The organism is Paraburkholderia sp. RL17-383-BIF-A, from assembly GCF_046028015.1.
Taxonomy (GTDB): domain Bacteria; phylum Pseudomonadota; class Gammaproteobacteria; order Burkholderiales; family Burkholderiaceae; genus Paraburkholderia.
The window spans coordinates 288,358-346,028 of sequence record NZ_JARESR010000002.1 but is presented as its reverse complement, the minus strand read 5'-3'; the positions used below and the strand labels follow the sequence as shown (position 1 = coordinate 346,028).

Annotated in this window: 50 protein-coding genes and 6 tRNA genes (1 of these 56 running past the window's edge); 18 read left to right on the top strand and 38 right to left on the bottom strand. The window is 63.2% G+C overall.

Annotation, left to right across the window (positions count from 1 at the left end; all coding sequences use genetic code 11):
• Both P0D71_RS03775 and P0D71_RS03770 read right to left on the bottom strand, forming a co-directional pair.
• On the bottom strand, positions 1–294 hold the 5' portion of the coding sequence (locus P0D71_RS03775; RefSeq protein WP_091793288.1) for a universal stress protein. It extends 141 nt beyond the left edge of the window; the window shows 294 of its 435 coding nt (coding positions 1–294); the start codon lies at positions 292–294; its stop codon lies beyond the left edge, outside the window.
• A gap of 190 nt (positions 295–484) precedes the next feature.
• Positions 485–1,387, bottom strand: coding sequence for a LysR family transcriptional regulator (locus P0D71_RS03770; protein WP_091793287.1), 903 nt, complete (start codon positions 1,385–1,387; stop codon positions 485–487).
• Between the two features lie 180 nt (positions 1,388–1,567).
• On the opposite strand from P0D71_RS03770, the gene P0D71_RS03765 reads away from it, so the two are divergent.
• On the top strand, positions 1,568–2,392 hold the full coding sequence (locus tag P0D71_RS03765) for a (S)-2-haloacid dehalogenase (protein WP_408302809.1): 825 nt from the start codon (positions 1,568–1,570) through the stop codon (positions 2,390–2,392).
• Positions 2,393–2,474: 82 nt separating this feature from the next.
• Complete coding sequence (aceB, locus tag P0D71_RS03760) at positions 2,475–4,085, top strand: malate synthase A (RefSeq protein WP_408302811.1); 1,611 nt, start codon at positions 2,475–2,477, stop codon at positions 4,083–4,085.
• Between the two features lie 216 nt (positions 4,086–4,301).
• Here aceB and P0D71_RS03755 read toward each other — a convergent pair whose 3' ends face one another.
• Entirely contained in the window at positions 4,302–4,703 is a 402-nt protein-coding gene (locus tag P0D71_RS03755) for a gamma-glutamylcyclotransferase family protein (protein ID WP_091793281.1), read from the bottom strand.
• Positions 4,704–4,775: 72 nt separating this feature from the next.
• On the bottom strand, positions 4,776–5,270 hold the full coding sequence (gene rraA, locus P0D71_RS03750; protein WP_091793280.1) for a ribonuclease E activity regulator RraA: 495 nt from the start codon (positions 5,268–5,270) through the stop codon (positions 4,776–4,778).
• 173 nt (positions 5,271–5,443) lie between these two features.
• Here rraA and P0D71_RS03745 point away from each other — a divergent pair, with 173 nt between their 5' ends.
• Positions 5,444–6,358 carry an AraC family transcriptional regulator gene (locus tag P0D71_RS03745; protein WP_408302814.1) on the top strand — a complete coding sequence of 305 codons (915 nt, stop codon included), beginning with the start codon at positions 5,444–5,446 and terminating at the stop codon, positions 6,356–6,358.
• A gap of 67 nt (positions 6,359–6,425) precedes the next feature.
• Here the strand turns inward: P0D71_RS03745 and P0D71_RS03740 are convergent, their stop codons facing one another.
• The 7 genes from P0D71_RS03740 to gltX all read right to left on the bottom strand — a co-directional run bounded on the left by P0D71_RS03740 (position 6,426) and on the right by gltX (position 9,347).
• Complete coding sequence (locus P0D71_RS03740) at positions 6,426–6,890, bottom strand: GNAT family N-acetyltransferase (protein WP_091793277.1); 465 nt, start codon at positions 6,888–6,890, stop codon at positions 6,426–6,428.
• 142 nt (positions 6,891–7,032) lie between these two features.
• Positions 7,033–7,109: transfer RNA gene (locus tag P0D71_RS03735), tRNA-Asp, on the bottom strand.
• Between the two features lie 82 nt (positions 7,110–7,191).
• Positions 7,192–7,267 (bottom strand) — tRNA-Glu (locus tag P0D71_RS03730).
• A 61-nt stretch (positions 7,268–7,328) separates the two neighbouring features.
• Positions 7,329–7,405: transfer RNA gene (locus P0D71_RS03725), tRNA-Asp, on the bottom strand.
• Between the two features lie 103 nt (positions 7,406–7,508).
• Positions 7,509–7,584: transfer RNA gene (locus tag P0D71_RS03720), tRNA-Glu, on the bottom strand.
• Positions 7,585–7,739: 155 nt separating this feature from the next.
• Positions 7,740–7,815: transfer RNA gene (locus P0D71_RS03715), tRNA-Ala, on the bottom strand.
• A 122-nt stretch (positions 7,816–7,937) separates the two neighbouring features.
• A complete protein-coding gene (gene gltX / locus P0D71_RS03710; protein ID WP_408479294.1) occupies positions 7,938–9,347 on the bottom strand; it encodes a glutamate--tRNA ligase in 1,410 nt (469 codons plus the stop codon).
• Positions 9,348–9,611: 264 nt separating this feature from the next.
• On the opposite strand from gltX, the gene P0D71_RS03705 reads away from it, so the two are divergent.
• The gene (locus tag P0D71_RS03705; protein WP_408479293.1) at positions 9,612–10,706 is read left to right on the top strand and encodes a patatin-like phospholipase family protein; all 1,095 of its coding nucleotides are present in this window, start codon (positions 9,612–9,614) and stop codon (positions 10,704–10,706) included.
• A gap of 151 nt (positions 10,707–10,857) precedes the next feature.
• Here P0D71_RS03705 and P0D71_RS03700 read toward each other — a convergent pair whose 3' ends face one another.
• From P0D71_RS03700 to P0D71_RS03680, 5 genes are all read right to left on the bottom strand, one after another.
• Positions 10,858–11,523, bottom strand: coding sequence for a C40 family peptidase (locus P0D71_RS03700; protein WP_091793274.1), 666 nt, complete (start codon positions 11,521–11,523; stop codon positions 10,858–10,860).
• 136 nt (positions 11,524–11,659) lie between these two features.
• A complete protein-coding gene (locus P0D71_RS03695; protein ID WP_408302819.1) occupies positions 11,660–13,291 on the bottom strand; it encodes an ABC transporter ATP-binding protein in 1,632 nt (543 codons plus the stop codon).
• The gene (locus P0D71_RS03690) at positions 13,288–14,394 is read right to left on the bottom strand and encodes an ABC transporter permease (RefSeq protein WP_091793272.1); all 1,107 of its coding nucleotides are present in this window, start codon (positions 14,392–14,394) and stop codon (positions 13,288–13,290) included. The genes P0D71_RS03695 and P0D71_RS03690 overlap by 4 nt, the downstream gene beginning before the upstream one ends.
• On the bottom strand, positions 14,394–15,431 hold the full coding sequence (locus P0D71_RS03685) for a microcin C ABC transporter permease YejB (protein WP_408479292.1): 1,038 nt from the start codon (positions 15,429–15,431) through the stop codon (positions 14,394–14,396). Before P0D71_RS03685 ends, P0D71_RS03690 begins: the two co-directional genes overlap by 1 nt.
• 40 nt (positions 15,432–15,471) lie before the next feature.
• Positions 15,472–17,310, bottom strand: a complete 1,839-nt coding sequence (locus P0D71_RS03680; RefSeq protein WP_408479317.1) for an extracellular solute-binding protein — start codon at positions 17,308–17,310, stop codon at positions 15,472–15,474.
• Positions 17,311–17,557: 247 nt separating this feature from the next.
• Here P0D71_RS03680 and fabI point away from each other — a divergent pair, with 247 nt between their 5' ends.
• Positions 17,558–18,349, top strand: a complete 792-nt coding sequence (fabI, locus tag P0D71_RS03675) for an enoyl-ACP reductase FabI (protein WP_091793265.1) — start codon at positions 17,558–17,560, stop codon at positions 18,347–18,349.
• Positions 18,350–18,502: 153 nt separating this feature from the next.
• Here the strand turns inward: fabI and P0D71_RS03670 are convergent, their stop codons facing one another.
• From P0D71_RS03670 to P0D71_RS03660, 3 genes are all read right to left on the bottom strand, one after another.
• Complete coding sequence (locus P0D71_RS03670; protein ID WP_408302821.1) at positions 18,503–18,850, bottom strand: hypothetical protein; 348 nt, start codon at positions 18,848–18,850, stop codon at positions 18,503–18,505.
• Between the two features lie 678 nt (positions 18,851–19,528).
• Positions 19,529–19,622 (bottom strand) — tRNA-Ser (locus tag P0D71_RS03665).
• 181 nt (positions 19,623–19,803) lie between these two features.
• Positions 19,804–21,054 (bottom strand): aspartate kinase, encoded by a 1,251-nt coding sequence (locus tag P0D71_RS03660; RefSeq protein ID WP_091793261.1) that lies wholly within the window; start codon positions 21,052–21,054, stop codon positions 19,804–19,806.
• Between the two features lie 77 nt (positions 21,055–21,131).
• On the opposite strand from P0D71_RS03660, the gene P0D71_RS03655 reads away from it, so the two are divergent.
• The gene (locus P0D71_RS03655; protein ID WP_143048297.1) at positions 21,132–21,404 is read left to right on the top strand and encodes a hypothetical protein; all 273 of its coding nucleotides are present in this window, start codon (positions 21,132–21,134) and stop codon (positions 21,402–21,404) included.
• A 25-nt stretch (positions 21,405–21,429) separates the two neighbouring features.
• Here P0D71_RS03655 and tilS read toward each other — a convergent pair whose 3' ends face one another.
• The 4 genes from tilS to cysS form a co-directional block, all read right to left on the bottom strand.
• The gene (gene tilS, locus P0D71_RS03650) at positions 21,430–22,860 is read right to left on the bottom strand and encodes a tRNA lysidine(34) synthetase TilS (RefSeq protein ID WP_408479291.1); all 1,431 of its coding nucleotides are present in this window, start codon (positions 22,858–22,860) and stop codon (positions 21,430–21,432) included.
• Between the two features lie 48 nt (positions 22,861–22,908).
• The gene (locus tag P0D71_RS03645; RefSeq protein WP_007181378.1) at positions 22,909–23,880 is read right to left on the bottom strand and encodes an acetyl-CoA carboxylase carboxyltransferase subunit alpha; all 972 of its coding nucleotides are present in this window, start codon (positions 23,878–23,880) and stop codon (positions 22,909–22,911) included.
• Positions 23,881–24,004: 124 nt separating this feature from the next.
• On the bottom strand, positions 24,005–25,054 hold the full coding sequence (locus P0D71_RS03640) for a DNA-3-methyladenine glycosylase family protein (RefSeq protein WP_408187884.1): 1,050 nt from the start codon (positions 25,052–25,054) through the stop codon (positions 24,005–24,007).
• Positions 25,055–25,101: 47 nt separating this feature from the next.
• On the bottom strand, positions 25,102–26,499 hold the full coding sequence (gene cysS / locus P0D71_RS03635; RefSeq protein WP_091793255.1) for a cysteine--tRNA ligase: 1,398 nt from the start codon (positions 26,497–26,499) through the stop codon (positions 25,102–25,104).
• A 231-nt stretch (positions 26,500–26,730) separates the two neighbouring features.
• On the opposite strand from cysS, the gene P0D71_RS03630 reads away from it, so the two are divergent.
• The 4 genes from P0D71_RS03630 (at position 26,731) to P0D71_RS03615 (ending at position 29,679) form a co-directional block, all read left to right on the top strand.
• Positions 26,731–27,549, top strand: coding sequence for a tetratricopeptide repeat protein (locus P0D71_RS03630; RefSeq protein WP_408301829.1), 819 nt, complete (start codon positions 26,731–26,733; stop codon positions 27,547–27,549).
• 68 nt (positions 27,550–27,617) lie between these two features.
• A complete protein-coding gene (locus tag P0D71_RS03625; RefSeq protein WP_091793251.1) occupies positions 27,618–28,199 on the top strand; it encodes a peptidylprolyl isomerase in 582 nt (193 codons plus the stop codon).
• 140 nt (positions 28,200–28,339) lie between these two features.
• Complete coding sequence (locus tag P0D71_RS03620) at positions 28,340–28,834, top strand: peptidylprolyl isomerase (protein WP_007181373.1); 495 nt, start codon at positions 28,340–28,342, stop codon at positions 28,832–28,834.
• 47 nt (positions 28,835–28,881) lie between these two features.
• The gene (locus tag P0D71_RS03615; protein WP_091793249.1) at positions 28,882–29,679 is read left to right on the top strand and encodes a UDP-2,3-diacylglucosamine diphosphatase; all 798 of its coding nucleotides are present in this window, start codon (positions 28,882–28,884) and stop codon (positions 29,677–29,679) included.
• Between the two features lie 175 nt (positions 29,680–29,854).
• On the opposite strand, the gene cysE is transcribed toward P0D71_RS03615, so the two are convergent.
• Complete coding sequence (cysE, locus tag P0D71_RS03610; RefSeq protein WP_408479290.1) at positions 29,855–30,715, bottom strand: serine O-acetyltransferase; 861 nt, start codon at positions 30,713–30,715, stop codon at positions 29,855–29,857.
• A gap of 260 nt (positions 30,716–30,975) precedes the next feature.
• Positions 30,976–31,812, bottom strand: coding sequence for an RNA methyltransferase (locus P0D71_RS03605; protein ID WP_408479289.1), 837 nt, complete (start codon positions 31,810–31,812; stop codon positions 30,976–30,978).
• 421 nt (positions 31,813–32,233) lie between these two features.
• Here P0D71_RS03605 and P0D71_RS03600 point away from each other — a divergent pair, with 421 nt between their 5' ends.
• The 4 genes from P0D71_RS03600 (at position 32,234) to P0D71_RS03585 (ending at position 38,772) form a co-directional block, all read left to right on the top strand.
• Positions 32,234–33,037, top strand: a complete 804-nt coding sequence (locus tag P0D71_RS03600) for an inositol monophosphatase family protein (RefSeq protein WP_091793243.1) — start codon at positions 32,234–32,236, stop codon at positions 33,035–33,037.
• Positions 33,038–33,248: 211 nt separating this feature from the next.
• Complete coding sequence (lplT, locus tag P0D71_RS03595; protein ID WP_408479288.1) at positions 33,249–34,547, top strand: lysophospholipid transporter LplT; 1,299 nt, start codon at positions 33,249–33,251, stop codon at positions 34,545–34,547.
• A gap of 159 nt (positions 34,548–34,706) precedes the next feature.
• Positions 34,707–37,391, top strand: coding sequence for a DNA mismatch repair protein MutS (mutS, locus tag P0D71_RS03590; RefSeq protein ID WP_408479287.1), 2,685 nt, complete (start codon positions 34,707–34,709; stop codon positions 37,389–37,391).
• Entirely contained in the window at positions 37,378–38,772 is a 1,395-nt protein-coding gene (locus P0D71_RS03585; protein WP_408479316.1) for a hypothetical protein, read from the top strand. The genes mutS and P0D71_RS03585 overlap by 14 nt, the downstream gene beginning before the upstream one ends.
• On the opposite strand, the gene P0D71_RS03580 is transcribed toward P0D71_RS03585, so the two are convergent.
• On the bottom strand, positions 38,752–39,291 hold the full coding sequence (locus P0D71_RS03580) for an FKBP-type peptidyl-prolyl cis-trans isomerase (RefSeq protein ID WP_011488927.1): 540 nt from the start codon (positions 39,289–39,291) through the stop codon (positions 38,752–38,754). The genes P0D71_RS03585 and P0D71_RS03580 overlap by 21 nt on opposite strands.
• A 32-nt stretch (positions 39,292–39,323) precedes the next feature.
• Here P0D71_RS03580 and P0D71_RS03575 point away from each other — a divergent pair, with 32 nt between their 5' ends.
• On the top strand, positions 39,324–40,583 hold the full coding sequence (locus tag P0D71_RS03575) for a cupin domain-containing protein (RefSeq protein WP_091792956.1): 1,260 nt from the start codon (positions 39,324–39,326) through the stop codon (positions 40,581–40,583).
• Between the two features lie 232 nt (positions 40,584–40,815).
• Positions 40,816–41,091, top strand: coding sequence for a hypothetical protein (locus P0D71_RS03570; protein WP_091792954.1), 276 nt, complete (start codon positions 40,816–40,818; stop codon positions 41,089–41,091).
• A gap of 156 nt (positions 41,092–41,247) precedes the next feature.
• Here the strand turns inward: P0D71_RS03570 and yoaA are convergent, their stop codons facing one another.
• The 3 genes from yoaA to P0D71_RS03555 all read right to left on the bottom strand — a co-directional run bounded on the left by yoaA (position 41,248) and on the right by P0D71_RS03555 (position 44,702).
• Positions 41,248–43,500, bottom strand: coding sequence for a DNA repair helicase YoaA (gene yoaA, locus P0D71_RS03565; protein ID WP_408301811.1), 2,253 nt, complete (start codon positions 43,498–43,500; stop codon positions 41,248–41,250).
• A 64-nt stretch (positions 43,501–43,564) separates the two neighbouring features.
• Positions 43,565–43,783 carry a DUF465 domain-containing protein gene (locus P0D71_RS03560; protein WP_007181361.1) on the bottom strand — a complete coding sequence of 73 codons (219 nt, stop codon included), beginning with the start codon at positions 43,781–43,783 and terminating at the stop codon, positions 43,565–43,567.
• A 127-nt stretch (positions 43,784–43,910) separates the two neighbouring features.
• Positions 43,911–44,702 carry a hypothetical protein gene (locus P0D71_RS03555; protein WP_408479286.1) on the bottom strand — a complete coding sequence of 264 codons (792 nt, stop codon included), beginning with the start codon at positions 44,700–44,702 and terminating at the stop codon, positions 43,911–43,913.
• Between P0D71_RS03555 and P0D71_RS03550 the strand changes: the two genes are divergently transcribed.
• A complete protein-coding gene (locus P0D71_RS03550; RefSeq protein ID WP_408479285.1) occupies positions 44,701–45,135 on the top strand; it encodes a hypothetical protein in 435 nt (144 codons plus the stop codon). The genes P0D71_RS03555 and P0D71_RS03550 overlap by 2 nt on opposite strands.
• A 164-nt stretch (positions 45,136–45,299) precedes the next feature.
• Positions 45,300–47,642, top strand: coding sequence for a Tex family protein (locus P0D71_RS03545; protein WP_408185454.1), 2,343 nt, complete (start codon positions 45,300–45,302; stop codon positions 47,640–47,642).
• A gap of 192 nt (positions 47,643–47,834) precedes the next feature.
• Here P0D71_RS03545 and P0D71_RS03540 read toward each other — a convergent pair whose 3' ends face one another.
• The 9 genes from P0D71_RS03540 to hfq all read right to left on the bottom strand — a co-directional run bounded on the left by P0D71_RS03540 (position 47,835) and on the right by hfq (position 57,649).
• The gene (locus P0D71_RS03540) at positions 47,835–49,721 is read right to left on the bottom strand and encodes a potassium transporter Kup (RefSeq protein WP_091792946.1); all 1,887 of its coding nucleotides are present in this window, start codon (positions 49,719–49,721) and stop codon (positions 47,835–47,837) included.
• 281 nt (positions 49,722–50,002) lie between these two features.
• A complete protein-coding gene (locus tag P0D71_RS03535) occupies positions 50,003–50,593 on the bottom strand; it encodes a phosphoribosyltransferase (RefSeq protein WP_091792944.1) in 591 nt (196 codons plus the stop codon).
• 3 nt (positions 50,594–50,596) lie between these two features.
• Positions 50,597–51,943, bottom strand: coding sequence for an adenylosuccinate synthase (locus tag P0D71_RS03530; protein ID WP_091792942.1), 1,347 nt, complete (start codon positions 51,941–51,943; stop codon positions 50,597–50,599).
• A 204-nt stretch (positions 51,944–52,147) separates the two neighbouring features.
• Entirely contained in the window at positions 52,148–53,299 is a 1,152-nt protein-coding gene (locus tag P0D71_RS03525; protein WP_408185453.1) for an ATP phosphoribosyltransferase regulatory subunit, read from the bottom strand.
• Between the two features lie 267 nt (positions 53,300–53,566).
• Positions 53,567–53,758, bottom strand: a complete 192-nt coding sequence (locus P0D71_RS03520) for a DUF2065 domain-containing protein (RefSeq protein ID WP_012433522.1) — start codon at positions 53,756–53,758, stop codon at positions 53,567–53,569.
• Positions 53,759–53,802: 44 nt separating this feature from the next.
• Complete coding sequence (hflC, locus tag P0D71_RS03515; protein WP_408479284.1) at positions 53,803–54,705, bottom strand: protease modulator HflC; 903 nt, start codon at positions 54,703–54,705, stop codon at positions 53,803–53,805.
• 12 nt (positions 54,706–54,717) lie between these two features.
• Positions 54,718–56,118: an FtsH protease activity modulator HflK gene (hflK, locus tag P0D71_RS03510; RefSeq protein ID WP_408479283.1), complete on the bottom strand. Its 1,401-nt coding sequence runs from the start codon at positions 56,116–56,118 to the stop codon at positions 54,718–54,720.
• Positions 56,119–56,167: 49 nt separating this feature from the next.
• Positions 56,168–57,382, bottom strand: a complete 1,215-nt coding sequence (gene hflX, locus P0D71_RS03505) for a GTPase HflX (protein WP_408479282.1) — start codon at positions 57,380–57,382, stop codon at positions 56,168–56,170.
• A gap of 30 nt (positions 57,383–57,412) precedes the next feature.
• Positions 57,413–57,649: an RNA chaperone Hfq gene (gene hfq / locus P0D71_RS03500; RefSeq protein ID WP_006051315.1), complete on the bottom strand. Its 237-nt coding sequence runs from the start codon at positions 57,647–57,649 to the stop codon at positions 57,413–57,415.
• Between the last annotated feature and the right edge of the window lie 22 nt (positions 57,650–57,671).

Sequence of the window (57,671 nt, the reverse complement as noted above, 5' to 3'; positions counted from 1 at the left end):
GATGCCGAGATACGGCGCCGGGTGCACGCTGGTCCGGCTGTCGACCGTCACGCCGACACGGCGCGCCGCCATTTCCACTTCTCGCAGATGCACCCGCGCTTCGCGCTCGCTGCGCTGCAGGAATTCGGAGGGCGGCTCGACCACCACGTCGGAGAACGGCGAGTAAGGATATTGCGGCAGACACGCGTAGGCGGTCACGCGCGCGTTGACGGCTTGGGCGAGATCGATGGCGCCGTCAATCGCCTTGCGTGACAGGTCTGAACCGTCGGTCGGAACCAGGATGTGCCTGAACATGATGCCCTCCGTCGCCGGCTTCGCGCAGCGCGGCGTGAGCGTCCAACGAGGCGCGGCGCGAAGGCCGCTTCAATCGATTGTAGGTCGCGGAATTGAGCGTATGAATCTGCCAAGGGTCTGTCCGCATATCGGAAACCCCGTATTGCCGGCGACGCAATCGCCGGGCGCGCCATCGCGAGCCTGGCCGGCGTCAGCCCCAGTAACCGGGATGCCCGTACGTATGCTTGAGAAAATCCAGGAACAGTCTCACCCGCAACGGCAAATGGCGGCGCTGCGGAAACACCGCATGAATGCCGATGGGCGGTGCGGCGAATTCGTCGAGCACGCTGACAAGCCGTCCGGCCGCGATATCCGTGCCGACCTCCCACCACGAGCGCCACGCGAGACCGTAACCTTCGAGGCACCACTCGTGCAGCACCGCGCCGTCCGAGCATTCCATCGTGCCGGACACCTTGATCGACACCACCTTGTCGCCCTGCTGGAACATCCAGCCGCGCTGCTGGTTGGCGCTCGCGCCGAGCGCGAGACAGTTGTGATGCGCGAGGTCGGCGAGGCTGTGCGGCGCGCCGCGCCGGCTCAGATACGACGGCGACGCCACGCAGACGCGGCGGTTCTCGCCGAGCTTGAGCGACACCAGCGACGAATCCGGCAATTCGCCGAGACGCACCGCGCAATCGAAACCCTCGTTGACCAGATCGACGAGGCGGTCGGACAGGTCGAGCGTGATCGACACGTCCGGATGGGCGACCGTGAACGACGGCACGAGCGGCGCGACGTGCCGGCGCCCGAAGCCCGCCGGCGCGGAGAGCCGCAGATGGCCGCTCGCCTTGACGCCGCCCGCCGACACGCTGGCTTCCGCGTTCTGCATGTCGTGAATGATGCGCTGGCAGTCTTCGAGAAAGGCCGAGCCTTCGAAGGTCAGCGTGAGCTTGCGCGTGGTGCGCACCAGCAATTTGACGCCGAGGCGCTCTTCGAGCGCGTCGATACGGCGGCCGATGATAGCCGGCGCGACGCCTTCCGCCGTAGCCGCGGCAGACAGGCTGCCTTTGGCCGCGACGGTCACGAAAGTCTCGATCTGCTTGAAACGGTCCATAAGCGATTGAAGCCGCGCCGTCCCAGTACGGAAATTTCGTTGAGAAGCGACGCGCAATGGTGGTCGGTGCGCGTCAGATTAGGTGTATGAAAGTAAAAGATCAAGTGATGTTTAGCCTCTTTTTTAGCGCAGAGCATCACTAATACAATCCATCCTGACCTCTGATAGGAGCGCACGGCAATGTCGGCCACAACGACACACTCCCCTAAAGCAGTGATTTTCGACGCCTACGGCACGCTCTTCGACGTGCATTCGGTGATCGCTGCCGCGGAGCAGATGTTTCCGGGCCACGGCGATGCGCTCTCGCAGCTGTGGCGCCAGAAACAGATCGAATACACGCAGCTGCGCACGCTTGCCGCCCCGGCTGCCGCACCCGGCGCGCACTACCGGCCGTTCTGGGACATCACGCTCGACGCGCTGCGTTTCGCCGCAAAAAAGCTTCAGCTCACGCTCGGCCGCACGGCCGAAAAACGTTTGATGGACGAGTATGCGTGCCTGTCCGCTTTCCCCGACGCCGTGCCCGCGTTGCGCCTCTTGCGCCTGTCGCGCGGCGAGTCTTTGACCTCGCCGGCATCCGCCAGCGGCGAATCCGCTTCTTGCGCGCGCCTCGCGATTCTCTCGAACGGCAATCCGCAAATGCTCGACATCGCCGTGAAGAGCGCCGGCATGACGGGCCTGTTCGACCACGTGTTGTCCGTCGACGCCGTGCGCGCCTACAAACCCTCGCCTGCCGCTTACGCGCTGGGCACGCAAACCTTCGACGCCGAACCGCGCGAGATCGTCTTCGTGTCGTCGAACGGTTGGGACGTGGCCGGCGCGGCGTGGTTCGGCTTCACGACTTTCTGGCTCAACCGGCAAAACGCACCAGCCGAAGAACTGGGCGTCACGCCGCATGGCGCGGGCGGAGGCATGACCGATCTGCTCGCTTTCCTGAAAACCCTCGCGTCGCCCGGCCGCACCAGCGGCTCCGGCGGCAGCCGCACACGCCACAGCCCTGGCGCGTAACGGCTACTACTGGACTACGCGACGCACACCAACCGCTTTTCAACATTTGCATCTTTGCAATCTGACCGACCAAGGAGAAAACATGGCGAACCCGCAGTCATCGCAATCGTCGCTGCAGCTGCCCCAAGGCATTGAAATCAAGGCTGAGATCAAGCCGGGCTATGAAGCAATTCTCACGCGCGAAGCGCTCGAACTCGTCGCCGCGCTGCATCGCACTTTTGAGCCGCGCCGTCAGCAGTTGTTGCAGGCGCGCGCGGAACGCACCCAGCGCCTCGACGCCGGCGAGCGCCCCGACTTTCTCGCGGAAACGAAAAACGTGCGTGAAGGCGACTGGAAAATCGCGCCGCTGCCGCAGGACCTGCAATGCCGCCGCGTGGAAATCACCGGCCCGGTCGAGCGCAAGATGATCATCAACGCGCTGAATTCAGGCGCGGATTCGTACATGACCGACTTCGAAGATTCGAATGCGCCGAGCTGGGACAACCAGATCACCGGCCATATCAATCTGAAGGACGCGGTGCGCCGCACGATTTCGCTGGAACAGAACGGCAAGTCGTACACGCTGAACGACAAGGTCGCCACGTTGATCGTGCGTCCGCGCGGCTGGCACCTCGACGAGAAGCACGTGAAGGTGGACGGCAAGCGCGTGTCGGGTGGCATCTTCGACTTCGCGCTCTTCATGGTGCACAACGCGAAGGAGCTGGTCGCGCGCGGCTCCGGCCCGTACTTCTATTTGCCCAAGATGGAGAGCCATCTCGAAGCGCGTCTGTGGAACGACATTTTCGTCGCCGCGCAGGAAGCGGTCGGCGTGCCGCGCGGCACGATTCGCGCGACGGTGCTGATCGAAACGATCGTCGCCGCCTTCGAAATGGACGAGATCCTGTACGAACTGCGCGAACATAGCTCGGGCCTGAACGCCGGCCGCTGGGACTACATCTTCTCGGCGATCAAGAAGTTCAAGGCCGACCGTGACTTCTGCCTCGCCGACCGCTCGCAGATCACCATGACCGCGCCGTTCATGCGCGCCTACGCGCTGCTGTTGCTGAAGACCTGCCATCGCCGCAATGCGCCGGCGATCGGCGGCATGAGCGCGCTGATTCCGATCAAGAACGATCCGGCCGCGAACGACAAGGCGATGGCCGGCGTGCGCTCGGACAAGGCGCGCGACGCCGGCGACGGCTACGACGGCGGCTGGGTCGCGCATCCGGGCCTCGTGCCGATCGCGATGGAAGAGTTCGTCAAGGTACTCGGCGACAAGCCGAACCAGATCGGCAAGCAACGCGACGACGTGCTCGTCACGGCAACCGACCTGACGGACTTCCGTCCGGAAGCGCCGATCACCGAAGCCGGTCTGCGCAACAACATCAACGTCGGCATCCACTACCTGGGCGCATGGCTCGCGGGCAATGGCTGCGTGCCGATTCACAACCTGATGGAAGATGCCGCCACGGCGGAAATCTCGCGTTCGCAGGTGTGGCAATGGATTCGCTCGCCGAAGGGCAAGCTCGAAGACGGCCGCAAGGTCACGGCCGAGCTGGTGCGCGAGTTGTCGGCGCAGGAACTCGACAAGGTGAAGCAGGCCGTGGGCGGCGATACGAAGCCGTATGAGCGCGCCGCGCAGATCTTCGAGGAAATGTCGACCTCGGAACAGTTCACCGATTTCCTGACATTGCCGCTGTACGAAGAGATCTGAGGCCGGCAGCAGGCCTCACGCAGCAGATGCATCGATAACGGACGACGCAGTAGCAAGGCCGCCTTCGCGTGTGACGGACAGCGCGCGAAAGCGGCTTGAGTCGCAAGGCTGACCGACCGGGCGGCCCGACAGGCGTATGCTTGCCGGGCCGCTTTTTTTATGTGCGCGTGAGGGGTTCAGTCGGCACTGCGGGCAGCACTGCAGGCAGCACTTCAGTCAGCGCGTGCTGCGGTACTCGACCCAGTCACCCGATCGGATTTCGGGCAAGCCTTTCACCGCACCCGGCGCAACGGGATAGAAGCGGCAGTTCACGACATTGCCGTCGACTTTCACCATCACTTCGCGAGCGAGGAAACGATCCTCGACACCCGGATAGACCGCTTCGATTTCGTCGAGCACGGCGACCAGCTGATCGTCGATCTCATACACGTCGCCGATCACGTCGACACCGGCTTCGTCGACCACGAGGCCCGGGTACAAGCCGAAATCGAAAAGATGGCCGCGGACCGTGGCCGTGCCGAGCAGATTGGGGGCGTCGATCTCGTTGCGCGCCGCCGCCTGGCTGATGTCGTTCACTTCACCGGCGCGCAATGTGCCGTATACAAAGACGGTCTGCATCGTCGTTTGTTCTCCTTGAATAGGGGTTCGGGTGGCCTGTGATTCCGTTCGAGCCTGAGTCCGGCACGAGGTTCAGTTCAGCGCCGCGCTCGCCACGAGCACGCCGTCGATATCCGCGTAGATCCACTCACCGGGACGCACCAGCGCGCCCGGCAACTGTACCGCCACGTCACGCTCGCCGGTGCCGCGCTTCTGGCCACGCCGCGGGCAGGTTGCCAACGCCGCGATGCCGACGTTGACTTCATTCAGTTCCAGCGTATCGCGCACACAGCCGTTCAGGACGATGCCCGCCCAGCCATTCTGTTGCGCAATCTGCGCAAGGTTGCCGCCCACCAGCGCACACCGCAGGCTGCCGCCGCCGTCGACCACCAGCACACGGCCCGCGCCCTGCTCTTCGAGCGTGGCCCGCACGAGTGCATTGTCTTCGAAGACCTTCAACGTCACCGCCTCACCGCTGAAACACTCGGCGCGGCTGAACAGGTGAAAGACCGGCTCGAGCACGCGCAACGTGCCGAGCGCCAACTGATCCTCGTGCGCGTCGCACAAGTCCGCGGTAGCAAAGCTCATGAAGTTCTCCTCGTGTCCGGGTAATCGGGACATTATGCAACGCCGGGTGCCACGCAACACCTACAATGAGAAGCCCGCGGCGGTTTGCCGTAGCGGGCTTCTCATTGCGGCGTCACCGGACTACTTTGCGGGTCCGCGCTTCTCGTGTTCCGTTATCGGGATCGATCTTCATCATGACTTCGTCCGTCGACTCAGACCTGTCGAGCTTCGTGCGCTTCGCCGACATTCCGCCCGAGTTCCAGCCGACCGAAACGCATCCCATCCGCGTACGCTCCCGGCAAATGCCGTCGGGCTGGCGCATCGCGCGTCACACCCACGCGTGGGCACAGGTGGCCTATGCGTCGCGCGGCGTGCTGCGGGTCGCGACCACCGGCACGACGTGGATGGTGCCGCCATCGCGCGCAATCTGGGTGCCGCCGCACGTGACGCACGAAGTGGTCGCCGTCGAAGACGCCTTCCTGCGCACCCTCTACATCACCGAAAGCACGGTGCCGGCCGGGCTCGATACACCGCGCGTGGTCGAAGTCTCGGACCTGCTGCGCGAAGTGATCGCCGCGCTCGACACGCCCGGCATCTCGGCCACCCGCGAGCAGTTGCTCGGCGCGCTCGCACTCGACGAATTGACACGCTCGGAGCCGTTGCCGCTGTCCGTGCCGATGCCCAACGAAAAGCGGCTGCGCGCTTTGTGCGAAGCGGTCATTGCGGATCCGACGCATGGTGAATCGCTCGAGCAATGGGCGTCCAGCGTGGGCGCGAGTACACGCACCATTGCGCGGCTGTTTCGTCAGGAGTTGGGAGTGAGTTTTTCGCAGTGGCGCCAGCAGGCGATTCTGGCGCGTGCGATCCCGCTGTTGAGTCAGGGGCGCCCGCTCTCGCATGTCGCGTTGGAACTGGGCTATCAGAGTCAGAGCGCATTCTCCGCGATGTTCCGCCGCGCGTTCGGTGAAAGTCCGCGCGCATTCATCGAGCGTGGCTCGGAACATCGGGTGGAGCATGGGGAGCATCGCGACTTGGAGACGGACAGCGAGACGGCGGCGCAGGACCGCGCGGATGCCTCGCACGATGCCGAACGCAGATCGAGTGAATAAAACGCGCGCATCGAATCCAAGCTTTGCCAACTGCGGCACCTGAAACCGTACGCCTCACAAGCGGCCACTAAACCCGTCGCGCCAGATGACGGATCGCGCCCAGTTGCGCAAGCCGCGGCCCGGTCAGCTTATAGCCTTTGCGTTGATAGAGCCGCGCGGCGGGGTTGTCGACGAACACGCGCAGTTGTAACTCGCGCAACCCACGCTCGCGCGCCCATTGATGCGAGACATCGAGCAGATAGGTGCCGGCGCCGAGCCGACGATGGCCTTCGGCAATCTGCACGTCGCGGATATGCAGCGAATCGCCCTCTTGCGTGATGCGCAACACGCCGATCGGCGTGCCGTCCACTTCGAGAATGAAATTCTCCGATTCGCGCCAGCTACCGAGAAACAGATCGCCACGCCACACCAGATGGTGGCGACGATAGTAACCGCCCATGTTGTTGCGAGTCAGCGCCTCGGCGAACTCGAAATCGTCCATGCTGGCTTTGCGCAGATGAAACGGCAACGGAGCTTCGGTGGGATCGAACATGGCGGAGCGACGAAGATGAGTCGGGTCAACGGTAAAACAGGCCGTGCGCGCTGGCAATGGCTGTTTGTCCCGAGCATACCCAGGCGCAATGGAGAGCGGAATAAAAAAAGCCCACTTCTTTCGAAGTGGGCTTTCTCAAATCTGGCGGAGCGGACGGGACTCGAACCCGCGACCCCCGGCGTGACAGGCCGGTATTCTAACCAACTGAACTACCGCTCCAGATTTTTTGCACCGCAGCCTATGAGACTGGCTCATTGACCGCTGCATCGCTCAAACTTCCAACCGAACGACGCCGATATGCTGGCGTCCCCTAGGGGATTCGAACCCCTGTACTCACCGTGAAAGGGTGATGTCCTAGGCCTCTAGACGAAGGGGACAACGTACTGCTTACACCTTTAATGAAAAAGCCCGTTCAAGTTTGGATGAACGGGCTTTGTCTGGCGGAGTGGACGGGACTCGAACCCGCGACCCCCGGCGTGACAGGCCGGTATTCTAACCGACTGAACTACCACTCCAGTCTTTACACCCTAGCTTGCGAGCGTCGGTTATTTCTCTGCAAGCTGCGCTACCTTACTGCCAACCGAGCTGAACTCGGAACACTAAAGCGACGCTGATGTTTGGCGTCCCCTAGGGGATTCGAACCCCTGTACTCACCGTGAAAGGGTGATGTCCTAGGCCTCTAGACGAAGGGGACATAATCTTTTCAGATCTGTCTTTATCTTGCTGCTAACTCACGCTAACTTCTGTTTCGTCAGCAGCAAAGACCGATATTCTAACTACGTTACAGCCGTTTGTGAAGTCTTTTTTGCTACAAGTTCCAGACTTCGGAACAACTTCACTCTGCTCTGATGGTGGAGGTAAGCGGGATCGAACCGCTGACCTCTTGCATGCCATGCAAGCGCTCTCCCAGCTGAGCTATACCCCCCTTGCAGAACAGAAACGAGATTCTAGAGGCCAATTTGCGCTTTGTAAATACCCTTTGAGCAATTGCATGCGACTTTTTTCACAAGTCGCATGCAAACCCGCTCAAGGCACGCGCGAACGCAGTTAGCCCAGCGCTTTTTCGATACGGCCAACGACAACCTCACGCCCAAACAGCATCAGGACGCTGTCGATCGACGGCGTATGCGTGGTGCCCGCCACCAGCAGACGCACCGGCATGGCCAACTGCGGCATCTTCAATTTGTGCGCGCCGAGCGTTGCCTTCAATGCCGCAGCGATCGCTTCTTTGGTCCACTCCACGCTCTTCAGCGCGGTGGCCAGATCGGCGAGCGCCGGACGCACGGCGTCGGTGACGTGTTGCGCGACGGACTCGGCATCAGGCGCCGGTGCGCGATAGAACATCGCGGCATTCTCTGCGATCTCCTTCACCGTGGATGCACGATCCTTCAGCAAGCCCACGACGGCTGTCAGATCGGCGCCCTGGGCGAGCGCAGCTTCGTCGATACCCAACTCGACGAAGAACGGCTTGGCCAGCTCCGCGAGACGCGCGTTGTCGGCTTCCTTGATGTAGTGCGCGTTCAGCCAGTTCAGCTTGTCGTGGTCATACTGGGCCGGCGACTTGCCCAGATGCTCCAGATCGAACCACTCGACGAACTGTTCACGCGTGAAAATCTCCGCGTCGCCATGCGACCAGCCGAGGCGCGCCAGATAGTTGACCACCGCCTCCGGCAGGAAACCGGCGTCGCGATAACCCATCACGCTCATCGCGCCGTGGCGCTTGCTCATCTTCTCGCCCTGCTCGTTCAGCACGGTCGGCAAGTGCGCGTAGACCGGCGGCTCGCCACCGAGCGCGCGCAGAATGTTGATCTGGCGCGGGGTGTTGTTGACGTGATCGTCGCCGCGAATCACGTGCGTGATGCGCATGTCCAGATCGTCCACCACCACGCAGAAGTTGTAGGTCGGCGTGCCGTCCGGACGCGCGATCACGAGGTCGTCGAGTTCTTCGTTCGAGATCTCGATGCGGCCCTTCACCGCGTCGTCCCACGCCACCACGCCGGTGAGCGGGTTACGGAAGCGCAGTACCGGCTGCACGCCCGCCGGCGGCTCCGGCAGCACCTTGCCCGGTTCCGGACGCCACGTGCCGTCATAGCGCGGCTTTTCGCCGGCTTCGCGCTGACGCTCACGCAACGCGTCGAGCTCTTCCGTCGACATGTAGCACGGGTACACCAGCCCGGCGTCCTGCATCTGCTTGAGCACTTCGCGGTAACGGTCCATGCGCTGCATCTGGTAGAACGGGCCTTCGTCGAAATCGAGGCCGAGCCACGCCATGCCTTCGAGAATGGCGTCGACGGATTCGGAAGTGGAACGCTCCACGTCGGTGTCCTCGATTCGCAGCACGAAGGTCCCTTTCATCTTGCGCGCGAACGCCCACGGGTAGAGCGCGGAGCGAATGTTGCCGAGGTGGATGAAGCCGGTGGGACTCGGTGCGAAACGGGTACGAACGGAGGTGGTCATTAGCGGTTACTCGGAAGACAGGCGCCGGCGCCCGGGCGGACATCACCCGTGAAGCGCGGCAGCGGACCGCGCCCATGCGGCAGGCAGGCGCCGCGCATGGACACGAAGGAATTAAATGCGAGAGGCGAATTATACCTTCCGCCAGCGGGTTGCCTGCCCTCGTCCGAACGGCCAATACGCCCGGCATGCCGCGCCTTGCGGGACCCGAGGGCTTCCTCTGCAACGTTTCATTACCACGCCGCCGCATGCGTTGAGCTTTGATTTATGATGTGCGCGCGCTGCGGCCGGAGTTGGATCCACAGCGCATGGAATCGCCGCCGGCGATTCTGTCGTCTGACTATCAGCCTGATCGCGGCCAGGGTGACGTTTTTCGCGTTGCCCGAGCCGTTGCTGGAGAACTCGTTGAAGCCCTCATCGCCCCGCCTCGCCCGCCGCCATTTTTCACTGGCCGCCGCATCCGCCGTGCTGGCCGCCTGCACCACGACCGGCAGTAAAACCGATCTCGCGTCTGTCGCCGCCACCCCTGCCACGCCGACCACGAATACGCCGCCGCTCGACAAGCCGCAGCGGCCGCTGCGCGTCGCGCTCGCCCTCGGCGGCGGCGCCGCGCGCGGCTTCGCGCACATCGGCGTGATCAAGGGCCTCGAGGCGCGCAATATCCAGATCGATCTGGTGGCCGGCACGAGTGCCGGCTCGGTGGTCGGCGCGCTGTACGCGTCGGGCATGAACGGCTTTGCGCTGAACAAGCTCGCCTTGACCATGGACGAAGCGTCGATCAGCGATTGGGCCATGCCCTTTCGCACGCGCGGCTTCCTGCAAGGCGTCGCGCTGCAGAACTATCTGAACACGACGCTCAACAACCGTCCGATCGAGAAAATGGCCAAGCCGCTCGGCGTGGTCGCCACCGACCTGAAGAGCGGCCAGCCGATCCTGTTCCAGCGCGGCAACACCGGCGTCGCGGTACGCGCGTCATGCAGCGTGCCGTCGATTTTCGAGCCGGTAAAGATCGGCGGGCGGGAGTATGTGGACGGCGGCCTGGTGAGCCCGGTGCCGGCTTCCTTCGCGCGCAAGATGGGCGCGGATTTCGTGATTGCCGTGGATATCTCGCAGCGCCCGGAAAGCGGCCTGACGGCCAGCTCGTTCGATGTGCTGATGCAGACCTTCACGATCATGGGTCAGACGATCAAGGCCTACGAACTCGACAAATACGCGGACATCGTGATCCGGCCAAATCTGGCCGCCATGAGCGGCAGTGATTTCTCCCAGCGCAACGCCGCGATTCTGGCCGGCGAAGAAGCGGTGGCGAAGATGATGCCGGAACTACAACGCAAGCTGGCAGCGAGCCGCGCCGCGGTGTAAGCGGAGCTGAACCGCGGACTTGCAAGGGCTTCCGAAGCGGAAGCCGCCCCGTCAGCCGCTCCGCTCAAATGCAAAAAAGCCTGCTTCGAACGAAGCAGGCTTTTTTACGCAGGAACGGCTGCGGCGCAGGCCGCGTGATCCGCACAATCCGTTACTGATTGCCGCCGATTGCCGCGTTCACGCGCTTGCGCAGATCCTGACCGTCCTGATAGGACGTCTCGATCCGGCGCGCGCCGGTGAAGCGCTTTTCCCAATAACCGCTATCCATGTCGTCGACGCGGATCGTGCTGCCCGTAGAAGGCGAATGCACGAACTTGTTGTCGCCGATGTAGATGCCAACGTGCGAGAACGTACGGCGCATGGTGTTGAAGAACACCAGATCGCCCGGCTTCAGATCGCTCACGCGAACCTTCTCGCCGACACGGCTCATTTCCTCGGCCCGGCGCGGCAGCGCCATACCGAGCGTGTCCTGGAACACGTAGCGGACGAAACCGCTGCAATCGAGCCCGGAATCCGGCGTGTTGCCGCCCCAGCGGTAACGCACGCCGATCATGTTCAGTGCACCGACGACCACGTCGCCCGCTTTTCCGGCCATGCCGGAGAGGAACGATTTGGCGCCGCTGTCGCTATCGGGAGCGGTGGCTTGCGAATTGGGAGTGGACAAAGAATTCGACCCGTTGAGGGTCGAATATGAGGCATTCTGATTGAAACTGCTTACTTCGTCGGCGAACGCGCCGGGAGCTGCTGCCATCAAGACGCCAATGAACATCCCGGCGACGACGCGCGTGCAAGCCTGGGTTAGGTTTCTATCCTGCATTGGTCGGTATTTTTTGCCTAAAAATCAGAGGGCTACGGAAAAAGTTTGGTCGATACTAGCCAGTAAGTATTCACGTGTCAAAACAAATAGAAAAATTCAATCGGGACACGCACCCAATTGGTGAAAGGGTGAAAAATCAATGGTCAAGGGCTGCTTTCAGTAGCTTTCGAGTGTAGGGGTGCGCGGGCGTCGCAAAAATCTTCTCAACCTCGCCCGTTTCCACGATCGAACCGTTTTGCATGACCGCGACACGGTGCGCCATTGCCCCGATCACAGCCAGATCGTGGCTGATGAAAACGAAGCCCAGGTTGTACTTGTGTTGCAACCCGGCAAGCAGTTTCAGCACTTGCTGCTGGATGGAAACATCGAGCGCGCTGGTCGGTTCGTCGAGTATCAGAATGCGCGGCTCGAGCACGAGCGCGCGCGCAATGGCGATCCGCTGACGCTGGCCGCCGGAAAACTCGTGCGGATAGCGTTGCAGCACCGTGCGGTCGAGGCCGACTTCGCGCAACACCGCGATCACCTTGTCGCGCCGCGCTTGCGGCGTCATGTCCGGCCGGTGCAGCGCGAGCCCTTCACCGACGATCCGCTCGATGGTCTGGCGCGGCGAAAGCGAACTGAACGGGTCCTGAAAGACGACCTGCATGTTCGAGCGCAAGGCGGTCTGTTCGGCGCCGCGGTAGCTGCCGAGCGGCCTGCCCTGAAACTCGATCTCGCCATGCGTGGTGCGTTGCAGACCGAGCAACGCCATCGCCAGCGTCGATTTGCCCGAACCCGATTCGCCGACGATTCCCAACGTCTCACCCTGGCGCACGGACACATTCGCGTCCGCGACCGCGCGAAACCGCCCCGAGCGGAACCAGCCGCTAAAGCCTGGCAGCTTCGTTTTGAAATCGACCGAGATTTCGCGCGCTTCGAGCAGCACCGGCGAAATCGGCAGCACGGGCACGACCGTGCGTTCAGGGCGGCTCGCCAGCAAACGCTGCGTGTACGCATGCTGCGGCGCCCCGAACACCTGCTCGACCGGCCCGCTTTCCACCAGGACGCCCTTCTCCATCACCGCGATGCGTTGCGCGAAGTGGCGCACCAGATTCAGATCGTGCGTAATCAGAAGGACCGCCATGCCGCGTTTTTCCGCTTCATCGCGTTGCAACTCCAGCAGCAGTTCGACGATCTGCGCGCGAATCGTCACGTCGAGCGCCGTGGTCGGCTCGTCGGCCAGCAGTAGACGCGGACGGCACGCCAGCGCCATGGCGATCATCGCGCGCTGGCGCTGGCCGCCGGAAAGCTGATGCGGATAGCTGTTCACGCGCTTGCCGGGCTCGGCGATGCCGGTGCGCCCCAGCAGCGCGACCGCGCGTTTGCGCGCCTCGTGTGCGCTCACGCCGTCGTGCACGACGATGGTTTCCGCGATCTGGTCGCCGACCGTATAGAGCGGATTGAGCGCGGTCATGGGCTCCTGGAAGATCATCGCGATGTCCGAGCCGCGCATGCCGCGCATTTCGCGCTCGCTTTTGGCAAGCAGGTCTTCGCCGTCGAAGCGGATCGACCCGCTCACCTGCGCGTCGCTCAGGAGGCGCAGGATCGACAGCGCGGTCACGCTCTTGCCTGAACCTGATTCGCCGACCAGCGCGACCCGTTCGCCGCGCTGGATCGCGAGCGTGACGTCGCTCACCGCGACCGTATTGCCGAAGCTCACGTGCAGATGCTCCAGTTCGAGCAGCGGTGCGGTGGCCTGTGGTGCTTCGTTCTGCAAGGAGGCGCTCATTGATTGCCTCCGGCGCGCATGGCATCGGAGATGCGGGTATCGAGCGCGTTGCGCAGCGCATCGCCCATGAAGGTCAGCAGCAGCAGCATCGCCACCAGCACGCCGAAGGTGGACAGCGAGATCCACCAGGCGTCGAGATTCGCCTTGCCTTGCGCGAGCAGCTCACCGAGGCTCGGTGTCGGCGACGGGACGCCCAGGCCGAGAAAGTCGAGGCTCGTCAGCGCGAGAATCGCGCCACTCATGCGAAACGGCAGGAACGTGATCACGGGCGTCAGGCTATTGGGCAGCACATGCCGCCACATGATCTGCCAGTTCGACAGCCCCATGGCGCGCGCCGCGCGCACATAGTCCTGATGGCGATTGCGCAGAAACTCCGCGCGCACGTAATCGGACAGGCCGATCCAGCCGAATAGCGAAAGCAGCACGATCAGCAGAATAAAGCCCGGCTCGAAGATCGACGAGAAGATGATCAGCAAATAAAGCTCGGGCATCGCGCTCCAGATTTCGATCAGGCGCTGCCCGATGATATCCGTACGTCCTCCGAAATAACCCTGCACGGCGCCTGCCGCGATACCGAGAATCGTACCGATCAGCGTGAGCACCAGCCCGAACTCCACCGAGACGCGAAAGCCGTACAGAAGACGCGCGAACAGGTCGCGCCCGCGGTCGTCGGTGCCGAGCCAGTTGTCGCGCGATGGTGGCGCCGGATTGGGCGCCTTCGAAAAGTAATTCAACGTGTCGTAGTAGTAGCGATTCGGCGGATACAGCGCGAAGTTGCCTGGCGTGTCGAAACGCTGCTTGACATACGGATCGAGATAATCGGCCGGCGTCGGGAAATCACCGCCGAACGTGGTCTCTGCGTACGTCTTGAACATCGGGAAATACAGGTTGCCGTCATAGCGCACCACGAGCGGCTTGTCGTTCGACCACAGCGGACCCGCCAGGCTCGCCGCAAACGCCACGACAAACACGATCAGGCTCCAGTAGCCCAGACGCTGCTGGCGAAAGCGCTGCCACACACGGCGCGCGGGCGAAGGCGAGACGAACGCGCGCGCGGTTTCGGCGCGCGCCGACGCATCGGCGGAAAGACGGGCTCGATTCATCAGCGCTCCAGTTGTTCGAATTGGATGCGGGGATCGACCCACACATAGCAAAGATCGGAAATCAGCTTGGTCGCAAGACCGATCAGCGTGAAGAGATACAGCGTGCCGAGCACGACCGGATAGTCGCGCCGCACCACCGATTCGTACGACAGCAGCCCGAGCCCGTCGAGCGAAAACAGTGTTTCGATCAGCAGACTGCCGGTAAAGAACGCGCCGATAAACGCGGCCGGAAAACCGACGATCAGCGGCAACAGCGCATTGCGGAACACGTGCTTCCACAGCACACGCTTTTCGGACAGACCTTTGGCGCGCGCGGTCAGCACGTATTGCTTGCGGATCTCGTCGAGAAAGGCGTTTTTCGTCAGCATGGTGACCACCGCGAAACTGCCCACGACCGAGGCCGTGATCGGCAACGCGATATGCCACAGATAGTCGAGCACCTTGCCGGCGACGCTCAGCTGCGCCCAGTTGTCCGACGTGAGGTTGCGCAGCGGAAAGAGTTGCAGGAACGTGCCGCCGCCGAACAGCACGAGCAGCAACACGCCCAGCACGAAGCCAGGAATCGCGTAGCCGATCAGCACCACGAGGCTCGTGGCGACGTCGAAGCGCGAGCCATTGCGGATCGCCTTCGCAATGCCGAGCGGCACCGAGATCAGATAGGTCAGAAAGAACGTCCATAAGCCGATACTGATCGATACCGGCAGCTTGGAGATGATCAGCGACCACACGCTTTGGTGGCGGAAATAGCTCTGGCCGAGATCGAACGTCGAGAAACGCTTGAGCATCAGCACATAGCGCTCCAGCGGCGGTTTGTCGAAGCCGTAGAGCGCTTTCAGTTGCGCGATCTGCTGCGCGTCGACGCCGCTATGCGCGCGCAGGCCGAACGGCGCGCCGTTCTCCGCGCCTTTGCGCAACTCGTGCTGCATCTGCTCGACCGGGCCACCGGGGACGAACTGGATCACGGCGAAGGTCAGCGTCAGCACGCCGAGCAAGGTCGGGATCATGAGCAGCAGACGTTTGAGGATGTAGCTCCACATGGCGGCGTTTCCGGTGCGAAGGCGATGAATGAATGATGCGTTAGCGCGGCTGGGCCTGGGCCTGGGCTTGCGGCTGCGCGAACCACCACATCGACGTGATCCAGCCTTCCGCTGAATAGTACAGGGGCAGTGTTTTCGGCCACGCAAGCCCGCGCTTGAACGCCACCCGATGCGTCGCGCTGTACCAGTGCGGCACGACATAGTAGCCATGCATCAGCACGCGGTCGAGCGCGTGCGTGGCGTCGATCAGTTGCTCGCGCGTCTGCGCGTGCACGAGCGCGCTCAGGATGGCATCCACGGCGGGCGACTTCAGCCCGATCATGTTGTCAGAACCTGGCGTAGCCGCCGCCTTGCTGCCGAAGCGCTCGATCTGCTCCGAACCCGGCACCTGCACGTCCGGCATGCGAATGGTGGTGGTGTCGAAATCGAAGCTATCCAGCCGCTTCTGATAGACCGCGAAATCGGACACACGGAACGTGGCCTCGATGCCGAGCTTCTGCAGATTGCGGATGAAGGTCGCGACGATCGGCTCCATCTGCGCGGACGAGCCGGAGTCGTCGAGAATCTCGAAGCGGAACGGCTCGCCTTTGGCGTTGCGCAATGCGCCGTCGCGGTAGGTCCAGCCGGCCTGTTGCAACAATGTGCGCGCCTGCAGCAGATTGGCGCGCAGCGAGCCGGGCGGATCGGTGTCCGGCTGCTTCGGCGGCAGGCCGAACACCGCCGGATCGAGCTTCGCGCGCCATGGTTCGAGCAACGCCAGCTCACCGGGCGTTGGCAGCCCCTTCGCCTGCAATTCCGTATTGGCGAAGAAACTGTCGATACGCGTGTACTGATTGAAGAACAACTGGCGATTGAGCCACTGAAAGTCGAGTGCGAGATCGAGCGCCTTGCGCACGCGAACGTCCTGAAACAACGGGCGCCGCGTGTTCAGCATGAAGCCCTGCATGCCGGTGCCGTTATGTTGCGGAAACACCTGCTTGATCAGCTCGCCGTTATCGAACTTCTTGCCGACGTCACGTCGCACCCAATTGCGTGCCACATACTCGACCAGCGCGTCGTATTCGCCGGCCTTGAAGGCCTCGAGTCGCGCGGTGCTGTCCGAATACAGCTTATAGACGATGCGATCGAAGTTATTCATGCCGACACGCACCGGCAGCCCCGCGCCCCAGTAATTGGGGTTGCGACGATACGTAATCGTGCGGCCGTTGTCGTACTGTTCGATCAGATAAGGACCGCTGCCAATCGGCTTCTCGAACGCGAGCTGGTCGAACGGAATCCGGCTGCCGTCCGGCTTCATCCCCCACTTACGCGAGAACACCGGCATGCCGCCCGCGAGTAGCGGCAGCTCGCGATTGCGCTGGTGAAACTCGAAGCGGATCGTGTGCGGGTCGACCACCACCGCGCGGGTGATCTCGCCGAAGATCGATGCGAACTGCGGCGCGGCCTGCGGGCTTTTCAGCGTATCGAGCGAAAACTTGACGTCGTCGGCGGTGACCGGATCGCCGTTCGAAAAACGCGCGCGCGGATTGATGTGGAACGTGACGGACAAGCCGTCCGGCGCGATGTCGATGTCGTCGGCAAGCAGCCCGTAGGCGGACGCCACCTCGTCGCTGCTGCCTGTGGTGAGGCTTTCGAACATGAGGTCCACACCGGGTGCGGTATTGCCGCGCAGTGTGAACGGATTGAATTTATCGAAGCTGGTAAGGCGGCTCGGATTGGCCAGCACCAGCGTGCCGCCCTTCGGTGCCTCCGGGTTCACGTAGTCGAAGTGCTTGAAATCCGCCGGATATTTCGGGTCGCCGTATTGCGCGATCGCATAGACCGCGTGCGCGCGCGGCGCCACAAGCAAACCGGCCAAGGCCAGCACGGTGCACATCATGGCGGCGCAGGTGGAGCGCCAGGACCGCGGCACGATCGCGAGGCCGGCGCGCGAGGGTCTGTGAATCACGCGGCACCGAGGTGCGCGAGGCGTTGGAACCCGTCGCGAGCCAGTTGTCATAAGGGCCTTGTTGGTCAGTGGGACAAGTGCAGTGTGAGAGAATTCTACCCAATAAACCCGCGCGATCCGCACGTACCTTGCACACAGCGTCGAGGTGCGCGGCGCGCCCATCCGATCAGGAGATACCATGGGCTTCCTCGCTGGCAAACGCATCCTGCTGACCGGCCTGTTGTCGAACCGCTCGATCGCCTACGGCATCGCGCAGGCCTGCAAGCGAGAAGGCGCCGAACTGGCGTTCACCTATGTCGGCGAGCGCTTCAAGGAGCGCATCACGGAGTTCGCCGGCGAGTTCGGCAGCGACCTGGTGTTCCCCTGCGACGTCGCCGACGACGCGCAGATCGACGCCCTCTTCGCCTCGCTCAGGCAACATTGGGACGGCCTCGACGGTCTCGTTCATTCGATCGGCTTTGCGCCGCGCGAAGCGATCGCCGGCGATTTCCTCGACGGCATGACGCGCGAAAATTTCCGCATCGCGCACGACATCTCCGCGTACAGCTTCCCCGCGCTCGCGAAGGCCGCGCAGCCCCTGTTCACGCCGGACGCGTCGTTGCTCACGCTCAGCTATCTCGGCGCCGAGCGCGCGATTCCGAATTACAACACCATGGGTCTCGCCAAGGCTTCGCTCGAAGCGAGCGTGCGCTATCTGGCGGTCTCGCTCGGCGCGAAAGGCGTGCGCGTCAACGGCATTTCGGCGGGTCCGATCAAGACGCTGGCTGCGAGCGGAATCAAGGGGTTCGGCAAAATTCTCGAGTTCGTCGAACAGAATGCGCCGCTCAAGCGCAACGTGACGATCGAACAGGTGGGCAATACAGCGGCTTTCCTGCTGTCGGATCTGGCGGCCGGTGTGACGGCGGAAATCGTGCACGTCGATAGCGGGTTTAGCGCGGTGGTGGGCGGTATGGCTGCTGTTGCGGAGTGAGCGCGTCTTTCGCGTGAGCCATGCGTGGCGTGGCTTGGCGCCGTTGTTCACGCCGCTACGTTTCACGGGCCTGTTGCAGAGGCCCAAAAGAAAACCGCCCTCACGGGCGGTTTTTCTTTGACTTTGCGCTTCGATCAATCGCGGTCTGAAGGCTTAGTGCCAGCCGCGGTGATTGTCGTAGTGGTCGCGGCCATAGTCGTAACGGCCCGGGGGATGATGACGGTACCAGTCATCGCGCGCCCAGTAGCGGCGGCCGTCCCAATAGCGGTCGCCATGCCAGCCGATCACGATCGCGGGGCCACCGTAGTACACAGGGGCCGGTTGATAGACGACCGGCGGCGGAGGCGGCGGAGGCGGTGCATAAACCGGTGCCGGCGCAACGTAAACCGGTGCGGGAATGCCGATGTTGACACCAATGTTGACGCCGCCGGCCATTGCTGCACCCGACACGCCCAACGCGAAAACCCCGATCAGAAGCGGAACAAGACGAGCGGACTTCATCGATCACCCTTTGGAAGAATGTGTTGTTGGCGGAAATATAGCGCAAGGTGCCGTTCCGCGTATTTCAACTTTGTAATAACTGATGCATAAGATCGCGTTCACGAGGGACCGGTTACGTCTCGTTACATTGGACGAGGTTTTGGTGAAGAAGTGGGGGTGTTGTAATCGGCGCGTGCGGCCGTAGCAGCGCACGGTCCGCAGTGTGCAGCGCGATGCAGGGAGACCTCGTTCCCTGCCCGTCCAGCCACCGGAGATCCGGCCGACGCGAGTATGGACGGCCCCATACGCACGGCACCAGACATCAACCATGCAGACTACGATATGCAGGATACCCAATCATTCTTTGGTTTCGATCCTGCTCTGTCAGCGCAAGGAAATGCTCACGCTCGGCCTGCGCTCTAACGAGAGCAAGCGCCGCCGCGCTGGCTCGCAAAGTCAAACGCAATTGCATCACAAGCGCATGACGCAACGTTGATGTTCGAAAGCACATTGCCGCGAAATTTCCGACCCACTCTTCTCATCCGCGTTGTGCGGTGGTGAGTGGAAAGGCTGACAGATATCAGCAATAACGAAACCACCGGAAACCCATCCGACTTTGCCCGCCGGCGCAGCGAATAACGCGCCAAAAAACAAAAACCCCGCAGAGCCTAGACTCTGCGGGGTTCTCTCTACCACTTCTGGCGGAGACGGAGGGATTCGAACCCTCGATCCAGGTTTTGGCCCAGATGCTCCCTTAGCAGGGGAGTGCCTTCGACCTCTCGGCCACGTCTCCCAAACTTTCGGTCGCGCAGGGAGTCAGCGCGACGAAGCCAAGATAATAGCGGGCCGAACCACGAAGGTCAATGTCTGGCGAACATTTTTTGTGCCAGTTTTGTCATTGACGACGCAATTTATTCACATCGACCACGCAAAACAAACGGAGCGCTCTTGTACGCCCCGTTGTTCAAAGCAAATTACGCTTGATCCAGTTCGAACGCTTTATGCAGCGCGCGCACGGCGAGCTCCATATACTTCTCGTCGATCAACACCGAGATCTTGATTTCGGAGGTCGAGATCATCTGGATATTGATGCCCTCTTCCGACAGCGTGCGGAACATCGTGCTTGCGATACCGACGTGCGAGCGCATACCCACGCCGACCACCGACACCTTCGACACCTTCGGATCGCCCAGCACCTGCTCGGCCTGCACGTGGCCCTTCACCTGGCCCGTGAGGATGTCCATGGCGCGTTGATAGTCGCCGCGGCCAACCGTGAACGTGAACGCCGTTTTGCCTTCCACGCTCTGGTTCTGGATGATCATGTCGACGTCGATATTCGCGTCCGCCACCGGGCCGAGAATCTGGTACGCGATGCCCGGCTTGTCGGGCACACCCATCACGGCGATGCGAGCTTCGTCGCGCTGAAACGCGATGCCCGAGATGACTGCTTTTTCCATGGTCTCGTCTTCTTCAAAAGTAATCAGGGTGCCCGACTTCATTTCAGCGTCGAGCGGTATCAGCGGATCGGTCAGGCTCGACAGCACACGCGTCTTCACCTGATATTTGCCGGCGAATTCCACCGAGCGGATCTGCAGCACCTTCGAACCCAGGCTTGCCATTTCCAGCATTTCTTCGAACGTCACGCGATCGAGCCGGCGCGCTTCTTCCACCACGCGCGGGTCGGTCGTGTAGACACCGTCGACGTCCGTGTAGATCAGGCACTCATCGGCTTTCAACGCAGCCGCGACCGCGACCGCCGACGTATCCGAACCGCCACGGCCAAGCGTGGTGATATTGCCGTCAGGGTCGACGCCCTGGAAGCCGGTGATCACCACCACCTTGCCCGCGTCGAGATCGCGCAGCACGCGCTCGCCGTCGATTTCGCTGATACGCGCCTTCGTGAATGCGCTATCCGTTTTGACCGGCACTTGCCAGCCGGCGTAGCTGACCGCGTCGACGCCGGCTTCCTGCAGCGCGATGGCGAGCAGTCCCGAGCTGACCTGCTCGCCCGTAGCGGCGATCATGTCGAGTTCGCGCGGGCTCGGTTGAGCCGCGATGTCTTTCGCGAGACCGAGCAAGCGGTTGGTTTCGCCGGACATCGCCGACGGCACGACGACCATCTTGTGGCCAGCCTTGTGCCATTTCGCGACGCGCTTGGCGACGTTCTTGATGCGCTCGACCGAGCCCATCGAGGTGCCGCCGTATTTGTGTACGATGAGTGCCATTGTCGTTCTGAACTGGAGGAGAAACCGCGCTGGCGCGCTGGAGACGACCGCACAAAAGCACAGGAGCGCAACGTCTTGTGAACGACGGCAAAATGTGTGGCGGCGTAAATGCAGCACGCGTGCAGCACGCGCGGATTTGCCCGGGAATGATCGCTGATGGCTTATCGGAAACGACGGATCACGATCGCAGACCGGTAAAAGCGACGGCAAAAGCGGGTCGGGCAAACAAGCTAAATTACCTGATCGAGCGTAAAAAGACAAGCCGCAAAGGCCATCGAAATGCGCTGAATAAGGGCCGCAAAGGCTTGTTTCAGGCCAATTTGCGCCCTGTTTGCGGAATCGCAGGTTAGCTAGCCCAAGTGTCCGACCGGCCGGTCAGGCGATCAGCAAATCGTCGCGCCATACGATCCTGACGTGGGATTCGCCCTCGCCGGCCTGCTCGGGCAACACCGAGCGATTCACCCCAAGCAAGGGCACGAACAGCAGATCTTCGCCGCTGTAGAGCAACGGCACGTCGCGTTTCCACGCGGGAATACCGCGTTCCTGGAACAGGTTTTTCAACGTGCGGCTCGGCGCGTCGTGAGCCGCGCCCGTGCGCATCCGTTCGCCGCCGCTACGCGAGCGAGCGCTCAACACGGCGCGCCGCAGAACGCTGACGGGAATCGCGTCGGGGTCGCCCGCGGCTGCGTCGGCGAACACGAATGTGCCGCGCCATTGCGGCAAACGCCAGACCGGCTCGCCCTGCCATGCGAGTTCGCTGGGCGCGCGCGCGGCGAGCGCGGTTTCATCGGCGGGATCGCGGCTGTCGCCCTTTTCCCAGTACACGAGGCCGCGATAGCTGCGCAATGCATGACCCGCGTGATCGACGCGTAGAGCATGGCCCTCGCCCGCCGCGCCAATTTCGCGCAGTTGACGCAGCGCATCGCCAAGACGCGCGCTCGATGCGGCGACAAGGCCGAGCGTGCGCATCCAGTAGCGTATGAGGTTGAGCGCCCGGTCGTCGTCGAGCGCGAGCAACGCATCATGCGAGAGCGCTCGTCCTTCGTCGCGTGACGCAGCCTGCATATCCATGCTCGCGAGCGTGTCGAGTAGCCGTTGTGCGGACGCGGCGTGCGCCGCCGTGCGAGCCAGCGCGTCGCGAAAGCCGGGAAAATGGACAGCGAGCGTCGGCATCACGTCGTGGCGCAAAGCGTTGCGCGCATAACGCGTGTCCGCGTTCGATTCGTCGTCGATCCAGCGTAATACATGCTCGCTCGCATATTGTTCGAGTTGTGCACGCAGCAGATGAAGCAAAGGCCGCACGCGCGTGGCCGACGCGTTCGCGGGCAAATACTCCGGCGCCATCGCGGCGAGCCCGGCGAGGCCGGCGCCGCGCAGCAATTGCAGCAGCACGGTTTCCGCCTGATCGTCCGCATGTTGCGCGAGCCAGAGCGTGGCGATGCCGCGCGTCGCGCACATGTGGTCCAGCGCGCGATAACGCGCATCGCGCGCGGCGGCCTCGACGCTCACACCCGCGTCACGCGAAACCTCGACGCGCTCCGCTGCGAACTCGACGCCACGCGCCTGCGCGAACGCCTCGCAATGCGCGAGCCAGGCATCCGCGTGAGGACTCAGGCCGTGATGCACATGCAGCGCCACGCAACGCGCCGCGCCCGCGACACGCACCGCGGCATCGAGCAGCACACTCGAATCCACCCCGCCACTGAACGCGATCGCGATACGCGCGTCAGTGGCGAGTGCGGACAGCGAAACGCCGACCGCCTCGATAACGAGGCGGTCGGCGGGCGTTTCGGCGGTGGAAGTCACGTCGCTAGCGCGTGGAGCGCTGAAGGACGAAAGAGAAAGCGCGCGGGCTTAGGCACCCGGCGTCGTTTCCTTGAACTTGCCGTACGACATCAGCCGTTCAAAACGGCGTTGACGCAGGTCGTTGATGCTCATGCCCTGGAACTGGCGCAGCGAATCGGCAAGCGCACGGCGCAGCATGGCGGCCATGCCCTTCGGATCGCGATGCGCGCCGCCGAGCGGCTCATTGACGATCTTGTCGATCAGGCCGAGCGCCTTCAGACGATGCGCGGTCAGGCCAAGCGCTTCCGCGGCTTCCGGCGCTTTCGCGGCGCTCTTCCACAGAATCGATGCGCAGCCTTCCGGCGAAATCACCGAATAGGTCGAGAATTGCAGCATCAGCACGCTGTCGCCCACAGCAATCGCCAGCGCGCCGCCCGAACCGCCTTCACCGATAATCGTCGCGATCAGCGGCGTTTTCAGTTCCGCCATGACGTACAGATTGCGGCCGATCGCTTCCGATTGACCACGCTCTTCCGCGCCGATGCCTGGATAGGCGCCCGGCGTGTCGATGAACGTGAAAATCGGCAAGCCGAATTTTTCGGCGAGACGCATCAGACGCTCGGCCTTACGATAGCCTTCCGGACGCGGCATGCCGAAGTTGCGCAGCGCGCGCTCCTTCGTGTCGCGACCCTTCTGATGGCCGATCACCATGCAGGCCTGGCCATTGAAACGCGCGAGGCCGCCGACAATCGAAAGGTCGTCCGCATAGTTGCGGTCGCCGTGCAGTTCGTGGAAATCCGTGAACAGCTCGTTCACGTAGTCGAACGTATACGGGCGTTGCGGATGACGGGCGATTTGCGAAACCTGCCACGGCGTGAGGTTCGCGTACAGATCTTTGGTGAGCTGTTGACTCTTCTTGGACAGCCGCTCGATCTCTTCCGAAATGTCGACGGCCGAATCGTCCTGCACGAAGCGCAATTCTTCGATCTTCGCTTCGAGTTCAGCGATCGGCTGTTCGAAATCCAGAAAGGTGGTCTTCATTGGTTGTAATCCTTGGACTTACCGGCAGCGCGTATTCTAACCGCGCTCGCCGATGTCAAAACCATCTCGCAACTATCAAACTTTAACAATCGATAGTTTTTGATCTGATCCCGTTTCTTGTTCTTCAGTAGTCGACCGGCAATGGGTCAAGACTACGCCACATATACCAGGTGGCGACGGTACGCCACGGCTCCCAGTTGGCGGCGACCTCGCGCGCTTCGCTTCGCGTGACAGGTTCGCCGCTGAAATAATTGACGCTGATCGCGCGGATCAGGCCCAGGTCGTCGAGCGGCAAGACATCCGGACGCGACAGATTGAAGATCAGGAACATCTCCGCGGTCCAGCGGCCGATGCCGCGAATCTGCGTGAGCTCGGCGATCACCGCCTCATCTTCCATCGACGTCCATTTACCGACGTGCAGCGCACCCGAAACGAAATGCTGCGCGAGATCGAGCACGTATTCGGCCTTGCGCTTGGACAGGCCGCACGCGGTCAGTTTTTCCAGACCGAGCTTGATGAACTGCTGCGGCACGAGCTTCGGACAGGCGGCCTCGACTTTCGCCCAGACCGCTTGCGCGGACGCCACCGAAATCTGCTGCCCGACCACCGAGCGCGCGAGCGTGACGAACGGATCCCCGCGGCTCAGCAGATGCACCGGACCGAACTTCGGAATCAGTTTCTTCAGAATGCGATCGCGCTTGACGAGGTCGGCACACGCCTTGTCCCAATACGCGGGCCGCGTGACTTCAGGCGTGAGCCCGCCGATCTGCACCGGCGCCGCGGCTTCGTTCGCGCTCGACGCTTCGCCGCCCGCGGCGGTGGACGCGCGCGTCTTGCGCACGACTTCGCCTTCGTGGCCTTCGGCCGTCACGCGCGCGAGCTCCTGCACGTCGCCGGCCAGTTCAGCCGGCAAGGCGCCATTACCCTTCGTACGCGTCGCCTTCGCGCGCTTCACAACAGGCGCATGCGCCGACGCACCGTTGAGCGCGCGTTTGACCGCGGTCTTTTTCGCTGCGCCCGCTGCGGTCTTGGCCACCACCCCGGCGGCTTTCGACGATGCTTTCTTTACCACGCTGCTGCCCGTGCGAGCCGACGTGCGTGTCGACTTTCCCGCGGCTGCCGCGTTTGTTTGAGACGCGGCTCGTTTAGCCGGCGTCTTCGTGGCCGTTGCCATCCTGCCTCCTGCCTGGCGAGTCGATCAAAGGGACGGTCGAGGTGCGCTCACACGCGCCGCCACTCAGTCAACCCACCGGGTTTGTCTTCAAGTGCAACGCCGGCCTCGAGCAATTCGGACCGGATCCGGTCTGCTGCCGCAAAGTCCTTCGCCTGCTTGGCGGCCGTGCGCGCGGCAATCTTCGCTTCGATCGCGTCGGCCTCGAGCGCGCCAGCGGCGGCTGCCCCCGCTGCCTGCTGCAGGAAGGCGCGCGGCTCGCGGCCGAGCAATCCGATCACAGCGCCAAGCGAGCGCAATTGACGGGCCAGCGCAGGATCGCGCGTGCGGTTCACTTCAGTTGCCAACTCGAACAACACCGATACGGCAACCGGCGTGTTGAAGTCGTCATTCATTGCTGCCTGGAAACGCTGCGCATACGCTTCGTTCCAGTCGAGTTCCGCGCCATCAGGCGTGACGTCTTTCAGCGCGGTGTACAAACGCGTGAGGGCGTTGCGCGCGTCGTCGATATGCACGTCGCTGTAATTCAGCGGCGAGCGGTAATGCGCGCGCGCGATGAAAAACCGCACGACCTCGGCATCGTACTGCGCCAATACTTCGCGAATCGTAAAGAAGTTGTTCAACGACTTCGACATCTTCTCATTGTCGATCTGCACGTAGCCGTTGTGCATCCAGAAATTGACGAAGGTTTGACCGGTAGCGGCTTCACTTTGCGCAATCTCGTTTTCGTGGTGCGGAAACTGCAGGTCCTGCCCGCCGCCGTGAATGTCGAAATGGTCGCCGAGCAACGTGCAGCCCATGGCCGAGCATTCGATATGCCAGCCCGGACGGCCACGCCCGTACTTCGAATCCCAGCCGGTATCGGCGGGCTCTTCCGGCTTGGCCTGCTTCCACAGCACGAAGTCGAGCGGATCCTGCTTGGCGTCGTTCGCCGCGACACGTTCGCCCGCGCGCAGATCTTCGAGCGACTTGCCCGAAAGCTTGCCGTAGTTCGCAAACTTGCGTACCGCGTAATTCACGTCGCCGTCGCTCGCCTGGTAGGCGTAGCCGTTCGCTTCGAGGCGCTCGATCATGCCGAGCATCTGCGGAATGAAATCGGTCGCGCGCGGCTCGACGTCGGGGCGCTGGATGCCGAGCGCGTCCGCGTCTTCATGCAGTGCCTTGATGAAGCGGTCGGTCAGCGATTTGATCGTTTCGCCGTTCTCCACTGCGCGCCGGATGATCTTGTCGTCGATATCCGTGATGTTGCGCACGTAGGTCACGTCGTAGCCGAGCGTGCGCAACCAGCGCTGCACGATGTCGAACACGACCATCACCCGCGCATGACCGACGTGACAATAGTCGTACACGGTCATCCCGCAGACGTACATCCGCACGACACCGTCTTGCAGCGGCACGAAGGTTTGCTTGTCACGCGCGAGCGTGTTGTAGATGCGCAGTGATTCCATAGAGAACGGTGCGTGGGCCGAAAGAAATCCGCAATGTGTTTCAAGCGCGCCGCGCCCAGCGAACAGACGGCGGGAGCGTCGCGTACAGCAAAACCGGTGCAACGGGTGCGGCGGTCAGGCTGCGATCAAGGCGGAGACGACCACGAGTGGCGAAAAGACAGTTTGCGGTTCGACGGAACGCGCAGACCTTTTGTTAGAATGGGTCGGAGTATAACATCCAGACCTGAGCCTATGAAACCTTCAAGCGGCCGCGCGCGCAGCGCTGCGACCCTCGCCGCGACGGCCTTCGGCGGTGTCGTGCGTGGCATGACGCACGGCGTGATCCGCGGCGTCGCTCTCAACGCCACGCGCGCCCTCACGTTGCGCGCGGCCGTCGCGGTCGCGCTCGCAGCCGTACCGGCTGCGGCCGCGTTTGCGCAGAAAACCGCCACGCTGCCGCAAGGCCCGGCCGTGCGCGACAACACGCCGGAAATCGACGCGTCGATCGCGCAGAAAAACTGGGCGGCCTCATTGACGCAGCTCGACGCGCGCATCGCCTCGAATCCGCGCGACGCTCAAGCGAAATTCAAGCGCGGCACGGTGCTCGCCCACCTGGGCCGCGACGACGAAGCGATCACCGCGTTCACCGAACTCACGCAGACCTACCCCGAATTGCCCGAGCCGTATAACAACCTCGCCGCGCTCTATGCGAAGCAAGGCCGTTATGCCGAAGCGCGCGCCGCGCTCGAAACGGCAACCAAGGTCAATCCGGGCTACGGCCTCGCGTACGAAAATCTCGGCGACCTGTATCTGCGCATGGCCAACGAAGCCTATCGCCGCGCGCAGAGCCTGGGCAAGGTGAGCCCCACGACTACGCAGCGCCTCGCGGACATCCAGAAAGTCATCTCGCCGACCGCGGCCAAACCGCAATCTTCGGCGAGGCAAGCCGCCAGCGCGGAAGACGACTACACTGCCCGCGCCACGTCGAACATGACGCAGACGCCGAGCTTCCAGTATGGTGGCGCGAACGGCTCGCTCGCCATGCCACCTTATATGGCGCCGTCGAAATAGCGCCGCGACGCGCAGTTACGCGCAGTCAGGTTTACGCGCAACACGTTTTTCCAACCCTGAGGATCTTCATGAAATGGTTGATGTTGGCGCTCGGCAGCGCCGCCCTGATCGCAAACGCCCCCGCCTTTGCCCAGTCCGGTTCGCAAGCCGCGCATCCGTCCGTCCTCTTCAAGACATCGGAAGGCGACATCCGCGTCGAGTTGTATCCTGAGAAAGCGCCCAAGACGGTCGCCAACTTCCTCGACTACGTGAAGGCCGGCCAGTACAGCGGCACGATTTTCCATCGCGTGATTCGCGGCTTCATGATTCAGGGCGGCGGTTACACGCAAAGCTTCGCGGAGAAACCGACGCGCGCGCCGATTCCGCTCGAAAGCCGTAACGGTCTGAAGAACACGACCGGCACGCTCGCCATGGCGCGCACCAGCGATCCGAACTCGGCCACCGCGCAGTTCTTCATCAACACGGTGGACAATGCCGGCCTCGACTATCCGAATCCGGACGGCAACGGCTATGCGGTATTCGGCAAGGTCACGAGCGGCATGGACGTCGTGAAGAAAATCGAAAGCACCCCCACCACCTCGCGCGGCCCGATGGGTGACGTGCCGCAAAAGCCGATCGTGATCGAGTCGGCAACGGTGGTCGGCAAGTAATTGCAGCAAACGAGGCGCGCGACACATAGCGCGCCCGAAAAAAAGCGTCAGCGCTCAATCCACGCCCCGGCGCGGCCCGGCGTCAATTCACGACGACTCGCCGCGCCTTTTACCCACCCCGTTCATCAAAGGATTCCATCATGGTTGAACTGCATACGAACCACGGCGTCATCAAACTCGAACTGGACGCTGAAAAGGCGCCGAAGTCGGTTGAAAACTTCCTCAACTACGTGAAAGCCGGCCACTACGACAACACGGTGTTTCACCGCGTAATCGACGGCTTCATGATCCAGGGCGGCGGCTTCGAACCCGGCATGAAGCAGAAGCCGACGGCCGAGCCGATCACCAACGAAGCGAACAACGGCCTGAAGAATGTGAACGGCTCGATCGCCATGGCGCGTACGAACGACCCGCATTCGGCCACGGCGCAATTCTTCATCAACGTAAACGACAACGACTTCCTGAACCACTCGTCGCCGACGCCGCAGGGCTGGGGCTACGCCGTGTTCGGCAAGGTGGTCGAAGGCATGGACATCGTCGAGAAGATCAAGAAGGTCAAGACAGGTTCGAAGGGCTTCCATCAGGACGTGCCGGCGGACGACGTGGTGATCGAAAAGGCCGTGATCGTCGACTAAGCGCGAGCTAAAGGTCGACCCGTTCGAACTGATATCAGGCACCTTCAATGCTGCAAGAAACGCCGCTGCGAAGCGTCGCCGCGGGCGTGCCTGGCGAGGGCAAACGCCCGCACGCCGCACGCCCGTTTTTTTTCCTCTCCGATATTCACTTGAGCGAGGCGATCCCGCATACGGTCGCCGCGTTCGAGCATTTCATCCGCGTCACGGCCGAGCAGGCCGATTCGGTTTTCATTCTCGGCGATCTGTTCGAGTACTGGATCGGCGACGACATGCTCGTGGAGCCGTTCGTCGCACGCATGGCCGCGCTGCTGCATACCTTGTCCGAGCGCGGCATTGCGCTTTACATCATGCATGGCAACCGCGATTTTCTGCTGGGCAAGCGCTTCATGAAAGCGGCAGGCGCGATCTGGCTACCCGATCCGTTCGTGATCACGGCATTCGGCACGCGTATCGCGCTCGCCCACGGCGATGGCTTGTGCACGGCGGACCGCGGCTATCAGACGTTTCGAAGTTTTGCGCGCAGCCGTTTCGCGCAGATGCTGTTTCTCGCGTGGCCGTTGCGCTGGCGCCAGAAGCTCGCCGAGAACATGCGCTCGAAAAGCGACGAAGGCCGCTCGCGACCGGTTTCGCCGAAGTATGACGTGACGGCGGCGGCCGTGGCCGCGTTGTTCAAGTCGTCGAAGACAGCGACCATCATTCATGGGCACACGCACAGGCCGGCGCGGCATCGCGAGCCGGACGGCACGCGCTGGGTTCTGCCGGATTGGGATCTCGACCACGGCGAGCGCCGTGGCGGATATCTGCGTATCGATGCAGAGGGAATACGGGCGCTGCCGTTGGGTTGAATGCGGCGTTAGCGTTGGATGACGGCGCTGCCGCCGGGCCTCGTCAAGGTCTTCGCGCCGTGTGCGGCGTTGGTGGGCTAGCCTTTCCTCGTGCCGCGCAAAAGTGTCAGCGCCGACGCTGACTGCGCGCGATCTGCTTCGGCTTCGGCTTCGGCTTCGGCTTCCGCAAAATACCTCAACGCTCCGCCACCGCCCCATCCACCTTGCCTGCGATCGCCGCCGACAAACGCCGCAGATCGAGCAACGCCGCATCCGCGCCTTGCAGAGCTTCGAGACTCGTACCCAGCCGCTCCAGCGCGTCGACGATTTCGTCGATGCGTTTTGCCTGCGTGGCGGCGTGATCGATCAGGCCATGAATTGCCAGCGAGACGGGATCGTCCGCATTCGGCGTGATGCCGTACGCGCAAAAGCCGCTGGTTACCGCAGATGCCGCAGATGCCGCAGAGCGTTTTGCATCGCGCGCGGCGCCGCCGGCACCGGAATTCGCAGCCACGGAGGCCTCTTCCGATGCCACAGCCGCCGCCGGCACGATGATCCGCGCCGGATTGCCCACCGCCGTGCCACGCGCCGGCACGGGCTTGGTCACCACGGCATTCGAGCCGATCTTCGCGTCCGCGCCGATCGTGAAACCGCCGAGCACCTTCGCCCCCGCGCCCACGATCACGCCGCGCTCGAGCGTGGGATGCCGTTTCGCCCCGCGCGTGAGCGACGTGCCACCGAGCGTCACGCCCTGGTAGATCGTGCAGTCGTCGCCGATCTGCGCGGTCTCGCCGATCACCACACCCATGCCGTGATCGATGAACACGCGCCGCCCGAGCGTCGCGCCCGGATGGATTTCGATGCCGGTCATGAAGCGCGCCATCTGCGAGACAAACCGCGCAAGCCAGCGGCGCCTCGCGCGCCAGCATGCATGCGCGAGCCGGTGCAGCACGAGCGCGTGCAGACCCGGATAACACGTGAGCACTTCCCAGGCGCTGCGGGCAGCGGGGTCGCGCTCGCGGATCGTGGCGATGTCTTCGCGAAGTCTCGTGAACATGGCAGGGACTGTGTTGTGGGAGAAAGGGCGCACGCATGACCTGGCACGCATGACGGCGTGGCTTGCCGCTTAGCACGACGGCAGCTTTGCTTAGAACGTTTCGGGGATTGTAGGGCGATTGCGCGAAATGCGCCGGAAGCCCACGCTGCCCGCGGGGTCGTCGCGGGGAGCGTGGGCGGCGCGGGGAGCGTGGGCGGCGCGGGCGGCGCGGGCGGCGCGGGCGGCGTGGGCTGCGTGGGCTGCGTGGGCGGCGGAAACGCTCAGGACGCGTCGCCGCCCTTCGGACCGGTCTTCAGCAGAATGTGTTTGGCGATGCCGCGCACGATATTCACTTCCTCACGCTCGAGACCGGAGCGCGCGAACAGGCGGCGCAAACGCGACATCAGCTTCTTCGGGTTGGCCGGATCGAGAAAGTCGAGCGCGACCAGCGCGCTTTCCAGATGCGAGAACATGCTTTCGATTTCATCGCTCGCGGCGCGTGCGCCGGCCGGCTCGCCCTGCCCCGCTGCCGCTGGAGGCGCGGCGTGCGCCGTGGTCGTTGCACTGTCGGTCGAGAGATACATGGTGCGCAACTCATACGCCAGCACCTGCACGGCCTGCGCGAGATTGAGCGAACTGTAGGCCGGATTGGCCGGAATATGCGCAAGTGCGCTGCACCGCTCGACATCCTCGTTCGACAAACCCGTTCGCTCGTTGCCGAACACCAGCGCGATTTCACCGTGCGCCGCCTGCTCGCGCGCCACGCCAGCCGCGGCACGCGGGGTCCACTGCGGCGGTCCGTATTCGCGCAGCCGCGCGGTCAGCGCGATCGACCAATGCACGCCGCTCAGCGCATCGGCGAGCGTCGGCACGACGTGCGCGGAGGCCAGTACGTCGTCGGCGCCGCTCGCCATGGCGATCGCCTCCGGATCGGTTTGCACCTGCGGCACGCGTGGCGACACCAGCACGAGCCGCGAGAAACCCATGGTTTTCAGCGCCCGCGCCGCGGCGCCGACGTTGCCCGGATGGCTCGGCTCGACAAGAATGAAGCGGGTCGAGGTGAAGCCGCCGCGCAACTCGGCGACGGCGGGATCGGAGGAATGGTGGGTGTGGTCCACGATGAAATTCGGCAACTAAAGACGCGTATGGTAGCGCCAACGCCGCAACCGGTCAGAATTGCGCGCGAATGCTCGCGCACATGTGCATGTACGCGCACACGCAACCGCACGCACGAACGCGCGTGCGAATACCGGACCAGGCCGCATAAACACGCGCAAATGCCCTGCACAGCCCGCGGACTCTGCCGCGGCGCCCGGACTCAGGTAAAATACCAATATTCGCGCCCAGCTTTGCCGTCCAGCTTTGCATGAGCGCCTCGTTCTTATCCAATTCGTCTCCGTCGGCGGAATGCGCACCGGTCCTGTACCGGGCGGGCGTTCCGTGCTGTTTCCGCGCCTCGCAGAGGGCGCCCAATTAGCGCAGGTTAGCGCTCATTTACCGGCCAGCAGCCGTGCTGCCCCGGCACAAGGATCCAGTCTCATGCATCCCATGCTCAATATCGCTGTGAAGGCCGCGCGCCGCGCTTCACAGATCATCACCCGCGCATCGCTCGACCTCGATCTCGTCCAGGTCAGCAAGAAACAGCACAACGATTTCGTCACGGAGGTCGACAAAGCGTCTGAAGCGGCGATTATCGACACGCTGAAGACCGCCTACCCCGATCACGCGATCCTCGCCGAAGAATCCGGCGAGTCGGATAACGAGTCCGAATACCAGTGGATCATCGATCCGCTCGACGGCACCACCAATTTCATCCACGGCTTTCCGTACTACTGCGTGTCGATCGCGCTCGCGCACAAGGGCGTCGTGACGCAAGCCGTGGTCTACGACCCGACCCGCAACGACCTGTTCACCGCCTCGCGCGGCCGCGGCGCGTTCCTCAACGATCGCCGCATCCGCGTGGCCAAGCGCGACCGTCTGGCTGACGGCCTGATCGGCACCGGCTTCCCTTTCCGCGAAACGGACGGCCTCGAAGCCTACGGCCGCCAGTTCGCTGAAATGACCCAGGCCTGCGCCGGCCTGCGCCGTCCGGGCGCGGCCGCGCTGGATCTGGCCAACGTCGCCGCCGGCCGCATGGACGGCTTCTTCGAGCAAGGCCTGAATCCGTGGGACGTCGCCGCGGGCAGCCTGCTGATCACGGAAGCCGGCGGCCTCGTCGGCAATTACACGGGCGATTCGGATTTCCTGCACATCGGCGAAATCGTCGCGGGCAACCCGAAGGTCTACGCACAGATGATCCCGATCCTGTCGCGCTACAGCCGTACGCGCCAGCAATCGGCCTAAGCCCTGCGGTGTAGCGCCGGCTCCTGACCGGCATGCGGAATGTGAAAAAGCGGCTTCGGCCGCTTTTTCGTTGGCGCGCCTGCATGCCGCGGGCGTTCGTGCTACAAAGCGGGAAGCCGCGCCGGCGTGCTCGATGACCGGCTGCATTTCGCGCGTTATTCGCTGCGCCCCGCTTTGCGCCTGACTTCTCGCGCAGCTTCCGATCCGCTTCATGAAAAAAGGCTTCTACACAATCATCGCGGCGCAGTTTGTTTCGTCGCTTGCGGACAATGCACTGTTGATCGCGGCCATCGCGTTGCTCTCAGTGATTCGCTCGGCCGCCTGGGTCACGCCGCTGCTGCAGATTTTCTTCACGGTTTCCTACGTGCTGCTCGCGCCGTTCGTCGGCGCTTTCGCCGACTCGATGCAAAAGCGGCACGTCATGTTCGTCTCCAACGCGTTGAAAGCAAGCGGTTGCCTGATGATGATCGCGGGCGTTCATCCGATGATCGCCTACGGCGTGGTCGGCTTCGGCGCGGCCGCATATTCGCCGGCCAAGTACGGCATCCTCACCGAGCTGCTGCCCGCGGAAAAACTCGTCAAGGCAAATGCGTGGCTCGAATCGGCCACCGTGCTGTCGACCATTGTCGGCACGATGGTGGGCGGCGCGCTGATCAGCACCTTCGCGGACAAATTCGTCGCCCATGCGCATCTGCCACTGATCCGCTCCTCCGCCGACCTCGCCATGTTTGCGACGATGGTGACTTACGCGATTGCCGCCGCGATCAATATCTTCATCCCCGACACCGGCGCGCGTTATGAAAACCGCCTGAAAGAACCGAAGAAGCTGGTCGGCGATTTCTATCATTGCTTTAACGTACTGTGGGCTGACAAACTCGCGCAGATCGCGCTGTGGGTGACGACGTTGATGTGGGGCGGCGCGGTGACGTTGCAGTTGCTGGTGCTCAAATGGGCCAACGTGAACCTCGGCTTGTCGCTCTCGAAAGCGGCGGTCATGCAAGGCGTCACGGGGCTTGGCATCGCGGTGGGCGCGGCGGCCGCTGCCGCGCTGATTCCGTTGCGCAAGTCGCTGCGGGTGTTGCCGGTCGGCATCCTGACCGGTGCGGTGGCGATCGCCATGGCGTTCTACAACAAGGATCTGTTTCCGCCGGGCTCGGGCATTCGCATCGGCTCCTACGTGCTGCCGTTTTACATTATGCTCGCCTATCCGCTGATGATCCTGCTCGGCGCGCTGTCGGGCTTCTTTATCGTGCCGATGAACGCGATTCTTCAGCATCGCGGCGCGACGCTGCTCTCCGCGGGGCATTCGATCGCGGTGCAGAATTTCAACCAGAACCTCGCGGTGCTGCTCATGCTCGGCGCGTACGCGCTGCTGCTCACGGCGAAGATGCCGGCGCAATGGATCATCGTCGTATTCGGCACGTTCATCACCTTCATGATGTGGCTCGCAAAACGGCGCAGCGCGGTGAATGAACGCACGGTGGACATGCGGGCGATGGTGGAAGAATGAGGCAGTGACCGAGACTAAGCCGGCGCTGCGCGGGCCGCTGGCGGTTCGTCGCACCGGCTTGGGGTTCGCCGTGCGGATTGACCATCCGGCCAGGGTCCGTTCGCCCTGACGACAGGTTAAACTCACGCCCTGAACAGCTAACGCAAGAAGACACCGAGGATGGGCATTCAAACCGCAGCGGCCAACGACGTCGCACAACATACGCCAATGATGCAGCAGTATCTCCGCATCAAGGCGGATCATCCCGGCACGCTGGTGTTCTACCGGATGGGCGACTTCTACGAGCTCTTTTTCGAAGATGCGGAAAAAGCCGCGCGTCTGCTCGATCTGACACTCACGCAGCGTGGCGCGTCGGCGGGCAATCCGATCAAGATGGCCGGCGTGCCGCACCACGCGGTCGAACAATATCTGGCCAAGCTCGTGAAGCTCGGCGAATCCGTCGCGATTTGCGAACAGATCGGCGACCCGGCTACGTCGAAGGGCCCGGTCGAGCGCAAAGTGGTACGCGTGGTCACGCCGGGCACACTCACGGACGCCGCGCTCCTCTCGGATAAGAACGATGTCTACTTGCTGGCCATGTGCGTCGCGCACAATCGGCGTGGCGTCGCGACCAGTGTCGGCCTGGCATGGCTGAATCTGGCAAGCGGCGCGTTGCGCCTCGCCGAAGTCGCGCCCGACCAGGTAGCGGCCGCGCTGGAGCGCATTCGTCCGGCGGAAATTCTGGTGGCCGACACGCCCAGCGACTCGGCGAGCTGGACACCGCCGGTCAGCGCGGGCGCCCTCACCCGCGTGCCGGTCTGGCACTTCGACATCACCTCGGGCACGCAGCGCTTGTGCGACCAACTGGAAGTGGCCGGCCTCGACGGCTTCGGCGCGCATTCGCTGACCTGCGCATGCGGCGCGGCCGGTGCGTTGCTTCTGTATGCCGCCGCCACGCAAGGCCAGCAATTGCGTCACGTGCGCAGCCTGAAGGTGGAGTACGAATCCGAATATATCGGCCTCGACCCCGCCACGCGCCGCAACCTCGAACTGACTGAAACGCTGCGCGGCACCGAGTCGCCCACGCTGTGTTCGCTTCTCGATACCTGCTGCACGACCATGGGCAGCCGTCTGCTGCGTCATTGGCTGCATCATCCGCCGCGCGAATCGGCGGTGGCGCAGGCACGTCAGCAGGCAATCGGCGCATTGCTCGACGCGCCGCCGGGCGCCGGCGTCGACGCGTTGCGCGGCGCGTTGCGGCAAATCTCGGATATCGAGCGGATCACCGGGCGTCTCGCGCTGCTCTCGGCGCGGCCTCGCGATCTGTCGAGTCTGCGCGATACGTTTATCGCGTTGCCCGAATTGCGCACGCAGCTCGCCGCCGTTTCGGCGAATGCCGATTCGCTGGCGCGCATCGACGCCTCGCTGGAGCCGCCGCAAGCCTGCGTCGAACTGCTCAAGCGCGCAGTCGCCGAGGAGCCCTCGGCCATGGTGCGCGACGGCGGCGTGATCGCGCGCGGCTACGATGCGGAACTGGACGAGTTGCGAGATATTTCGGAGAACTGCGGGCAGTTCCTGATCGACCTCGAAACTCGCGAGCGCGCACGCACGGGCATCGGCAATCTGCGCGTCGAGTACAACAAGGTGCACGGCTTCTATATCGAAGTCACGCGCGGCCAGACCGACAAGGTGCCGGACGACTATCGCCGCCGCCAGACGCTGAAGAACGCAGAGCGCTACATCACGCCGGAGCTGAAAACGTTCGAGGACAAAGCGCTGTCCGCACAGGAACGCGCGCTCGCCCGCGAACGCTCGCTCTATGACGCGTTGCTGCAGGCGCTGCTGCCTTTTATCCCCGACTGCCAGCGCGTCGCTTCGGCGCTCGCCGAACTCGATCTTCTGGCGGCTTTCGGCGAGCGCGCCCGCGCGCTCGATTGGGTCGCCCCCACGTTCTCGCCGGACGCGGGCATTGAAATCGAGCAGGGACGGCATCCGGTTGTCGAGGCGCAGGTCGAACAGTTCATTGCCAACGACTGCACGCTCACGCCCGAGCGCAAACTGCTGCTGATCACCGGCCCGAACATGGGCGGTAAATCCACCTTCATGCGGCAGACCGCGTTGATCGCGCTGCTCGCTTACGTGGGCAGCTATGTGCCGGCGCGGCGCGCCGCCTTCGGCCCGATCGACCGCATCTTCACGCGTATCGGCGCTGCGGACGACCTGGCCGGCGGCCGTTCCACCTTCATGGTCGAGATGACCGAAGCCGCCGCGATCCTGAACGACGCCACGCCGCAAAGTCTCGTGCTGATGGACGAGATCGGCCGCGGCACTTCAACGTTCGACGGGCTCGCGCTGGCGTGGGCCATCGCGCGGCATCTGCTTGCGCACAACGGCTGCCATACGCTCTTTGCCACCCACTACTTCGAACTGACGCAGCTGCCGGCCGAGTTTCCGCAGGCGGCCAACGTGCACCTGTCGGCGGTCGAGCATGGGCACGGCATCGTGTTCCTGCACGCGGTCAGCGAAGGTCCGGCGAATCAGAGCTACGGCCTGCAGGTCGCGCAACTCGCCGGCGTGCCAACCGCGGTGATTCGCGCGGCGCGCAAGCATCTTGCGCATCTCGAACAGCAATCGGCCGCGCAACCCGCGCCGCAACTCGATCTGTTCGCCGCCCCCATGCCGATGCTGCTCGAAGACGCGGATGACGAGCGCGAGTCGGACGCGGCGCAGGCTGCATCGCCTGCCATGCAGGCGCTTGTGGAGCGTTTGCGCGGCATCGATCCGAACGATCTGCGGCCGCGCGAAGCACTCGATCTGCTGTACGAATTGCATGAACTGGCCGCCGCGCCGGATGCGGGTCATTGACGCACACAGGCGCCCGCAGCGTCCGCGCAAACTTCGCGCGGCGCTGACTCTCGCCCTCAAGCTCTCGGGCAGCGGCGTGCTGAACGCGGGACTCTTCGCGGGGCTGTCTGCGGTGATGTCAGTGGGATTAGCGGCGGGGTTATCGGCCTACGCGCCGGCGGCCTACGCCGACACGCCGCGCTACACGTTCGCGGTCATCGCCAACACGATGCAAAGCGCCGCCGACGAAGCACCGACGCAGCGGCTGATCGACGCGATCAGCCGCGAGCGCGACATGTCGTTCATCGTGTACGACGGCAATCTGAAGGGCGCCAAAGAGGCCTGCCGCGATGCGCTCTACGAACGTCGCCACGCGCTGCTGGAAGCGTCGCGACCCGCCCTCTTCTTCATTCCCGGCCAGCATGACTGGGCCGATTGCGGCACGGCCGAGGCCGGCGGCTTCGACCCGGTTGAACGGCTCGATCAGTTGCGTCAGACACTCTTCAGCGACGCCACGTCGATGGGCCAGAACCCGATCGCGTTGACGCGTGAAAGCGAAGTCTCGCGCTTTCGCCCGTATCGTGAGAACGTGCGCTGGCAAGTGGGCGATACGGTGTTCGTCGGCCTGAACGCGCCGAGTCCGAACAATCACTATCTGACTGCCGGCGGGCGCAACGGTGAATTCGAAGATCGCGTGATCGCCAATGCGTTCTGGCTGGAACACGCCGGCGAATATGCGAAACGCCGCGACGCGCGCGCAATTGTCGTGTTCATTCAAGGCGACCCGGACCCTGAACGTTACGAACGGCCCGACCGTTTCGCATGGCTGCGTTTTGCGCGCAATACCCGCCGCGACGGCTTCCTGGAATTCAAGCGCAGCCTCGTCAAGCTCGCGCAGATTTTCCGCGGGCCAGTGCTGGTGATTCATTGCGACGACGAACGTGCGAGCGCCGGCTTCGTCATCGATCAGCCGCTACGCAATGACAAGGGAATGCTCGTGACGAATCTCACGCGTGTCGCGCTCGCGCCGCATGATCGTCTCAATCAGTGGATTCAGGTGGAAGCGGATCTCGGCAGAAAACCGCCGTTCCGCGTGAGTGTGCGCGACGTGCCGAAGCAGATGCCGATGCCCACGGCGCAGCCTGTTATGCCACGCGACGAACCGGCGGCATCCATGCCGGCTGTACCCGCGCTCGGACCCGCATCGGAATTGCCGCCGCTGTTGCAATCGCCCGGGGACTCGCAACTGGATCAGCAGCCGCGCATACCGGCCGATCAGGGCGGCGGTGGATACGGGCCGGCCACCTCGACCCCGCCCGCCTCCGCTACGCAGCCGCGCACGCCGGGCGCTTCTTCAAGCATGCCCGGCGTGCCCGCCAGTTCAGTGCAGCGTGGGCCCTGACTTGTCCTCTTCGTCGTCCTCGTCATCGTCGAGGACTTCGAGGCCGTCGGCACCGTGCGCGTGTTCGTGCTGGATTTCGTCCTCGGTAGCCGGGCGCACGTCTTTCACGGTCAACGCAAAACGCAGCGCCATGCCGGCGAGCGGATGGTTGCCGTCGAGCACGACTTTGTCTTCCGCCACGTCGGTCACCACGTAGACGAGCGAGTCGAGGTCCTCGTCGCCTTCTTCGGGTGTGCCTTCGAATTGCATGCCGACTTCGAGCGGTTCCGGGAAGCGATCGCGCGGCTCGATCTTCACGAGATCGGGGTCGTACTCGCCGAACGCGTCTTGCGGCTCGAGCTGGATCTGGGTCTCGAAGCCGGCCTCATGGCCGTCGAGCTCTTCCTCGATCTTGGGGAACGTGCCATCATAGCCGCCGTGCAGATAGACCATCGGCTCGTCGCTTTCCTCGATCAGATTGCCCTGCGCATCCGACAGCTTGTAAGCGACCGACACGACGGTGTTCTTTGCGATTTTCATTCGATTCTCCAGAATACAACTCACATTATACGATGCCCAAGCGGCCCACTGACCACCCGGCCGACGCTGCATCGGCACGGAATTCGTCGCCGGCTTCAAAGCCGGCTCTGTCCGCTCTTCCGGTTCTGCCGCCCGCGCCGGACACGCCTACACCGCTGCTCGGCAATCTGACGCCGTCGCAATTCATGCGCCGCTACTGGCAGAAGAAGCCGCTGCTGATTCGCCAGGCGATCCCGAATGTCGAGGCGCCGCTCTCGCGAGAAGAATTTTTCGAGCTGGCCGATCAGGACGAAGTCGAAGCACGTCTGGTCACGCATTTCCGCAATAAATGGCAGCTGGAGCACGGTCCGTTCGCGCCTGACGAACTGCCTTCGCTGAAGCAGCGTGCATGGACGCTTCTCGTGCAAGGTGTGGATCTCTACGACGATCGGGCGCGCGCCCTGCTCGACCGCTTCCGCTTCGTGCCGGACGCACGTCTGGACGACCTGATGATCTCGTATGCAAGTGACGGCGGCGGCGTAGGCCCCCACTTCGATTCCTACGATGTGTTTCTTTTGCAAGTAAAAGGCAAGCGGCGTTGGCGCATTAGCGCGCAGAAAGATCTGACACTGCAAGCCGGCTTGCCTTTGAAAGTTTTACAGAATTTCCAGGCCGAAGAGGAATGGCTGCTAGAACCGGGCGACATGTTGTACCTGCCGCCGCACATCGCGCACGACGGAGTTGCCGAAGGCGAATGCATGACCTGCTCGATCGGTTTTCGCGCCCCGTCCGCAAACGAACTGACCGCGCAATTCCTCTATCATCTGGCCGAGCGCGGCGAGTCGTCGGGCAATGCGGGAGCGCTTTACCGTGATCCGCAGCAGCCCGCTGTGGACCGTCCGGCTGAACTGCCGGCGGCGCTCGTCGAAAGGGTTGGCGCAATCCTTGCTGGCATTAAATGGAAAGAGCAGGATATTGCGTCGTTCCTTGGCACCTATCTCAGCGAACCCAAGCCGAGTGTCGTCTTTGATCCGCCGCAAAGGCCGCTTAATGAAGCACGTTTCATCAGTCAGGCTTTGAAGTCAGGTATTCGGCTGGACCGCAAGACCAATTTGTTGTACAACCGCCGTTTTTTCTTCATAAATGGAGAGGAAACGTCATTCGATGGCGCAAAAAAGTGGTTGTTTGACCTCGCAGATCACCGCTGTATGAGTGCGAAACGCTTTGTAACACTCTCACACGATTCGTCGGTGACAGCACGGCTACACGAGTGGTATTGTGCGGGCTGGATACAAGTGGGCGAGCTTGCGTAACTCCGCCTACCTGCTATACCGTACAGTGAAATTTTGTATGAGAAAGACAACGTATTGACCCCGGATTTATGGATTGTCAGTACGAAAGTGCATATAATTTCCGCCCAAGCCGTAGGGAAGATTCCAGCTCGTCAAAAGAGCGTCTCCACCAGCGGCCCAGGTCGGTGTTGGAGCACATTACCGGTTTTATTTTGCGCTGTTGCTTACCTTTAAACCATAAAAGGACGTGATCATGAAGAAATCCCTCCTCGTAGCATCCCTGTTGGCAGCTGTGGCACTGGCTGCATGCAACAAGAGCAACGACCAAGCCGCTGCCCCGGCTAGCGACGCAGCTGCTGCTTCGGCACCGGCTGCTGCAGCTTCGGATTCGGCTGCTGCTGCTTCGGGTGCTGCTGCTGCTGCGAGCGACGCTGCTGCTTCGGCTACGACCGCTGCTTCGGACGCAAGCGCTGCTGCTTCGGACGCTGCTGCTTCGGCTGCTGCTCCGGCTTCGGGCGCAAGCCAGTAAGCTGCTGCATAGGGTTCGCCTCTGGGCGAAAACTGCATCGGGAAATCTTCGCGATTTCCCGGGCAGTAAAGCAAAACGCCACGGATTTACATCCGTGGCGTTTTGTCATTTAAGCGCCGCTTTTTACAACGGCGTTCATTGATTCCGATTGGCCTATTAACCCGCTGTTTGATTCTCTTCAAAGAACTCGCGCACGACTTCGATCTCACGTGTGCGTTTAAATGGCGGCAGACTCTGCCAGATACGGCGTCCATACGGTTTATCGACGAGACGCGTGTCGCAGATCATCAGCACGCCTCGATCGGTCTCAGCGCGAATCAGGCGCCCCGCACCCTGCTTCAGCGTAATCACGGCCTGCGGCAACTGATGCACGGCGAACGGGCTCAAGCCCTTCTTGGTCAGCGCGTCGAGACGTGCGGACAGAACAGGATCGTCGGGCGGCGCAAACGGCAGCTTGTCGATCACTACCAGCGACAATGCGTCGCCGCGCACGTCCACCCCTTCCCAGAAGCTCTGACTGCCCACCAGAATCGCGTTGCCGTAAGAGCGGAAACGATCCAGTAATTCGGTGCGGCTTGCATCGCCCTGCACGAGCAGCGGATAGTCCCAGCCACGCGCTTCGATCGTGTCGCGCAGCTTGGCCGAGATGCGGTCCACGGCGCGCAGCGTCGTGCACAACATGAAGACGCCGCCGCCCGATGCCTCGATCGCCGGCAACGCGGCGTCGAACACGGCGTCGGTGAACATCGGCGAGGACGGCTGCGGCAAATTGCGCGGCACGTACAGCAGCCCCTGAGTCGGATAATCGAAGGGACTGGGCAACGTCATGGAACGTTTCGCATTCAGGCCCATTTGCGCGGCGTAGTGCGTGAAATCGCCGCGCACCGACAACGTGGCCGACGTGAAAATCCACGCGCGCGGCACGCCGGCGCGCTGCTTCGCAAAGATCGGCGCAACTGACAATGGCGTTTCGTGCAACTGCACGGTATGCGAGAAGACTTCGATCCAGCGCACCTTTTCATTCGGGTCGGCGCGCTCGGCCTTACCGTCGGCTGACGTAGCGTCGGCGGCCTCGCGCTCGGTCTGCGTGGGCGGCGTGGTCCAGCCGGCGAGCACACCCTGCAGTTCGCGCGCACGGCGCAGACACGCGCCGATCGATTCAGCGCGCTCGGCCTGACCCGCCAGCGCGGACGCGAGCGCGTCGAGTTCGGTTTCGAGCGTTTCGAGCGCGGGGAACAGCGGGTGGTCGTCCGGCAACTGGCCGATCGACAGGCGCACCGAGTCTTCCTTGAACGCGAGCCGGACGTCGCGCGCTGCGCGTTCGAGCGTCGAGCCCAGCGTGACCCAGTCGACCGTTTCACGCGCATGGCCCAAACCCTCGGCCACCGAATCGCGAGCAAGCTCGAGAAACTGCGTGGTCGAAAGCGTCTCGCCGAAAAAGAGCGTCGCCGTTTCGGGCAACTGATGCGCTTCGTCGAAAATGATGGTGTTGGCGGTGGGCAGCAGTTCCGCCATGCCCGTATCGCGCAACATGATGTCGGCGAAAAAGAGATGGTGGTTGACCACCACAATATCCGCCTGCTGCGCCTCGCGGCGCGCCTGCATTACGAAGCAGTCCTTGTAATGCGGACACTCCTGGCCGAGACAGTTTTCGCGCGTCGACGTGACCATCGACCACACCGCCGCTGTTTCGGGCACGCTGGCGAGTTCAGCCTTGTCGCCAGTGCGCGTGATCTTCGCGAAACGCACGATATCCTGCAGATACGAGGTTTCCTGGCGCGACGGCAGACGGCCGTTATCCGCGGTGCGCTGCAGATAGTAGTGGCACAGGTAATTCGCGCGGCCCTTGAGCATGGCGACCGATACCGGCACCGCGAGCGCATCGCGCACGGTCGGAATATCGCGCTGAAAGAGCTGGTCCTGCAGATGCTTCGTGCCGGTGGAGACGATCACCTTGCCGCCCCACAGCATGGCCGGCACGAGATACGCGTAGGTCTTGCCCGTGCCTGTACCCGCTTCGACGATCAGCGTGTTTTCGCTGCCGTCGAGCCCGCCCGATTCGGCGCTCTCCGCAGCCTCGGCGGTGGCGTCCGCGCCCGGTGCCTGCAGACGCCGTGCCGGACGCTTCTGCGCCTCGAACATCGCGGGCTCGGGCATTGCGCGGCCCGACGCTTCCATGGCCGCAGCCACGGCGCGCGACATTTCGATCTGCGACGCCCGCGAGCGGTAGCCGTCGATCTGACGGGCCAGCAAGCCGTTGTCGGCGAAGATCTCGTCCAGTTCAACGACGCGGCGCGGATTCAGCGACGCGCTCAGTGCGGACGCGACAGGACGCGACGCAGGCGCATTGGCTCCGGCTGCGTCGTCGCCCGGCGTGGCACGGGATGAAGTTTCAAGCGGTGAATTCAAGGCAAGCGTTTCCTGCAAAGTCCGGCTCGCGCGGCGCGCGCCCGGCGCCTGCCAGGCCGCGAACTCAGGCGCGTGCGTCCGGTTCGAGCTGCAACTGCAGCAAGATGATGGTGTCCTTGACCTTGAGTTTGCGCTTTTTCAGGCGCTGCAACTCGAAGTCGTCGATGCCGGGCTCATCCGACATTCGGTCGATCAGGCGATCGAGCCCACTATGCTCCGATTCCAGTTGCAGAATGCGGTCGCGAAGTGTGTCCGCGTTGATGACGTGATGTTGATCGCGCATACTCGCCTCCTCTCGTCTACGGAGCGGGCGGCGTGTGCAGCCCGATACCTGAGGTTGCTGTCCGGCTTAAAACGCATTACGGCGACTACGGCCCTGCCACACACGCTCAGGGCCCACTCCAGCACGCTTACTGCGGTTGTTGTTGCTGCTGCTTTTGCTGCTCTTCGAGCTGCTGCTGTTTCAACGCGTCCTGACGTTTCTGCTCGGCTTTCTCCGCCGCCTGCTTCTGACGCGCTTCCACATCGGCCTTGTGCTGCGCCGCGTCGGCCTGCTTCTTCTCGAAGCTCTGCTGCTTCTGCACGCGCTCCTGCGCCTTCTGCGCACCTTGCGCACGCGCCTCGTCGAGCTTGCGTTGGAAGTCGGCCTGCTTCTGATCGTACGCCTGCTGGTTGGCGGCGGCCTGCGACGGGCTGACGCCGCGCTGCGCCTGATCCAGCGCATGCTGACGCTGCTTCTGCTGATAGGCCTGCTCATTCGCGCTGCGCTGCGGCGCCTCGGCGGCGCGCTGCGCCTGATCGAGCTGATGCTGGCGCTGCTTGTCCTGATATGCCTGCGCGTTGCGCGCGTCTTCGGCGGCGCGTTGCGGTGCGCCCGCTTCTTCCTGGGCACGCTTGAGCGCGGCCTGCTCGTCGCGGTCGCGGGCGCGCTGCGTGCGCTGCTCACCGTCGAGCGCGAGTTGTTCCTTGCGGATGTCGGCCTGCACCGAGCGCATGCTGTCGCGTGCCTTGTTCAGGCAGTAGTTGACGAAGAACTTGCTGTAGCAGTCGTGTTCCGCGACGCCATAGCGATAGTTGTTCTCCTCCGTGCGCTGATCCAGGACTTTCTGCCGGGCGTCGAAGCCGCTGTTCGGCGAGGCCGCATTGCCGGCGCTGTCCGCACCGCCGGCGTTCGTCCCGCCCTGCGCATTCGTGGCGCTCATGGCCCCCACGCCCGACGCAGCGGCCGGGGCGAGCGCGCCCGCGGGCCGCGCGGCGCTGCTGCTTGCCGGCAGCACGGACTGCGCCACGGCCGGAATAGGCGCGGCCAGCGCGGCGGCGAGAACGCACGACGCACACGACGCGAGCAATACGCCATTAGAAAGGAACGCGGACCTGAACACCGGGCGCGAAGCCGCCGCGAGCGAGCCGAGCGGTGAGCGCAACGAACGCGCCGAAAAACGCGGCATGGAACGCAGCACGGAACGCATCAGCGAGCGCGATAAGAAACGCGACGATAAAAACGGCGGCAATGGAGTCAAGCGCGGTGTCAAGCGAGAGACCAAGCGGGAGCCCAGGCGGTTGAGGGACAAGGAGATCGGCAACGTCGTAGAGGGTCAGCGGAACATGCCCGAAATTCTATCACCCTGCGGTTGAGCCCTTTTGCATTTATGGCAAAATGCCCCGCTCCAGCAACCTGGTCGCAGCGCGCACGCCCGGCGTGCCCGGACGTGCCCCACGTGCCTCATTTGCCCTAACGTGCCCACATGTGCGGTTAGCGCGCGGCCCCTGAACTGAGTCCGCAGGAACACCAAGACCTTATGACGGAAACCGTAGCACTCAAGATCGTACAGCGCATCGCCGCCGAACTGTCCGTCCAGCCGCGCCAGGTCGCGGCCGCGGTGCAACTTCTCGACGAAGGAGCGACTGTTCCGTTCATCGCCCGCTACCGTAAGGAAGTGACCGACAATCTCGACGACACGCAACTGCGTAACCTCGAGGAACGCCTGCTGTATCTGCGCGAGCTGGAAGACCGGCGCGCCGCGATCATCGCCAGCATCGACGAACAGGGCAAGCTCACCGACGAGCTGCGCGCGGCGATCGAAGGCGCCGACAGCAAGCAGGTGCTGGAAGACCTGTATCTCCCGTACAAGCCTAAGCGCCGCACACGCGCGCAGATCGCTCGTGAAGCCGGCCTGCAGCCGCTCGCCGACGCGCTCCTCGCCAATCCGCTGCTCGACCCGCAAACCGAAGCCGCCGCCTACGTGGACGCCGAAAAAGGCGTCGCCGACGTCAAGGCCGCGCTCGACGGCGCACGCGACATTCTCTCCGAACAGTTCGGCGAAACCGCCGAGTTGCTCGGCAAGCTGCGCGATTACCTGTTCAATCAGGGCGTGGTGTCGTCGAAAGTGGTGGAAGGCAAGGAAAACGCCGAAGAAGAAAAATTCCGCGACTACTACGACTATGCGGAAACCATCCGCACCGTGCCGTCGCATCGCGCGCTGGCGCTGTTCCGCGGCCGCAATGCGGGCGTGCTGATGGTCAAGCTGGGCCTCGGTGAGGAACTCGACGCGCAGGTGCCGCATCCGGGCGAAGCGCTGATCGCGCGCCACTTCGGTATCGCCAATCAGAACCGTCCGGCCGACAAGTGGCTCTCCGACGTGTGCCGCTGGTGCTGGCGCGTGAAGGTGCAGCCGCACATCGAAAACGAACTGCTGACCAATCTGCGCGACGAGGCCGAGCACGAAGCGATCCGCGTGTTCGCGCGCAATCTGAAGGACCTGCTGCTGGCCGCGCCCGCCGGACCGAAGGCCGTGATCGGCCTCGACCCGGGCATGCGCACCGGCGTGAAGGTCGCGGTGGTTGACCGAACCGGCAAGGTGCTCGCCACCGACGTGATCTATCCGCACGAGCCGCGCCGCGACTGGGACGGATCGATCGCGAAACTCGCGCGCATCTGCGCACAGACGCAGGCCGAACTGATCAGCATCGGCAACGGCACGGCGTCGCGTGAAACGGACAAGCTTGCGAGCGAACTGATCGCGCGTCATCCGGAATTCAAGCTGCAGAAGATCGTGGTGTCCGAAGCCGGCGCGTCGGTGTACTCCGCCTCCGAACTCGCGGCGAAGGAATTCCCCGACATGGACGTGTCGCTGCGCGGCGCGGTGTCGATCGCGCGCCGTTTGCAGGATCCGCTCGCGGAACTCGTGAAGATCGAACCGAAGGCGATCGGCGTCGGCCAGTATCAGCACGACGTGAACCAGCGCGAACTGGCCCGTTCGCTGGATGCCGTGGTCGAAGACTGCGTAAACGCCGTCGGCGTGGATGCGAACACGGCGTCCGTCGCCCTGCTCGCCCGCGTCTCGGGTCTGAATGCCACGCTGGCGCGCAACATCGTCGATTATCGCGATGCGAATGGTCCGTTCCCGTCGCGCGAACATTTGCGCAAGGTGCCGCGTCTGGGCGACAAGACGTTCGAGCAGGCAGCCGGGTTCCTGCGCATCAACAATGGCGAGAATCCGCTCGACCGCTCGTCGGTTCACCCGGAAGCGTATCCGGTCGTCGAACGCATGCTCGCGAAAATCAGCAAGCACGTCGGCGAAGTGCTGGGCAACCGCGACGCGTTGCGCGGGCTGTCGCCCGCGGAATTCGTCGACGATCGTTTCGGCCTGCCGACCGTGCGCGACATTCTGCTCGAACTCGAAAAGCCGGGCCGCGATCCGCGTCCCGAGTTCAAGACGGCGACCTTCCGCGAAGGCGTCGAGAAGGTCAGCGACCTGACGCCGGGCATGGTGCTCGAAGGCGTCGTGACGAACGTAGCGGCATTCGGCGCGTTCATCGACATCGGCGTGCATCAGGACGGCCTGGTGCACGTGTCGGCCATGTCGACCAAGTTCATCAAGGACCCGCATGAAGTCGTCAAGGCCGGCCAGATCGTCAAGGTGAAGGTGCTCGAGGTGGATGTGAAGCGCCAGCGTATTGCGTTGACCATGCGCATGGACGACGAAGTCGGTGCGGCTTCGGCGCGCAGCGGCGGCGGCGCCCAGCAGGATCGCGGCGCGGGTCGCTCAGGCGGCGCACGCGGCGCGCCGCAACAGCGTTCACGCGAACCGGAAGCAGGCGGCGCGATGGCGGCTGCATTCGCCAAGCTCAAGCAGAAGTAAGATCGCTGGTTAAGCGCGTGATTTTTTCATGCGCTTGTAGTGCACGTTGCGCTTGTCGAGCACGGTAAACCGCGGTGCAGAGCACTGCGCAATTTGACTCAGCCGAACATGCGGCACATAAAAAAGCCCACGCATTCGCGTGGGTTTTTTTTCGCCCCGGCATCTGGGGCGTTCATGAATCAACGGCGACCGTCAGATCTCAATCTTCGTCCCCAACTCCACCACCCGGTTGGCCGGAATACTGAAGAAGTCCGTCGGCTTCGCGGCATTCTGGTGCATCCACGCGAACACGCGCTCTCGCCACACCGACATGCCCGGCAACTGAGTCGGCACCACCGTTTCGCGCGCGAGGAAGAACGACGTGTCCATCAATTCGAAAGTCATGTCATGCGTGCGGCCGACTTCGAGCAGCACCGCCTTCACGTCCGGCGTTTCGTTGAAGCCGTAGGCCGCCTTGACGAGATACAGGCCACCGTCGATATCCTTGACCGTCACACGTTCCGCGTCGTTCACGTACGGAATGTCGCGCGTCACGAAGGTCAGGAAAATGGTGCGCTCGTGCAGCACCTTATTGTGCTTCAGGTTGTGCAGCAGACTCACCGGCACGAGCGAATCGCTGCCGGTCAGATAGATCGCCGTGCCCGATACGCGATGCGGCGGATGCGCGAGCAGCCCTTGCAGGAACGGCATGAGCGGAATACCGTCGGCCGCCGTGCGTTCCTTGACGATCATGCGCCCCTTGTACCAGGTCATCAGCAGGAAGAACAGCAACGCGCCGATGCCGAGCGGCAGCCAGCCGCCCTCCTCGACCTTCAGCAGATTGGCGCCGAAAAAGCCCAGATCGACCGTCATGAATACGCCGATGATCAGCGCCACCAGCAGCTTGTTCCAGTTCCACACTTTCACCATCACGACGCAGGCGAGCACCGTGGTGATCACCATGGTGGCCGTCACCGCGATACCGTACGCGGCCGCGAGATTGTCCGAACTCTTGAACGCAATCACGATGCACAGAATGATGAACAGCAGCATCCAGTTCACCACCGGCACATAGATCTGGCCGATCGCCAGTTCAGACGTGTGCAGAATCTTCATACGCGGCACGTAACCGAGCTGGATCGCCTGGCTCGTGAGCGAATAGGCACCGGAAATCACCGCCTGTGAGGCAATCACCGTCGCGACCGTGGACAGCACCACCAGCGGCAGCAACGCCCAGTCCGGCGCGAGCAGGAAGAACGGATTTTCGATCGCTTTCGGATCGTGCATGAGCAGCGCGCCCTGGCCGAAGTAGTTCAGCACCAGCGACGGCATCACGAGCACGTACCACGCCATGCGAATCGGCTTCGCGCCGAAGTGGCCCATGTCGGCGTACAACGCTTCGGCGCCGGTCAGCACCAGCACCACCGAGCCGAGCACCACGTAGGCCTGCAGCACGTGCGCGGCCATGAAGCTGTAAGCGTAGTACGGGTTCAGCGCGCGGATCACGTTCGGCGACTGCAGAATGTGCCACAGGCCGAGCGCCGCGAGCACCACGAACCACAGCACCATGATCGGACCGAACAGGCGGCCGACCATGGCCGTGCCGTGCCGCTGGATCCAGAACAGCAGGATGAGGATCACGATGGTCAGGGGCAACACCAGATGCGACAGATTTGGCGCCGCAATCTCCAGACCTTCGACCGCCGAGATCACCGAGATGGCGGGCGTGATCACCGCGTCGCCATAGAACATGCAGGCGCCGAAGATGCCGAGCATCATCAGCAAGCCGGCCATTTTCGACTTCTCGTCGAGCGAGCGCAGCGCCAGCGCCATCAGCGCGAGAACACCGCCCTCGCCGTTATTGTCCGCGCGCATCACGAACAACACGTACTTGATGCCGACCACGATCACGATCGCCCAGAACAACAGCGAGATCACGCCCAGAATGGATTGCTCGGTCAGCGGAATGCCGTGGGATGGACTAAAGGCTTCCTTCAGCGAGTACAACGGGCTCGTGCCGATATCGCCGAATACCACTCCGATCGCAGCGATGGCGAGGGAAGGCAGAGGCTGTTTGTGCTCGTGATTGTTATCTGTCATAAACGCGAGGAAATCCGTTCCCTGGGCGAAAAAGCGACCGCTATTCTAAACTGCCCGCCTGACGCCGCCCGGCTTGTTGTGGATACACCACGAGATGGTCCGCGAAGTGTAGCACCGCGATATGGGCGCGTCTGCTGGGCGGGCCGTATTAGCGGCATCGCCGATGCGCAGTTTGCGAAGCACGCGCGCACGGCGCGCACATAAAAAAACGGAGCCCAATGAGCTCCGTTTTGCGAGACAACGCGGGGGACGACGCAACGATTTCGGCGCCGAAGTTCGCATCACTTCTCCGACGACTCCTGCGCTTGCGCCGTGCCACGCTTGATCCATGCGCCGAGGTTGTGCGGACGAACCGTGTCCCATTCCTCGAACGGCTGATGAATCCACGGATTGGTGGGCAGGTACTGCACGTGGTAGTCGGGCTTCACCTTCGAGCAGCCCTTGTACCAGAGCACCGCCGAACGCACCGCGGTGATCGCCGGGTAACGCTCTTTCAGATGCTGCTGAACACGTGCGAGCGTCACGCCCGAATCCACCAGGTCGTCGACCAGCAGCACGTTGCCGTGCAGTTCGCCACGCGTCATGGTGATGTATTGCGCGATATCGAGTTCGCCCTGCTCCGTGCCGGCCGCTTCACGATACGAACTCGTGGCAAGAATCGCCAGCGGCAGATCGTAAATGCGCGAGAGCTGATCGCCAACGCGCAAACCGCCGCGCGCGAGGCACAGGATCTTGTCGAATTTCCAGCCCGACTCGTGCACCTGCAACGCGAGCATTTCGATCAGCCGGTGATACTCGTCCCAGCCGACCCACAGGTTCTTGTCATCGTTGCGCGGATCTTTCATCGCAATCATGGGTACACCTTGCACCATGGCTTAAACCTTGAACGGATGACGAAGCAGAATGGTTTCGTCGCGATCCGGACCGGTCGACACCATGTCGATCGGAATGCCCGCGACTTCCTGCACGCGCGACAGATACGCACGCGCGTTCGCCGGCAGCTTGTCCCATTCCTTGATACCAACCGTGCTTTCCTTCCAGCCCGCGAAGGTTTCGTACACTGGCACGCAGCGCGCGACTTCCGACGAACCACGCGGCAGCAGGTCGACATGCTGGCCGTCGACCGTGTAGCCGACGCACAGCTTCACTTCGTCCAGACCGTCGAGCACGTCGAGCTTGGTCATGCACAGACCCGACACGCCGTTGATCTGGATCGAACGGCGCAGCGCGGCGACGTCGAGCCAGCCGGTGCGGCGCGGACGGCCGGTGACCGAACCGAATTCCTTGCCGACGGTGGCCAGTTCGAGGCCGATCGCTTCCTGACGGGCGGCGTTGTCCGCGTCGTACAGTTCGCTCGGGAACGGGCCCGAGCCGACGCGCGTGCAATACGCCTTGGTGATGCCGAGAATGTAGTTCAGCTTTTGCGGACCGACGCCCGCGCCCGCCGTGGCTGCGCCGGCCACGCAGTTGCTCGACGTGACAAACGGATACGTGCCGTGGTCGATGTCGAGCAGCGTGCCTTGCGCGCCTTCGAACAGCAGGTTGCTGCCGTTAGCGTTCGCGTCGTACAGGCGGCGCGACACGTCCGTCACCATCGGCTTCAGACGGTCGGCATAGCTGAGCATTGTGTCGAGCGTTTGCTGGAAGTCGACAGCGGCGACACCCAGGTATTGCGTCAACACAAAGTTGTGATAGTCGAGGTTTTCACGCAGACGTTCGGCGAAGGTCTCCGGCTCGAACAGGTCCTGCACGCGCAAACCGCGGCGCGCCACCTTGTCTTCGTACGCCGGGCCGATGCCGCGGCCGGTGGTGCCGATCTTGCCCGCGCCACGGCGCGCTTCGCGGCCCTGGTCGATGGCGATGTGGTACGGCAGGATCAGGGTGGTGGCTTCGGAAATAAAGAGGCGATTCTGAACATCGACTCCGGCGGCTTCGAGCTCGCCGATTTCCTTGAAGAGCGCTTCCGGCGACAACACGACGCCATTGCCGATGTAGCACGCGACGCCGGGATGCATGATGCCCGACGGAATCAGACGCAAGATGGTTTTCTTGCCGCCGATGATAAGCGTGTGACCGGCATTGTGACCGCCCTGGAAGCGAACGACGCCTTGAGCGTGGTCCGTCAGCCAGTCGACGATCTTGCCCTTGCCTTCATCACCCCACTGGGTCCCCACGACGACGACGTTACGCCCGGGGTTCACATTCACTGCGCTGGCAGACATGTTGTTTCGTAAGCTGGTTAAAAACGTATTCTACCTATGTTCGCGGAACCTTCCGAATTTTTCCGTTTCCGCTCAACGGTATGCACGTTATGTTGGGTATGGCGAAAGTAGCGCGGCCACTGGCCGCGCCCTGCTTCGGCGACACATTCGACGCCGTCTGACATGCCCTGAGGATCGCCCTCGGGCGGGTCTGCCGGAACGCGCTCAGGCGCGCGGTTCGACGACCCAATTACCGTTGCGCTCGACCAACACACGGTCGAACGCGAATTCGTCGAGATCGTGCTCATGGCCGGGCAGCGCCTGAACCACCACCTCGCCGGCATCTCGCAACGCGGCGACGCTCACGCGCAGCGCCTCGTCATGCTGCCACGGCGCGAGAATCGCGCTGCTGCGCGCTTCGACCGGTGAAATCCGCGCCACCTCGCGCAGATCGAGCGAAAAGCCCGTGGCCGCCCGTGCGCGGCCGTACGCTTGACCCACGTGGTCGTAACGGCCGCCGCGCGCTACGGCATTCGGCACGCCGTCCACATACGCCGAGAACATCACGCCGCTGTGATAAGCATAGCCGCGCAGATCGGCGAGATCGATCATCACTTCGGCGCCCTCCACCTGGCTCGCGAGGAACGTGAGGTCGTCGAGCGCACGGGCAATGGCCGGCATATTCGGCAAGCGCGCGCGGGCTTCGTCGAGCACGGACGCGTCGCCGTACAGCGTGGGCAGCGCGCGCAACGCGTCGCGAATCGCCGGCGTGAGGTTCGCCGTGAGTTCGACGAGGCGCGGTACGTCTTTGCCCGCGAGCGCGTCGTAGAGCGACTGCCCCAGCTCGGCCGCGGCCGGTTCGGCTTCGATCAGCGCGGCGAGCACGCCCGCGTGGCACAGATCGAGGCGAACTTTCGCGAGGCCCGCCAGACGCAGTGCGTCGAGCATCAATTGCTGGATTTCGAGGTCGGCTTCGAGGCCGGCGTGGCCGTAGATTTCCGCGCCGATCTGGATCTGCTCGCGCGTGGCGTGCAGGCCGCGCGGCCGCGTATGCGCGACGTTGCCCGCGTAGCAAAGGCGTGTCACGCCCTGGCGATTCAGCAGATGCGCGTCGATTCGCGCGACCTGCGGCGTAATGTCCGCGCGCAGACCGAGCGTGCGTCCCGACAGTTGATCGACGAGCTTGAAGGTGCGCAGATTCAGATCGTGACCGCCGCCCGTGAGCAGCGACTCGAGGTACTCGAGCAACGGCGGCATGACCATTTCGTAGCCGTACGAACGGAAACGGTCCAGCAAATGGCGCCGCAACTCTTCGATCTTGCGGGCTTCCGACGGCAGCACGTCGGCAATATTCTCGGGAAGTAACCAGGTCGACATCGATACAGTCCTACGACGTTGAACACGGCGTCTGGGTGCGCCGGTAAGTGAGTGTGAATGGCGGGCGGCGGCTCGATTTTGGCGGCTGTCGCGGGCGTTGCGCAGTCGTTGCAATTACCTGCGGCGACCGCTTGCGGCTTTTGGCCGCTGGGCGCCGCACTGCGCGGCGTTCAGAACCCTCAGGCACTGGCGCGCAACGGCGCACATTTGCACTCGAGCGCGGACAGCCTGCGCAGCCTGTCAGCCCGCCCGCAAAAGCAGGCGCCTTCAGGTCACGATAAACAGCAGGATCAGCCCGAGCACCATCACGATCAGGCCGCCCACACGAATCTGATGCGGCGGACGTTCCGCTATTTTACGGAACGTGTCGCTCCAGGCGCTCGGAAAAACGAAGGGAAACATGCCTTCGATAATCAGCATCAACGCGATCGCGAGCAGTAACGAGCCGGCTATATCCATGCGAATGAAGGTGCCGCGATGCGGATGCCGCGGCGCTCCGGTTATCAGTGTTTGCGCGGGACCGCGGGAGCGTCCGGGGCTGCGCCGCCGGTCGGGCTACGCATGAAGCGGAAGAACTCGCTGCTCGGGTCGACCACGATCACGTCGCCCGGCTTGAAGGTGTTCTTGTACGCCTGCATGCTTTGATAGAACTGGTAGAACTGCGGGTCGGCGCCGTACGCTTCGGCGGCGATTTCCGCGGCCTTGGCATCGCCCTCGCCCTTGATGGTCTGCGCCTGACGATAACCGTCCGCGAGAACCGCCTGTTGCTGGCCGAGCGCGTCCTGCCTGATCTTGTCAGCCTCGGCCGTGCCCTTCGCACGTTCGTCGGCCGCGATCTGCTGGCGTGCGGCGATCATCCGTTTGTAGACGGAATCGGCCATCGACGCGGGGAAGTCGACACGCGTGAGTTGCACGTCGACCACCGACACGCCGAGCGACGCCGCGGCCTTGTCCATGGCGGCGCGCGCTTCGTCGGCGACGGCCTGCTGACGGGCCAGCGCGTCGGACAGCGTGACCTTCGCGAACGCATCGCCAAGCGCGCTGCGCGACAGCAAGGCGAGCCGGTCCGGCAGGCTCTGCGCGTCTCCTCGCGTTTCGGCGAGCAGCTTGAGCGGATCGGTCACGCGGTATTTGACGACCGGGTTCGCCAGCAAATCGGTTTTATCGGACGTCACATAGCGGTCTTCGTCCCGGGCGTCGAGCGACTGGATACGGTTATCGACCAGCGTGACCGTTTGCAACGGCGGCGGGAGTTTGACGTGCAAGCCGGGGCCGAGCAGGCTCGGCGCCTTGTCGCCATGCGACGACAGGACGGCCAGATGCCGCTGATCGACGACGAACACCATCGACGAAGCGGCGAACAGCAGGATAACGATAGCGACGACGAGCGCAATGATCTTGTTCATGATGTGCGCTCCTTATTGAACGTCGTCTTCGCGCATACGGCTGCGGAAGGAGTCGCGTGAACGCAGCGCGTCGCTGCTGGCTGCGGCCTGGCTGGCGGGCGTGGCGACCGCCGCCGGCGCGGAGGCTGCGGTGCCGGTTGCGGAGGCAGACGGGGCGGCCGACGGCGTGGCCGACGGCAACGCGGCAGCGCTCGCCGCTTGCGGCGCGGCAGCGGCCGCGGCGCCCGAAGCGGCAGCAGCCTCGGACACACGCTGGCGGGTCTGCTCGACCAGCTTGTCGAGCGGCAGATACAGCACGTTGTTGCCGCTCTTGCTATCCACAAACACCTTGGTCGTATTCGAATAGATCTGCTGCATGGTTTCCAGATACATGCGCTCGCGAATCACAGCGGGCGCTTTCGAGTACTGCGCATAGACCTGCTTGAAGCGTTCGGCGTCGCCTTGCGCCTGGGCCACCGTCTTGTCGCTGTACGTTTTCGCTTCGTCGATCTGGCGCGCCACGTCGGCTTGCGCGCGCGGCAACAGATCCGCGGCATAGGCCTCGGCATCGCGTTTTCCGCGCTCGTTTTCCTGACGGACTTTCGCGGCGTCGTCGAACGCGGCTTGCACCTGGCTAGGCGCCTGCACACCCTGGATCGTCACACCGGTCACGGCGAGTCCGGACTGATATTCATCCAGGGATTGCTGGATCGCCGCGATCAGTTGCTGGCGAATTGTTTCGCGATCCTGATAGAGGATGTCGTTGGTGCTGCGCGCGCCGACGATGCTGCGCACCGCCGCCTGAGCAGCCTGCATCACACCCTGATCGGGATCGACGCTGCGAAACAGGTAGTCAGTCGGCTTCTTCACCTGGTATTGCACGGCGAAGCGCACGTCGACGATATCCGCGTCGTGCGTGAGCATCGACGCGTCTTTCACATTCGCGAGACGCACCACGTTGTTGCGGCCGATCTCCACCTGACGGACCTGACCGATATTGACAAGCTCATGCGCTTCGAACGGATACGGCAGACGCCAGTGCACGCCCTGACCTGCCGTGTAGCGATACTTGCCGAACTGCATCACGACGCCGGCCTGGCCGTCCTGCACGACGAACACGCCGCTGCCGAGATAAATGGCCAGCAGCACGCCGATCACGATGCCCACGCCAATGCGCGCGCCACGACCGTTGTCCGGCCGCCCGCCACCCGCGCCGCCGCCCTTGCGACCGAACACGCGGCTCAAACGGCGGTTGAAATCGCGCCACATCTCGTCGAGATCGGGCGGCCCTTCACCTTCCTTGGTCGGTGGACGCTTGGGCTCGTTTGGACGTTGCCGCTCGCCATTGCCGTCCCCACGGCCCCAGCGCGGATCGTTCAGTGAAAGCATGGCGCGCATGCGCAGCCAGATACTCCGCTCGTTGTAATCGTTCACCTGTGTTCGTTCACCAGAGTAGACAGCGGGTCAGTGCAATTGGAACGGGTCAATGCCCGAGTTCTGGGACCTTGCGGTCGTCGCGTGGTGCTGCCGACCGGTCTTCTTCCGAGAGATCGACCAGCGTTTCGGGAAGAGGTTCGGCAGTAGCGATTTCAGCGATGGCAGCGCGCAGTGTGTCTAGCCCTTGCCCCGTGCGCGCGCTCAAAAAGACGCGCGAAATATTACCATACTCGTCCCTTTCAACCGCGTCCCCACGGGCCGCCAACTCCGGCACCGCGTCGATCTTGTTGAAGACGAGCACCTGCCGGATCGTGTCCGCGCCGATTGCGTGCAACACCTCGTTGACCTGATCGATCTGATCGAGCCGCACCGCGCTCGACGCGTCGACCACGTGCAGCAGCAGGTCGGCGTGAATGGTTTCTTCGAGCGTGGCGCGAAACGCCGCCACGAGCTGGTGAGGCAATTCGCGGATGAAACCGACCGTGTCGGACACCACCACCTGCCCCGCTTCGTCGCCGAGATAGACGCGCCGCGATGTCGTATCCAACGTCGCGAACAACTGGTCGGCGGCGTACGCCTGAGCCTTGGTGAGCGCGTTGAAGAGCGTGGATTTGCCCGCGTTCGTGTAACCGACGAGCGACACGGACATGGTCTGATTGCGGCTGCGCGCGCGGCGCTGCGTGCCATGCTGACGGCGCAGTTTTTCGAGCCGCGTCTTGAGCGCCTTGATGCGCTCGCCGATCAAACGGCGGTCCGTTTCGAGCTGCGTTTCACCCGGGCCGCGCAAACCGATACCGCCTTTTTGCCGTTCCAGGTGAGTCCATGCGCGGATTAGCCGCGTGGACAGATACTGCAGTTGCGCGAGTTCCACCTGCAGCTTGCCTTCGTGGCTGCGGGCGCGTTGCGCAAAAATGTCGAGGATCAGACTGGTGCGATCGATCACGCGCCGATTAAGCGCTTGCTCCAGATTGCGCTGCTGCGCAGGCGCCAGAGCGTGATTGAAGATGACGAGTTCGATGTCGTTCGCCTCACACGCAAGACGCAACTCTTCGGCCTTGCCGCTGCCGACGAACATCTTCGCGTCGGGACTGGACCGGCGCCCGGTGAGGGTGACTAAGGGATTCGCGCCCGCGCTTTGCGCGAGCAGGCTGAGTTCTTCTAGGCTGGCTTCGAAATCGATCTTACCGAAGTCGATGCTGACAAGCGCTGCATTGATCAAATTGGAGGGTATCAAAATGAGGCGGCCGGAAGTAATCGCCAACGGGCGACGTTACGCCGGCCGCGACGGGGGTTAGGACTGTTCGGAATCCGGGTGGAAATTCACCGGGCGGGCTGGCACGACAGTCGAGATTGCGTGCTTGTAGACCATCTGGGTGACCGTATTCCGGAGCAACACGACGTACTGGTCGAACGATTCGATGTTCCCTTGAAGCTTGATGCCGTTGACCAGGTAGATCGACACCGGCACATGCTCTTTACGCAGTGCGTTCAAAAACGGGTCTTGTAACAATTGCCCTTTGTTGCTCATAGCAAACTCCGTATTTTTTTGC

Coding starts and splice junctions, on each gene's coding strand:
- P0D71_RS03765 (WP_408302809.1), top strand. CDS start 1,568: ATGTCGGCCACAACGACACACTCCCCTAAAGCAGTGATTTTCGACGCC.
- aceB (WP_408302811.1), top strand. CDS start 2,475: ATGGCGAACCCGCAGTCATCGCAATCGTCGCTGCAGCTGCCCCAAGGC.
- P0D71_RS03690 (WP_091793272.1), bottom strand. CDS start 14,394: ATGAATCGAGCCCGTCTTTCCGCCGATGCGTCGGCGCGCGCCGAAACC.
- P0D71_RS03530 (WP_091792942.1), bottom strand. CDS start 51,943: ATGTCTGCCAGCGCAGTGAATGTGAACCCCGGGCGTAACGTCGTCGTC.
- P0D71_RS03525 (WP_408185453.1), bottom strand. CDS start 53,299: ATGTCGACCTGGTTACTTCCCGAGAATATTGCCGACGTGCTGCCGTCG.
- P0D71_RS03625 (WP_091793251.1), top strand. CDS start 27,618: ATGAAATGGTTGATGTTGGCGCTCGGCAGCGCCGCCCTGATCGCAAAC.
- P0D71_RS03535 (WP_091792944.1), bottom strand. CDS start 50,593: ATGGTGCAAGGTGTACCCATGATTGCGATGAAAGATCCGCGCAACGAT.
- P0D71_RS03545 (WP_408185454.1), top strand. CDS start 45,300: ATGACGGAAACCGTAGCACTCAAGATCGTACAGCGCATCGCCGCCGAA.
- P0D71_RS03615 (WP_091793249.1), top strand. CDS start 28,882: ATGCTGCAAGAAACGCCGCTGCGAAGCGTCGCCGCGGGCGTGCCTGGC.
- rraA (WP_091793280.1), bottom strand. CDS start 5,270: ATGAGCTTTGCTACCGCGGACTTGTGCGACGCGCACGAGGATCAGTTG.
- P0D71_RS03685 (WP_408479292.1), bottom strand. CDS start 15,431: ATGTGGAGCTACATCCTCAAACGTCTGCTGCTCATGATCCCGACCTTG.
- P0D71_RS03740 (WP_091793277.1), bottom strand. CDS start 6,890: ATGTTCGATCCCACCGAAGCTCCGTTGCCGTTTCATCTGCGCAAAGCC.
- mutS (WP_408479287.1), top strand. CDS start 34,707: ATGGGCATTCAAACCGCAGCGGCCAACGACGTCGCACAACATACGCCA.
- P0D71_RS03560 (WP_007181361.1), bottom strand. CDS start 43,783: ATGCGCGATCAACATCACGTCATCAACGCGGACACACTTCGCGACCGC.
- P0D71_RS03680 (WP_408479317.1), bottom strand. CDS start 17,310: ATGATGTGCACCGTGCTGGCCTTGGCCGGTTTGCTTGTGGCGCCGCGC.
- P0D71_RS03700 (WP_091793274.1), bottom strand. CDS start 11,523: ATGCAGGATAGAAACCTAACCCAGGCTTGCACGCGCGTCGTCGCCGGG.
- P0D71_RS03620 (WP_007181373.1), top strand. CDS start 28,340: ATGGTTGAACTGCATACGAACCACGGCGTCATCAAACTCGAACTGGAC.
- P0D71_RS03695 (WP_408302819.1), bottom strand. CDS start 13,291: ATGAGCGCCTCCTTGCAGAACGAAGCACCACAGGCCACCGCACCGCTG.
- P0D71_RS03645 (WP_007181378.1), bottom strand. CDS start 23,880: ATGAAGACCACCTTTCTGGATTTCGAACAGCCGATCGCTGAACTCGAA.
- P0D71_RS03745 (WP_408302814.1), top strand. CDS start 5,444: ATGACTTCGTCCGTCGACTCAGACCTGTCGAGCTTCGTGCGCTTCGCC.
- lplT (WP_408479288.1), top strand. CDS start 33,249: ATGAAAAAAGGCTTCTACACAATCATCGCGGCGCAGTTTGTTTCGTCG.
- P0D71_RS03520 (WP_012433522.1), bottom strand. CDS start 53,758: ATGGATATAGCCGGCTCGTTACTGCTCGCGATCGCGTTGATGCTGATT.
- P0D71_RS03670 (WP_408302821.1), bottom strand. CDS start 18,850: ATGAAGTCCGCTCGTCTTGTTCCGCTTCTGATCGGGGTTTTCGCGTTG.
- cysS (WP_091793255.1), bottom strand. CDS start 26,499: ATGGAATCACTGCGCATCTACAACACGCTCGCGCGTGACAAGCAAACC.
- hflC (WP_408479284.1), bottom strand. CDS start 54,705: ATGAACAAGATCATTGCGCTCGTCGTCGCTATCGTTATCCTGCTGTTC.
- P0D71_RS03585 (WP_408479316.1), top strand. CDS start 37,378: ATGCGGGTCATTGACGCACACAGGCGCCCGCAGCGTCCGCGCAAACTT.
- P0D71_RS03630 (WP_408301829.1), top strand. CDS start 26,731: ATGAAACCTTCAAGCGGCCGCGCGCGCAGCGCTGCGACCCTCGCCGCG.
- hfq (WP_006051315.1), bottom strand. CDS start 57,649: ATGAGCAACAAAGGGCAATTGTTACAAGACCCGTTTTTGAACGCACTG.
- fabI (WP_091793265.1), top strand. CDS start 17,558: ATGGGCTTCCTCGCTGGCAAACGCATCCTGCTGACCGGCCTGTTGTCG.
- P0D71_RS03640 (WP_408187884.1), bottom strand. CDS start 25,054: ATGGCAACGGCCACGAAGACGCCGGCTAAACGAGCCGCGTCTCAAACA.
- P0D71_RS03755 (WP_091793281.1), bottom strand. CDS start 4,703: ATGCAGACCGTCTTTGTATACGGCACATTGCGCGCCGGTGAAGTGAAC.
- P0D71_RS03550 (WP_408479285.1), top strand. CDS start 44,701: ATGGCCCCCACGCCCGACGCAGCGGCCGGGGCGAGCGCGCCCGCGGGC.
- P0D71_RS03660 (WP_091793261.1), bottom strand. CDS start 21,054: ATGGCACTCATCGTACACAAATACGGCGGCACCTCGATGGGCTCGGTC.
- gltX (WP_408479294.1), bottom strand. CDS start 9,347: ATGACCACCTCCGTTCGTACCCGTTTCGCACCGAGTCCCACCGGCTTC.
- cysE (WP_408479290.1), bottom strand. CDS start 30,715: ATGTTCACGAGACTTCGCGAAGACATCGCCACGATCCGCGAGCGCGAC.
- P0D71_RS03540 (WP_091792946.1), bottom strand. CDS start 49,721: ATGACAGATAACAATCACGAGCACAAACAGCCTCTGCCTTCCCTCGCC.
- P0D71_RS03770 (WP_091793287.1), bottom strand. CDS start 1,387: ATGGACCGTTTCAAGCAGATCGAGACTTTCGTGACCGTCGCGGCCAAA.
- P0D71_RS03600 (WP_091793243.1), top strand. CDS start 32,234: ATGCATCCCATGCTCAATATCGCTGTGAAGGCCGCGCGCCGCGCTTCA.
- P0D71_RS03580 (WP_011488927.1), bottom strand. CDS start 39,291: ATGAAAATCGCAAAGAACACCGTCGTGTCGGTCGCTTACAAGCTGTCG.
- P0D71_RS03570 (WP_091792954.1), top strand. CDS start 40,816: ATGAAGAAATCCCTCCTCGTAGCATCCCTGTTGGCAGCTGTGGCACTG.
- P0D71_RS03575 (WP_091792956.1), top strand. CDS start 39,324: ATGCCCAAGCGGCCCACTGACCACCCGGCCGACGCTGCATCGGCACGG.
- P0D71_RS03705 (WP_408479293.1), top strand. CDS start 9,612: ATGATGTGCGCGCGCTGCGGCCGGAGTTGGATCCACAGCGCATGGAAT.
- P0D71_RS03555 (WP_408479286.1), bottom strand. CDS start 44,702: ATGAGCGCCACGAATGCGCAGGGCGGGACGAACGCCGGCGGTGCGGAC.